Raw genomic sequence first — 54244 nt, forward strand, 5'->3', positions numbered from 1 at the left:
TGAGAGATTCCTCGAAGGATCACACGGTGACCGCTCTGTCGTCGATGCGTCGAGCTCGATCACCGTGCGCTACACCACTATGCGGGACTCAACTCACGCCCGAGCTGGGTCAACGTCCCTATGGATGCCGATCCCGGCTGGTGACCAACGGTTGAACCCCGCCTCGGATTCGATTCCGGGGCGGGGTTTTTGCTGTCACAGGTCGGGAACCCGGGTGACGTCCGCGCCCGCGGCCGCCGCGAGATGGGCGAAGGTGACCGCATCGCGGACCGCCGCACCGCCGTGGTCATTGTTGAAATAGACGTAGCTGTCGTCATCGGGCGACCAGGTGTCCAGCAGTCGGCGCACCCAGCTGTTCAGTGCGTGGTTGCCATAGGACCCAGGGGAGTGGCACGGCCCGCGTGCAGGCGCAGATACGCCCAGTCGGTGGTCCGCCACAGCGGAGTGACCGGCCGAGAATCGCGATCTACCCAGGTCAGGGCGGCGTTGCGGGCGGTCAGGACGGCGCGGATCTCATCGGTCCACCACGAATCGTGGCGCGGTTCCACTGTCACCCGCACCTTTGCGGGGAAACAGCGCAGACAGTTGTCGAGGAGGTCGGCGTCCGCGCGCAGGGTCGGCGGCAGTTGGAGCAGGATCGGGCCGAGCCGATCACCAAGTCCCGCAGCGTGATCGAGTAATCGTTGCACCGGTTCTTCGGGTTCGCGCAATCGCTTGATGTGGGTGAGATAGCGGCTCGCCTTCACCGCCATGACGAAGCCGGCGGGCGTGCGTTCGCGCCACGCGGCGAAATTCTCCCGGCTCGGCAGTCGATAGAACGCATTGTTCGATTCGACCGTCGCGAATGCCTGCGCGTAATGCTCGAGCCACAGCCGCGTCGGCACGCCAGGCGGGTACAGCACACCGCGCCAATCGCGGTACTGCCAGCCGGACGTGCCGACGTGCATGGTCATTTCGGCGCTACTGGCGCACGGGTCAGATTTCCGAGTGCAGCAATGGTGCGAGTTCGCTGCTGTAGAAATCGAAGAATGCGTCCATATCCGGGCCCGCGTTCATCAACACCACGTGATCGAAACCCGCGTCGACGGCCTTGCGCACTGCTTCGACGTACCGTTTCGGATCATTGCCGCAGATGAAGGATTCGAGCATGTCGTCGGTTCGCACCGTGGTCGTCGCGGCAGCGAAATTCGCCGGATTGGGTAGTTCGCTCATCACCTTCCAGCCGCCGGTCGACCAGCGATTGGTCGACAGCGCGGCTTCGGCGCCTTCGCGATCGTTGTCGGCGAAGGCGACTCCCACTTCGACATAACGCGGACCTGAGCCGCCTTCTCGCTGAAATGTCTGCACGAGTTCAGGATCCGGCTCGGTGGCGAACAGTCCGTCGCCGAGTTCTGCCGCGATCTTCGCCGCGCTGGGGCCGCCCGCCGCCACCGCGATCACCGGCAGTGTCTCCGGCAGGTCGAATACCCGCGCGTCCGATAGTTCCAGGAACTCGCCGTAGTAGCTGCGATAGCCGCCGCGCCACAGCAACCGGATGATCTCCAGCGCCTCGCGCAACATCCGCTGCCGGATCAGCACCGGCGGGAATTCGTGCCCGACGATGTGCTCGTTGAGCCGCTCGCCCGAACCGATACCCAGGGTGAATCGCCCGTCCGAAACCAGGGCGGTGGTGGCGGCGGCCTGGGCGATGATCGCGGGGTGGTAGCGGATGATCGGGCAGGTCACGCCGGTGGCGAGGCCGATTCCCTCGGTTTCGGCCGCGATCGTGCCGAGGACCGTCCAGGCGAAGGGGGAGTGGCCCTGGTTGTCGAGCCACGGGTGGAAGTGATCGCTCATCTCGACGAAATCGAAGCCGACCTCCTCGGCGCGAACCGCCTGTCGAACAAGTTCCTTCGGGCCGAATGCCTCGGCCGCCAGTTTGAATCCGAGCTGCATGGCGAACCTTTCGCAGTGGGGTCAGCTGCGGCCGAGAGCGTTGGCCAGTTCCTGCTTGTTCATCTTGGAGCGGCCGTCGATATTGCGGCGACGGGCTTCGTCATAGAGCTCATCGCGGGTCTTGCCGCTGCCCTGGGCGCGCTGACCGCCGCGCTTGGATCCGGAACCGGAGGATGTGCTCGACTTGGTTTCGCCGTGCTCGGCGTTGGTTTCGCCGTGCTCGGCGCGGGTCTTGTTGACGGTCGCGGCGGCGATTTCCTCGGCGCGCTTCTCGCTGCGGCCGCGGTCGAGTTCGGATTTCTTGATGTCTTTGTACTGGCGTTCGCGCTTGGCGCTCCACGCTTGCTGAGGCATGGGACTACTCCTTATCTCTCGGGATTACGGCCGCAATTGCCGCCTACCCCAAGATTGGCAAGGAAAACGAACTTCGCCTGACATAGCGGTTGGTGACGTCCCAGGAGGGCGCCACCAACCATGGGCGTAGAACCATTACGGGCCGACGAAAAGGTCCGTGAAGAAGTCCCAGACTAGGTTCAGGAAATCGACAAACATGGCTCACACCTCCTTCCCTCGTATGCCAGCTAGTTACTGGTCCGCGCCGACTGATCAAGCGGCGGGGTTCCAGCTTCTTTGCTGGTGGTGGGGTAGATACCCGGCATATCGTGAGTACCCGATTCGTTGTTAGCAATAACCTGGCAATCCAATTCCTGGCACACTTGTTCGGGTGGCCTCACCCGGCAGAATGGCGAGCAGCGTCTGGCGATGGATTCGCAGCGCCCCCGGCACTTATCTATGGCTGACAGCCCTAGCTGTCACTACAGCAATCATCGACCAACTCCCACCCGACGAAGCTCAACAATGGCTTGACCACCGCTCCACCAACCTGCACCACCTAGGCAACGACCCCGTCCGCGTCCTCATCAGCAGCGCCTTCTGGACCGACGGCAGCGCCTGGCCCGCCTACGCGGTCCTCTTCACCCTCTTCCACGCCAACGCCGAACGCTGGCTCGGCACCCTCCGCTGGCTGGTGGTCGTCGTCCTCGCCCACGTCGGCGCCACCTACCTCAGCCAGGGCGTGCTGCTGTGGGCCATCCACACCGACGACGCCCCCGAACGCGCGATCTTCACCCTCGATGTGGGCGTCAGTTACGGCCTGGCGGGTGTCGCCGCGGTGCTCGCCTACCACCTGGTGACGCCGTGGCGGTGGTGGTACATCCTCGGCGTGCTCGCCGTGGTCATCCCGCCGATCTTCCTGAATCGCACCTTCACCGACATCGGCCACGCGAGCGCCGCCGCGATCGGTTTCGCCTGCTACCCGCTGACCCGCGGTCGCGGGCAGCCGTGGAATCCCCGCGTACTGCTGCCTCGCAGGTCACCTGCCCGGCGCTGATTGCCGGTAGATAGCCGGTGTGGTGCACTTCGCACCCGCATCAGCCCACTACAGGCCTGCCCGACGCTCGGCGCTGACTAGGCTGAGCACGTGATCTTGCTGGCTATAGGTGTGGTTCTGCTCGGTGTGTTCGCGCTGTGCTTCCGTCAGGAGCGGCGCCGATTCAGCAACGGCGTGCTGTTGCTGCTCGGGATCCTGTTCGTCGGTTCCGGGCTGATCGGCACGGGCGCCGAAGGGGAGGGCGCCGAACTGTTGTTCTTCTTCGCGCTCGCGCTGTCGCCGCTGCTGGTGTTGGTGCTGGCCGGGCTGCTGATGGTCAACGGCGTGGTGATGCTGCGCCGCGAGGGTTTGCGGGTGGCGAACCTGCTTTCGCTCGGGCTCGGCGTCGCACTGCTGATTCCGTATGCGCTGCTGGTCTGGGCGGTGGTCTCGGAGTGGTTCGTGCTCGGGGCGTTGCTGCTGGCAGTGGTGCTGGTTGCTGCGTACCTCGGCTTCGTGCTGGTCGCGTTCCTGCTCTATTCGGTGGTCTACGGCTGGGTGACGCGCACCGACAACGCCCTCGCGATCGTGGTGCACGGCTCCGGCCTGCTCGGTGACCGGGTGCCGCCGCTGCTGGCGAGCAGGCTGGATCGCGCGATGGGCATCTGGCGCGTCGACCGCGCCCACGGCCCGTCGCCGCTGCTGGTCACCAGCGGTGGCAAGGGTTCGGACGAGAAGGTCGCCGAGAGTGTGGCCATGGCCGCCTACCTGGTCGAACACGGCGTGCCCGCTGACGAGATCCTGCAGGAGGACCGCTCGACGACCACCCGCGAGAACCTCATGTTCAGCAGGCAGTTGCTCGCCAGGCAGGGCATCGACAGTCGCATCCTGCTGGTCACCAGCAATTTCCACGTGCTGCGCACCGCCCTGCTCGCCCGCTCGGCCGGCATCGACGCCCAGGCGGTCGGCGCACGCACCGCGCGCTATTACCTGCCCAGCGCCCTGCTGCGCGAGTACGTCGGAATCCTGGCCGAACACAAGGTGCTCAATGCCGTGATGTGCGGGCTGTTGGCGGCGGGCCCGGTCGCGCTGGCGATCTACGGTGCGGCGCACTGACGCGGTCGCGATTAGCTGTTACTGCACGTACTGGTTAGTTGTATCCTCGGAACCACCGGGCAGGATGCAACGTCGCTCCGCAGGTGCCCTGCTGGGGCTGCCACGTCGCCGCAGAGATACCTGTGGTGTCCCGGCTGGACAAGGAGCCCGACAGATCATGACGAACGACAGCCCGCAGCCCGCCAACCAGCGCACCGTCCGCAGCGGTGATTTCGACATCGCCGTGTTCGAATACGGCGACCCGACGGCCGACACCATCGTGCTCGTGCACGGCTGGCCCGACACCCACCACCTGTGGGATCGGGTGATTCCGCTGCTCACCGACCGCTTCCACGTGGTCGCCTACGACACCCGCGGGCACGGTGAATCCACCCGCACCCAGCGCACCGACGACTTCCGCCTCGACGAACTCGCGCGCGATTTCTACGCCGTGATCGACGTGGTGAGCCCAGAGCGCCCGGTCCACGTGCTCGCCCACGACTGGGGTTCGATTCAACTGTGGGAAGCGGTATGTGAGCCGCAGGCCGCGCAGCGCGTCGCCTCGTTCACCTCGGTGTCGGGACCCAACCTCGATCATGTGGGCAAATGGGTGCGCGCGCGGCTTTCGCGGCCCACCCTGCGCAATGTGTGGCAGCCGATCACCCAGCTCATGTCCTCGGCCTACACCGGCTTCTTCATGCTCCCCGGCCTGCCACGTGCCACCTTCAACGCCATCGGCACCGAAAAGGTCTGGCAGCGTGCGGTGTCGGTCATGAACGACACCTCCGCCGCCAACGTGAAACTGGGGCCGACGTTCCGCCGTGACATGGTCGACGGGCTGCTCATCTACCGCGCGAACATTGTGCAGCGCATGCTGTCTCCGCGCGAACGGCACACCGAGGTCCCCGTGCAGTTGATCGTGGCCGGGCGCGATGTCGCCATCCGGCCCGCCGGCTATGACGACTACGCCCAACGGACCGATCGGCTGTGGCGACGCGACGTGCCCGCCGGACACTGGATGCCGTTCTCACATCCCGAACTTCTCGCCACCGCCACCACGGAGCTGATCGACGCGCTCGACGGAGCCGGCGTCGCGCGCGGCCTGTCCAGGGCCGAAGTGGGCACTGCGCGTAGGGAATTCGAACACAAACTGGTGGTTGTCACCGGTGCGGGTAGTGGTATCGGCCGCGAGACCGCGCTGGCCTTCGCGCGACTCGGTGCCGAAGTGGTGGTCTCCGATGTCAACGAGCTCGCAGCCAAGGCCACTGCGGAGCTCATCGTCGCTGAAGGCGCTGTGGCGCACGCCTATTCGCTCGATGTGTCGGACGAGAACGCGGTGCGCGAGCATGCCGACGAGGTGATCGCCGCGCATGGGGTGCCCGATGTGCTGATCAACAACGCCGGTGTCGGCCAAGCCGGCGGTTTCCTCGACACGCCGTCCGAGGAGTTCGACCGCGTGCTGCGGATCAACCTCGGCGGAGTCGTCAACGGCTGCAGGGCATTCGGCGCGGCGATGGCCGATCGCGGGCTCGGCGGGCACATCGTGAACCTGTCCAGCATGGCCGCCTACAGCCCGCAGCGCGACATGGCCGCCTATGCCACCAGCAAGTCGGCGGTGTTCATGTTCTCCGACTGCCTGCGTGCCGAACTGGCCGATCGCGGCATCTCGGTCTCGACCGTGTGTCCGGGCATCGTGCACACCAATATCGTTGCCACCACCCGCTTCTCGGGTATTTCGGCCGAGGAAGAGGCCCGCACGCAACAGCGGTTCGACAAGCTGTACGAGCGCCGCGGCTACACCCCCGACCGGGTGGCCGCGCAGATCGTGAAGGCCGTGCGGACCGGGCGCGACATCGTGCCGGTGACGCCCGAATCATGGGTCCAGTACCGCCTGAACCGCATCGCCCCCGGTGCGGTGCGCTTCGCCGCACGGCGGATGAAGCTGGTCTGAGCCGGTTACGCCCGGCGCAGTTGCTCCTGCACGGCGGCAACGTGCCGGGCGTCCACACCCCACGGGTTCTCGACGCCGACCTTCCGGTCCAGATCCCACAGCACGCACTCTTCGTCCGGTCGCGCCACCAGCGACCAGGCCACCACGGTGCGGCCCAATTGCTCGACCATCGTGCCGTGATTTTGGGTGCTGTCCCCGACGCCCTCGGGGAAATGGTGCAGGAAACGTCCGTAAGCCTGCTCGCAGAAGTTCGCGTAGAGCTGGGTGCAGAGGATGAAACCGTGCCAGGCCTCGTCGACCGCGTGCGAGGGCATCCCGATCACCTGATCGTCACGCATGGCGGCGCCGCAGCACCGCAACCATTGGCGCAGACCGGTTTCCACGAGATCGCGCGGTTGCCACGGTGAGGTCTTGAAGATCGCCTCGGGGAAGCGCAGGGCAGCGACGGCGCGGTCGACGGTGGGGAGGTCGACTTGCCGTCTGCCGGTTCGCGGGAAAGAGAACGCCACAATTCACTGTAAGGCCATCGGCGGTGGGGGTGCTGCGAACGGGTTCGGGGGTTAGCCTGCGGACATGGTGATGACGCTGGTGATCGTGCTCGGGTTCATGGTGGTGGGGATCGGTGTGGCGGTGACGGCCGTCGTGCTGCTGATTCGTCACGCGAGTCAGCAGCAGCAGCGGCGGCCGCTGGATCGTCGGTGGGTGGCAGGGTCGGCGGGGATGACCGGGTATGTCGACGGGACCTCGGGTCAGCCGTGGGATCCGGGTAGTCCTTCCGGTGGTTGTGGTGGGGGCAATGGCTGTGGTGGCGGGAGCAGTAGTAGCTGTAGCGGTGGAAGTAGTAGCTGTAGCGGCGGCAGCAGCAGTAGTTGTGGTGGCGGGAGCAGTAGCAGTTGTGGTGGTGGCTCGTGACTGCGTAGGTGTAACGGGCCTGTGCGGACAGGCCTCCTGTGATCCAGGCCTCAGCGTCCTTGACCTGAACTCCACTTCAGGTTCCATGCTTGACTCGTTCGGTCACCACCACGAAGGAGTCGCAATGCGTGCAGTGCAGGTCAAGGAATTCGGCGGGCCCGAAGTCCTGGAGGTGGTGGAACTGTCCGCACCACAACCGGATTCGGCCGAAGTGGTCGTCGACGTCGAAGTCGCCGACGTGATGTTCCTCGACACCCGGCTGCGCAGCGGATGGGGTCAGGACTTCTTCCCGCTGAGCCCGCCCTACATCCCCGGCGGTGCGATCGGTGGTGTGGTCAGCGCGATCGGCGCCGAGGTCGACCCCGCCTGGCTCGGTAAGCGCGTTGTCACCCAGACGGCCGCCAGCGGCATCGGTGGCGGCCTCCCCATCGGCGGCTACGCCGAGAAATCCCTCGCCAAGGCCGCCACGCTCACCGCGATCCCCAGCGGGCTGACCACGCAGCAAGCCGTGGGGCTCGCCCACGACGGCCGCACCGCCCTTGCTGTCTTCGACAGGGCTGCGGTGCAACCGGGTTCGTGGGTGCTGATCACCGCTGCCGCAGGTGGACTCGGCACGCTGCTCACCCAGCTGTCGGTCGCAGCAGGCGCGCACGTTGTCGCGGCAGCGCGTGGTCTGGAAAAGCTCGCGCTCGCAACACGATTGGGCGCTGATGAGGTTGTCGACTACTCGGATGGCGGGTGGGAAGTGCGAGTCAGCGGGATCACCGGCGGGGGAGCGGCGGTTGCCTTCGACGGTGCAGGCGGCGAGATCGGTGGAGCGGCATTGACTGCTGCCGCCGACAAGGGCCTATTTCTCGGATATGGCTCTGCCGCAGGTGATTTCGCTCACGGCGACACCAATGCCGCGGTGGCGCGCGGCGTCACGGTACTCGGCCTGTTCGATATCGTCGGCAAGGATGTCGACTGGGTCGGCATCACCGCCCGCGCCCAATCGGCGGTAGCGGAGGGCGCGCTGGAAGTGGTTATCGGGCAAACCTTCCCGATCGACCAGGTGCGGCAGGCGCACGCCGCCATCGAGAACCGCACCGCCCTCGGCCGTACCTTATTGACGGTCGGCGCGTCATTGTAAAGTATCAAGCGCCGCAACGGAATACACGTTAAGTTATGTTCCGTGCAGGGAATCATAATCATCGCGGTAATCGTCGCGGTTTTGTTGTTGGTAGCCGTAGTGATCAAGTTGGCCAGCAACCCAGGGGGCAACATCGAACGTCAGGAGCGTGACGTACGAGTACGGGATGGCCAGCGAGCTTCACGCTCGTAAACCCATACCCCGGGTGCAACACACAACGGCGATCGGTCGCCGCGCTTTCCCCTCGAAGCCGCGACCCCGATCGCCGTTCCTGTACCCCGACACGACCACCGCGCCAAGTGGTCAACCCCGCACTCCGCCGGGTACCATGCGACTCGCCCGCGGAGACCCCCGCGGCGAGGGGCGGTAGCTCAGTCGGTTAGAGCCGCGGACTCATAATCCGCTGGTCGTGGGTTCGAGCCCCACCCGCCCCACCCCGCTTCGCCGGACTGCGGATCATCGGGTTGGATTACACCGTGAACCAGCCGCTGTCCCGCCTGCCCGACATCGCGACCCTCCGTCAGCGCTGTCAGGCGATGGCGATGCTCGATGCCGTTCTGAGTCCTGAGTGGGAAGATCGCTACTACTCCTTCAATGCGGCCTGGGGTGACGCCGAGGAGCTCGCGTCGATGCGAAATGGTTCCGGCGACAACTGGTTCATCGTCTTCTCGGCCGCCGGTGTCTACGGCCAGTGTTTCGACCACGAAGCCCCCAATGCCCCAGAGGTTCTCGATGCAGTGCCCGCTGTCTTCGGGCCCTACGTCACCGAACCTGCCTTCGCCGACCACACTGGCTCCCAGGCCGTCACCGCCTGCTTTTGGCGGGAAAACGACGCCGCCTGGGGCGCCGCAGCCGCCGACCGCGGTGGCGACGACCTGCTCGAGCTATTGCTCGATGGCACTCCTGAGGCGTACAAGATCTGGGCAGAGGACTACTACGAGGTCGACGTGAATCTCGCTGCTGCCCAGCATGTTTACGCGATGCAGCCGCTCACGACCGAAATCGTCGCGGACCTGAACCCGGACGTGGAAATCTCCGACCTCGAGGACGACATCGCCGAAATCAACTACCCGCGTTGACAGTTGATCGCAGAGCAACGGGGGTCTGTGCGGAGACTGAAGTGCCCTATTCGGCACTGCGGCTGGTGAAGTCGAAGGAGCCGCCGTCGATGCCCCAGGAGATGATGCGGTCGGGGTGGATTCGGATGATCGCGGGTTCCTGGTGGGGGAACGGTGGTTGCTCGTCAAGGAGGGCCTCGGCGGTGCCGCGGATCTCGATGCCGCGAATTTCGTAGGGCTCCACGGAAACCTGTTGGTCGATGACGAATGACACCCTGCTGCCCGCTTCGACGTTGCGGTATTTGCGGGTGGTGAGCATTCGCATGCCGCCGATGTCGATCGTGCCGTCGGCGTTGACTCGGTAGCTGGTCGGGTTGTTCTGGATGACGCCGTCGGGCGAGACGGTGGCGAGTCGGCCGATTCCGGCCTCGGCGAGGAACTGCTGTTCGTTGGTCGTGAAGGTCATGTCAGGTACTCCTTGGGTGCTGAAGATCAGAACAGGATCAGGGTGGTGCACAGGCCGGCGATGGCGATGAACTGCAGGGTGATGCGGTACTTCAGGATGCTGTCCCACTTGTCCTGCAGCGCACGGGCATTGGGTGGAATGATGCCGGTCCGGGCGGCGGCGGTCTGCTGGGTGTTGATCGGCTTGGCGATGCGGACGTAGACGGCGAGCCAGGTGAACAGGGCTGCCACCGCGATCCCGGCGGCGATGGCGGCGCCGGTCTGGCCGGCCACCAGCGCGAGCGCCAGCGTGAGGACCGCGGTCACCACCCCGCCCGCCCCGAAAATCGGCATCCGCTTGTCGCCGTAGTAGTGACCCCATCCCGCACTCACGGTCACGGTCGCGTCATCGAGTTTGCGGTACACGGACCGCATGATCGCGGCCGCGCAGATATCGGTGCCGTAGATGACGGCATTGGCGAGAACGGCGACGACGGCGACGAGCTGACCGGTGAGAATGAGCATTGTATTTCGGCTCCCCTTCATCAATCTAGCACTGCTAGAACTGGGAGCAACGGTAACAGCTGCTAGCTAGACTGTCTAGCGTTGCTAGATTTCAGTGGCGGAGCACCTCTCGCGGAATCCGTCTGCCTCACACCGTCCGGCGTGCCCCCGAGGTGAGCAGTTCGCTCCATCGGTTCATCAGTAGTTCGGTGTACTGGTCCGCGGCGATGTCGTAGGCGCCGAGGGCGTAGCCGTCGTTGGCCTCGACGAGTGCTGTTTCGCCGTTGGTCAAGACACCGAAATCGATGCCGTAGGCGTTGGGTGCGGTGTCGCAACGGCCGTAGGCGGTGATCGCGGATTCGACTGTTTCCATGTTCAGTGGCACGGAGTTGTCACCGTCGTAGGGGTCGACGGCGACGATCCGCTGGTCGATGACGTAGACGCGGTACTCGGAAATCCACGCGACGACCTCCGAGCACCAGACGCGCTGGCGTCGGCTGGCATGGCCCCATGCGGCGAAATCGCGCTCCGAGTAGCAAACGGTTCCGGTGAAGCTCTTTCGCCGCTCTGCGGGCTTGACGAAAACTGGTGTGGCACGGGCACTGTCCATCGCCCGCTCGATCTCGCCCAGGGTCGATGCCCAAACCTTCCGTCGCAGGAAGCCGCGAAGCGCCTCGGGATAGTCGTCGGGTTGCGGTATCGGAATATGTAGCTGGCGCATCGCGCCGTGCATCGCATCCATGTCCCCGGCGATGAAAACGTCTGGCCCCAAAGGCAACTGCCTGCGCTGGATACGTTTCAGGCTGTAGTGGCGGATCGGAATGTCGAGTCTTGCGAGGCCCTCGGTGAGCAGTTGCTCTTCGTGCCGCATCGGGCCTGATCCGGCGTACTGCAAGTAGGCCACGGTGAAACTCATGCTTCGATCATGCACGCAGTGGAATCACCTGCGCGGCATGAGGATCACGATCGGGATCGTGCGGCTTCCTGCATTGTGTTGGAAGAAGTCGTAGCTCGGGAAAGCCTCGACGAAGTTCGGCCACAGGCGGTTTCGTTCGGCTTCGGTCGCAACCCGAGCTCGAACTGGGTGGACGTCCGCGCCGATCCGGATTGTGGTGTCCGGGTTGGCTTTCAGGTTGTGGAACCAGGCGGGGTGGGTAGGTTGGCCGGCCTTGGATCCGGCAATCGCGAAGCTGTCGCCGTCGGTGTGGTACATGACGGGTGAGGTTCGGTGGATCCCGGTCCTGGCGCCGACATGGTCGACAAGCAGGATCCGGGCATCAGGGAAGGCGGGGAAGTGGCCGCCGATTCGGCCGTTGGTCCGGCGGTAGAGGGCCACGTGGAGTTTCGTCGATCGGTGGCCAAGGTAGATCCCGCGTCGGCTCGTGAATCGCGACCCCGATTCCATCATTCGAGCCATCAATGACCGTTTGGTTCGTGTGGGATCGGCTTCGTTCGAATTGCTCATCGCCCCTCCTGAGTTTGACCTACTACGTTCGATAGTAGACCTGTTGCTGCTGACGGACAGGCGAATCGTCAGGCGAGGAGTTCGCGGGCAAGGGTTGTGGTCCACCAGGATTCGACTCGGTCGGGGGACCAGCCTCGTTCGGTGGTCAGGGTGGTGTAGACGTCGATGGTGCAGAGGGCCGCGTAGATGTCGACCGAGGTGGCGAGGTCTTCGCGGAGAGTGGCGGCCGGCCAGGAGGTGAAGACCTCGATGCGGGTCCGGTCGGCTCGTAGGCGGGCGTCGGCGTAGGTGGTGGCGAGGTCGGGCTCGGTGCGGCCTGCTTCGCGGATCAGCGCGATGACGTCGGCGGCGCGTTCGTAGAGGCGGCGGTCGTAGGCGGCCATGGCGGCCAGTTGGGCGCGTGGGTCGCCCGCGGCGGCCTCTAGGGCGTCGAGCATTCGGGGGGCGTCGGCGGAGAGGTCGGCGGCGTCGACTATCGCCTGGATGAGGCCGGTTTTGTTGCCGTAGGCGGAGTAGACGGTGGGGACGGAGACGCCCGCTTCGCGGGCCACGTCACGGACCGTGGTGGCGGCCCAGCCTTGTGCCACGAACAGGCGGCGGGCGGCCTGGGCGACCTCGGCGCTGGTCGCTTGGGCTTGGAGGCTGCGGCGCAGCGAGTCGTAGCGGCGGCGGGGCGGATCGGTGGCCAAGGGTTCCTCTTTCGGTTTACGGTACCTATATTAAAAACATGAGTGATAAATCTAATATGCCGAGCGGTGCGGCGTTTCGGCGGGTCGCGGGGATCGCGGGCGTCGGGTTCGCGCTGGTCATCCTGGGGGCCAACCTGATCTTGGCACCCGCCGGACTGCCGAAGCCGGGTACTGACCCACATACCGCCGTCACGTTCTTTGTCGACCACCGTGACCTCGTGGCACTGGCGACGGCACCCGTGCCGCTGGGATGGTTCTGTGCGGTGCTGTTCGGCGCCGGTGTGCTGGCGGCATTGCGACCGATCGAGCGGACGTCGGGCACGGGGTGGTCGCTGGTCGGCTTCGCCGGATTGCTGTTGCAGAACGCGACTTTCGCCGTGATCATCGGAATCCGTTATGCCCTGAGTACTTCGAACGGTGAAGGTGCGGCACTGTGGGCAATGCAAGACGCACTGCTCGCGCTGAACGGCACATTCCTCGCGACGGCGCTGGTGGGTCTGACCATTGCGGGCCGACTCGGGGGATTGGTGCGGCCTTGGCATGCGGCCATCGGATTCCTCGCTGCCGCACTGCAATTCACCGCTGCGACTATTACGCCGATGATCATCGACCATGACGGACCACTCGGTCTGATCGGTTTGTCCGGCTGGCTGCTGTGGGCGGTCTGGTTCGTCGCCTACGGCGTCGCGCTCTTCCGCACCAGCGAAGACCGATGACTTATGTCATGGGTGACCCATGCGCATCCCATCGAGGATCGGTGACTGCGCTTACTACTGGTGGCGCGCCGTTGAGAGCACCGTGGAGAGCATGAGAAATGCAGACGTCATCACCGCTCGGGGGCTCCGGCGGACATATGGGCGCGGCGACGGCGCCTTCGAAGCTGTCAAGGGAGTGGATTTCGCGGTTCTCGAGGGCGAGGTTTTCGCGCTGCTCGGGACCAATGGTGCGGGTAAGACATCGACGCTCGACATGCTCGAGGGACTCGTCGCGCCGACTGCGGGGCAGGTGGAGGTGTTCGGGCTGGATCCGCGCAAGCATCGGGATCAGGTTCGGGCGCGGGTGGGGATCATGTTGCAGTCCGGTGGGTTGCCTGCCGAATTGACCGTTGCCGAGACGCTGGAAATGTGGCGTGGGACCTGTACGAATCCGACCACCGCCGAGGCGGTTCTCGAGCAGGTCGGGCTGACCGATCGCGCCGGTGTGCGGGTCGGTGCGCTGTCGGGTGGCGAGCAGCGTCGGGTCGATATGGCGTGTGCGCTGCTCGGGCAGCCGCGGTTGTTGTTCCTCGATGAGCCGACGACCGGGCTTGATCCGGAAAGTCGGCGTGGGACATGGCAATTGCTCGCCGATCTCAAGGCGTCGGGGGTGACGATGGTGCTCACCACGCACTACCTCGACGAGGCGGAGGCGCTCGCCGATCGGATCGCGATCATGAACAAGGGCGTGATCGCGCGCAGCGGCACCCTGCGCGACCTCGTCGACGACCATCCGGCGCGCATCGCGTTCGATCATCCTGGCCTGCCCGTGCCGCAGTTTCGGGACGCCCGCGTCGATGCGAAGGCGCGAGTCACCGTCAGCACCAACGACTTACAGGGACATCTGTTCGAGCTGCTCGGCTGGGCACGCGATGCCGGAGTGCAGTTGACCGGGCTCGAGGCGCGCGCCGCGTCCTTGGAGTCGGTGTTCCTCGATATCGCGGGCCACCCGGCAACCACACCCGAACTGATCGGAGCGACACGATGACCATCACCATGCCCGCCAACGGATTTCGCCGCCGACCGGTCACCGCGCTGGCCAAGGCGGAGTGGCTGCAGTTCCGGCGCAACAAGACCCTCGTCTACATGGCGACGGTGTTCCCGATCGGAATCCCGTTGGCCACCTTCCTGATTGCCCGCAAGGACACCGAACCGACGACGGCGATGGCCGCGGTGGCGCTCGAGATGCTGGCGCTGATGGCACTGCTGTTCGTGCAGTACTACTCGGTGCTGTCGATGGTGACAACGCGCCGCAGCGAGGGCGTGCTGAAACGGTTGCGCACGGGGGAGGCGGCCGACTGGCAGATCCAGCTCGCGCCCGCCATCCCTGGGGCCGTCATGACTGCCGCGACCGCTGTGGGCGTCGCCGCAGTGGTGTACGGCACGGGCACGCCGATGCCGGTCAACCCCCTCGCCATCCTCGTCGCGCTGGTCGGTGGGACCGTCCTGTTCACCCTGCTCGCCCTGGCGACCAGCGCGTACACCAAGAACGCCGAGGCCGCGCAGATCACCTCGCTGCCGGTGATGATGATCGCGATGCTCGGCCTGGCGTCGATCCGCTCGGTGCTGCCCGACCGGCTGGCCCAGATCGCCGACTGGACACCGTTCGCCGCCGTCTCCGACCTGATCTCGCTCGGCGCGGCGGGCAGGCTATCGACGGATTCCGACGCCGCGCTCAGCTTTGCCGACACCGTCACCGCATCCGGTCGACCGTTTGCGACACTGGCGCTATGGACAGTCCTGGCGCTCGTGCTGACCCGCAAGAGCTTCCGCTGGGACGATCGCGGGTGAAGCGCGCGACCGCCTGGTGGCACGAGCTGCCGGGGTCGGCCAAGTACCGGCTCTACTCACGGCTCACGTTCCAGGCGGCCATCGCCGGTTTGGTCGTCGCGTTGGCGCTCGCGGCGGAGTCGGTACCCGCGGTGCTCGTGATCGTCGTCGGCGGGATCGCGGCGATGGTCGCGGTGGAGGCCCAACCCGATTTCGCGACCGTCCCCGGTGTGGTGGCGCGGCCGCGGATGCTGCCGGTGGCTGTTGCGATCCTGGCCGCGATATGGGTGGTCAGCGGTGCTGTTGCGCATCTCGCCGACAGCGAATCGACTGTCAACGGCGCGGGCGTTGCCGGCATGTCCGCGGCCTTGCTGACGATCTTCTCCGTCATCCCGTTCGTCCGGCACAAGTGGTGGGTTCTGATCGCCCTCAGCATCGCGACCCCGCTGGTGCTCGGCGCACCGCTGCGGGCGAGCCCGAGGGGGATCGTGTCGTTGCTACTCGCGGGGGTTTTCGCGATCGTGCTGACGCTGCTCACCGTGTGGGCGCTCGGCATCATCGACGAATTGGAACGGACCAAAGGAGTCGAAGCGCAGCTACAGGTCGCCGAGGAGCGATTGCGCTTCTCGCGCGACCTGCACGACGTCGTCGGGCGAGGCTTCAGCGCGATCGCCGTGAAAAGCGAACTGGCGATGGCATTGTCGCGCGCGGGCGATACCGATCGCGCGATGTCGGAGATGGAAGAGGTCCGAACGCTGGCGGTCGAATCGATGGGGCAGATGCGCACCCTGGTGCGTGGTTACCGCAATATCGACCTGCGCGGCGAGGTCGCCGGGGCGCGGTCGCTGCTGTCGGCGGCGGGATGCGAACTCGTCGTCGAAGGCGATGCGGCCAAGGTGCCCACCGCCTTTCACGACGTCGCGGCCTGGGTGGTGCGGGAAGGCACGACCAATATCGTCGAACACTCGGCAGCGACGACCGCCACGCTCACGCTCGGCGGGTCGGGCATGTCGCTGCGCAACGATCGACCTCACGGCGCGATCGGTGAACGATCCGGGCTGCGCGGTCTCGGCGAACGACTCGCCGCCGTCGGCGCGACCCTCGACGTCACCATCTCCAGCGACGAGTTCGCCCTCGAAATCCACTGGGAGAAACAGTGATTCCCGTATTCCTCGCCGACGACGAAACGCTGATCCGCGCCGCGATGGCGACGATGCTCGGCCTGGAACCCGACCTCGAGGTCGTCGCCCATGTCGGCTCCGGTGCCGAACTCGTGGCCGCGTGGCGTCGCAGGGCAGAAGAAGGCGAGCCCGTCGCGGTCGCCGTCATCGACCTGCAGATGCCGGGTATCGACGGCATCGATACCGCGATCGAGCTACTCCGAATCACCCCTGGCGCAGGCACTTTGATCGTCACCAGTCACGGCAGGCCCGGCTATCTCAAGCGTGCGCTGGCCGCGGGTGTGCGCGGGTTTCTGCCCAAGACGACCTCGGCGGCGACGCTGGCCGAGGTGATCCGGTCGGTGCACAACGGCGGTCGCTACGTCGACCCCGAACTCGCGGCCGAGGCGATCAGCGCTGGCGATACCGTGCTCACCGCCCGTGAGGCCGACGTGCTCGAATTCGCCGCCGACGGTGCGTCCGTGGAGGACATCGCCAAACGCGCACACCTCTCGCCGGGCACCACGCGCAACTACCTGTCCTCGGCCATGACCAAGCTCGGGGTGTCCAATCGCTACGAAGCCGCCCTCAAAGCTCGCGAGAAGGGTTGGATCTAGCCCGTTTCGCCTAGGGTGTGGGGCATTACGGTGCGAGATGAGGAGTAGCGATGGCTGCGGCGCTGGTCAAAGGGCAGAACGCGGGCTTGGTTGTGGGGGAGGTGGTGCTGTCCGTGCGGGGTGGGGTCGCGGCCGATCTCTCGGCGCTGTTGGTGACCGATGCGGGCAAGGTGCGCTCGGATGCCGACTTCGTCTTCTTCAATCAGCCGCAGGCGCCGGGTGTTCGGCTCGACGGCACCGGACTCGAGGTGTCACTCTCGGACGTTCCTGGCGAGATCGCGCAGATTCGCGCGGTGATCACTGTTGCGGCGCAAGGGGATACGTTCGGAAAGGCCGCTGCGCCGGTGGCGTCGGTCGCCGATCGTGCGGGGAATGTGTTGCACGAGTATGTGATCGACGGGCTCGCTGACGAGTCGGTGGTGATCGCGCTCGAGCTGTACCGGCGGGGCCAGGAGTGGAAGGTTCGTGCGGTCGGGCAGGGGTATGCGGGCGGGTTCGCCGATCTCGTCACCGATCACGGGGTGAGCGTCGACGACGAGCCGGAAGTCATCGCGGTGCCCGAGATCCGAACCGTTCCCGGCGAAGCGGCGCTGTCCTTCGAGAAGCGACAGAAACTCGACATGCGCAAGCGCGAGGTCGCGAAGGTGCTCATCGACAAGAGCGCGTTCGGAGCCAGGGCGCGGGTGGTGCTGGTGATCGACAAGACCGGCAGCATGCAGAAGATGTACAGCGCGGGCACCGTGCATCGGGTCGTCGAGCGGATGATCCCGGTCGCCACCCAACTCGACGACGACGGCACCCTCGAGGCCTACCTCTACGCACTCACCTACGCGAAGCTGCCCGATATCACCGTCGCGGGCGGTGAGCAATGGGCGCAGACCTTCCTGCACCTCAAGGGCACCCACCAGGGCATCGACTACGACGCCATCGGCGGCCGCAACGACGAACTACCCATCATGCGCGCGGTCATCGACACCCTCACCGCCGAACCGACCCTGGTGCTGTTCTTCACCGACGGCGGCTTCGCGAAGAAGCGCGAGATCGCCGCCCTGATGCGGGAGGCCGCCCACCTGCCCGCCTTCTGGCAGTTCATCGGCCTCGGCAAGGCCAACTTCGGCGTCCTGCGCACCCTCGACGAACTCGACGGCCGCATCGTCGACAACGCGGGCTTCTTCGCCCTCGACGACATCGACAAGGTCGACGACGCCGAGCTTTACCGGCTGCTGCTCAGCGAATTCCCGGACTGGCTGCGCGCCGCCCGCACCGCGGGGATCGTCAACTCGTAAGTTGGCGACCGGTGAAAACAGGTTGTCACTGATCAGAGGGATCGTTAGCGTGTCTACCGTTTGCTGTTCGGCAAACTGAAAGGACGAGCTCATGGAACCTATCACCGAACGCGACATCAGGTCGTCGTTCGTCAACTGTTCGAAAGGTGACGCGAAGCGGCTGAACGTGCCGCGTGACCTGGAGCAACGGCCCTGGGAGGATCTCGACTTCCTCGGCTGGACCGACCCGTCGTTCGCGGGGCGCTGCTATATCTCGGTGCCTCGGCCGGACGGGTTGGTCAGCGTCGCGTTGCGGCACGAGACCGGTGGATCCGGCAAGACACAGATGTGCACGATCTGCCTCACCACCCATTCCGGTGGCGGTGTTTCGCTGATGACCGCGAGCAAGACCGGTGAGTCGGGACGCAAAGGGAACACGGTCGGCAGCTACATGTGCACCGATCTGGCCTGCTCGCTGTACGCGCGCAACAAGAAGAAGCCCTCGATGGGCAGCCGCTATCGCGAGGATCTGACGCCGGAGGAGAAGGCGCAGCGGGTGGTGGAGAACCTGAACGCTTTTGTGGACCGGCTCTACACGTAGCTGAACCGACGCGCTGACACGACAGGAGGTAGATGCTGTGCGCCGACACTCGAGAACACAGGGCCCGAGTTCTGTTGAACACCAACAGAACTCGGGTGTTCCTTGCCGGTCGAGTGGGCCCGGACCATTCCGGGCCCGCCCGAGCGGAGTAGGAACTAGAGCATCGCGTTCATGATGGTGCCCGCGCTGGTGGCGACCACGCCGCCGATCATCGCGCCAGCGACCATCTTCGGTGATTGCATCGCACCGCCGGTCCATTTCTCCCAGGCGAATTTTCCGCCCGCGACAGTGATGGCGACGATGCCGGACAACAGGATGAACCAGGTCAGATAGCTGACCATCTGCATGATCTTGTTCGCCAGTGGGGGAGCTTCGGGGGTCGGATTGCCGATCTGCGCCAAGGTATCGGTGACGGCGGCCAGAAACATGGGGTCTCACTCGGTAGCTCGGAGGAACGGAACGACGATCAACTCTGCACTGATGGTATCCGGTCAGGTGCGGTGATGTCGGTGCCCAGTCCGACCGTACCGATCGGTTTTGTTGGTGTGCAGGGGGTTCGCGCCCGTATCCTGGACCACGATCGAATACGACAGGGCTGGAACGCAGTTCGCGGCACGCGATAGGGGAGCAGGCTATGAGCATCATTCTGACGTCGATGGCCGACACCATCACCACGTATGCGCAGATCGGCAATCCGTCGCCGGAAGCGCCTCCGCTGTCGGACAAGATCATGAAAATGGTTCAGTACTTGACCTGGTTCATGATCCTGTCGGGTGTGCTCGCCATCACCGTCGCCGGCGGAAAGTTCGCCTGGGAGAAGTGGAACGGCAGCGCGATGGAGTCGCCGAAGATGATCGCGGGCGCCATGATCGGCGGTGTGGTCGCCACCAGCGGCGGCACCATCATGAACGCGATCCTCGGCTAGATCCGGGCGCCTTTGGCGCGATTGCAGGCCCGGCACAGGATCTGCAGGTTCGTCGCGCTCGTCGCACCACCGCGACTGAGCGGGATGATGTGATCGAACTCCAGGTAGTGGCCGTCGCCGCATTCGACGCACGCGCCGCCGTCGCGCTGCCACACCTGGGCTTTCACATCCTGCGAGATGCTGCGGCTGTCACGCTGTCCCGGCGTGAGGACCAGGCGCTTCGACACGCGCAGCGCGCCTTCCAGTGCCGCCGCCACATAGTCGGGATCGGCGACGCCGAAGGTCGCGCCGCCGCGCGCCGAGGTCGCGGCGAGTACGACGGTGCCGTGCTCGGGATGCACCGACACCACCCGGTTCCAGGGGAGTTCGATGCCGGTGCCGTCGCCGACGAAGCGGAGCTTCTTCGAGCTGCCGATCAGGCGGCCCTCGGTGTTGCGCGGGCCGCGCGCGAGCATGCGGACGTGGACGGCGGGCAGATCGAGGTGGACGCGTTCGTCGGGGTCGAGATGCAGGCCAGGGGTGTTGATGGTGGGGAGTTCGCCGGCGCGCAGGCGGGACAGGGTGCGGCCGCGGTGCATTCGGCGGCGCAGGTCCTCGACGATGGGGCCCGACAGTGCCAGCTCGCTGACGACGTGTTCGAAGGCCTCCAGCTCCTCGGCGAAGACCTCACCGTCGGCGAAGGCGAAGGCGACCATCCGTTCGACCTGGGTCAGGCCCGCCTCGCGCAGTAGTGTTCGGCCGCGCTGCTCATCGATGCGCTGGAATCTCAGGGCCGCCCATACGTCGATCCATTCCTGCGACATCGTGCCGGGGCCGGCGAGTGCGCGCCGGGCTCGGTTGCGCCAGTGGGTGAGGAATTCCTCGATCTCCTCGGCGCAGTTCTTGCATTGGCCATGGCCGCCGAACAGTTTGCGCCGCAAGGGATTTCCGCAACGGGGGCAGCGGGCTCGGTGGTCGTGGATGTGCGGGTGGACGCTGGCGGTCCACTCGTCGCCGTCCCACCAGCGGAGCTGATCGGGGGTTTCCGGGTCTGGGTGCCAGTCGGCGAGGTCCGGGTCCTGCGGTGGTGGGGGTGGGACGTCGATGACGCGGCGAGACAAGGCCGGTGGGCGGGTCGACGGTGGTCCGGCGTGTGGTCGGGCCGCGGGATCCGGAGACCCGGGGACTGCGGTCCGGCTGTGTCGGTCCCGGTGCGCATCGGCCGGATCGATCGTCGAGGGCTCGGTAGTCGTCGTCGGGTCGGGTCGGGACGGCGCGCTCGCGCCTCGACCGTTGGGATGCGAGGCGTCGGCGGAGCTGGTCTGGAACGATCGCGCGGGCACTCTCGTCCGGTCAGCGGTCCCGGCGCCGGGTTGCCCGGCGGGTTCGTCCACAGTGACGCCGAATTCACTGGCCAACCCGGCCAACCCACCGGACCAGCCCTGTCCGATCGCGCGGAATCGCCACTGGCCGTCGCGGCGGTAGAACTCGCCGAACATCATCGCCTGGACGTCTTCGATGGTGTCGATGGTGAACTGGGCGATCGGGCCGTCTGCTGCGTGGACGGTGAGGGTGAGATCGGGGAGTTGGTCGAAGGTGGCGTCGTCGAGGGACGCGCTGACGACGATGCGAGCCACGTCGGGTTCGGTGCGGGGTAGGGAAATGCTCAGCCGCGCGGTGCCGGGGGCGGGCTCCTGGTCGAGGGTCACGGCCTGGGAGGCGTGGCGGGGCGCGTTGAAGAAGACGAAATCGCGGTCGCCGCGGACGAGGCCCGACTCGGTGACCAGCAGGGCATGCGCGTCTACCGTGTGCGCCGACCGCCATGAAACGACCACGGCGAGAAGCGATGTCGGGACCGGCGCGTGCGCACCCTTGCGTAGTTCCATGGTGTTCGCATGATGTCATGTCGGTCTGACAGAGTTTTTGGAGCGTTTGGGTTCGGGGGGTGTGTGGGTGTGTGGCTGGGATTCGGGGTTTGAGTGGTCCCAGGACGTTTGACGCTGTGTTTATTGGAGCGCTGGCGCGCTCGAGTCGCGGCCCCAAGGGGCCGCCGGTTAGCCGCCGTTGCTTGCTCCTTCGTCGCGTCGCAACGGCGGCTAACCGGCGACCCGGCCGCGACCGGCCACTTCGTGGCCGCTGCTCCCTATGGGTCGCAGGTGCGTGGCTGGGAGTGCGGTCATGGCGGAAACGGGGTGGGTGGTGTTGTTGGGAGTGCGGTGGGGCTGCGGATTTCGGGGGTGACACGGGGTGGTGGGGGTGCGGTTCCCTGCGTTGGGGGCGTGGTTGCGGCACAGTGGTGTTATGACGAACCCGAGGAAGCGGGGGCGCGCGGAGGAACCTGCTCCGGCGGCGCAGGGGCGGAAGGTGCCGGGGGCTGATTTGTTGTCGGCGGCTCAGGCGGCGGTGGGAGCGGCGCAGGCGGCGGCGGGGCAGGCTATTGATGCTGCTCAGCAGACTGCGGGGTATGCCTTCGATACGGCGGTGCGGTTGCCGCCTGCTTCGGCGCAGTTGGCGGCGCAGTTGCCGGATCTGGTGGAGAACTTGTCGATTGCGGTCGAGCGGCTCAACAGCACTATCGATCGGCTGGATCGGACGTTGGCATTGGCTGATCCGGTGTTCGCCACTTATGACCGGTTGTTGCCGCGGCTCGAGGCGATGATTTCGCTGGGTGAGGATGTGTTCGGTGCGGTGGCGAGGCTGCCGGGGGTCGGGTTGTTGGGGCGGATCACCGGGCGTGGCGGCGAGGAACCCGCGCCGGAACCGGAGCCGGAGAAGCGCGGTCGCCGTCGGCGCTGATTTCGCGAAGGTCGCACCGACCCGGCAGCAATGCGCACCGCCCGGCAGCGATGAGTCCCTACCCGGGTTGTGATGCGGGTGCGCCTCGACTCACGTCCGGGGTGCCAAGGCTCGGAACGTGGCGGCAGCTTTGAGCACCATCTCCGCGTACTCGTCCTCGGGATCGGAATCGAGCACGATCGCGCCGCCCGCGCCGATCCGCCACTCGTCGTCGTAGCGGACGGCCGTGCGGATGACGATATTCAGGTCGGCCGTGCCGCTGAGCCCCAGAAAGCCGATGGTGCCCGAATAGATCCCGCGCGCTTCGGTTTCCAGCTCATCGAGGATTTCCATGGTGCGCAGCTTCGGTGCCCCGGTCATCGAACCGCCGGGGAAGCAGGCACGCAGGCAGTCGATCACACCGGCATCGCGCAGCAGCGTCCCGCGCACCGTGGACACCAATTGGTGCAGGGTCGAATAGGTTTCGGTGTCCATCAGCTTCGGCACGTGCACCGAACCGACCTCGCAGACGCGGCCGAGATCGTTGCGCAGCAGATCGACGATCATCAAGTTCTCGGCGCGGGTCTTCGGATCGTCGGCCAGCGCACGACGCAGGCGCTCGTCCTCGTCGGCGGTGCGTCCGCGCGGGGCGGTGCCTTTGATCGGCTTGCTCTCGACCACCCGATCCCGGTCGACCTTGAGAAACCGTTCCGGCGAAGAACAAGCCACATCCAGACCGTCGAAGCGCAGGTAGGCGGCATAGGGCGCCGGATTGCAGCGGCGCAATCGACGGTAGAAGGCGAGCCCGTCGTCGGGTGCGGCGGCGACGGCGACCGCGTCGGTCAGGCAGATCTCGTAGGACTCGCCCGCGTGCAACCGGTCCTGACACACCGCGATGTCGGCCAGATAGCGGTCGCGGCCACGCACCAGATGCGCCTGCACCGCATCGGGATCGGCGGGCACGCGCAGGTCGGGGGGATTGACCCAGGTCGGCAGGTCAGCGAGCGCGTCAGCGGTCTCACGCACCCACTGCGCGCCGGCCCGCTCGCTCCCGGGTTCGGTCAGCGCGAGCAGATAGGTGCGCCCGGCTTCGTGATCGACGACGATCAGACGGTCGGCGAAAATCCACTCGGCATCGGGGGTGGGGGAGCGGTGCGCAGCGCTCGCGCCACAGTCGGCTTTCACCTCGTACCCGAGATAGCCGACATAACCTCCCGCGAAATCGAAAGGTAGCGGCGGGGTTTCGCAGTGCCTGGCGCGGAGTTCACGGTCGAGGTAGTCCAGGATGGTGCCCGCTATGGTTCGGGTGCCCTCGACGTCCGTCACGGTGACGGCACCGTCGCCCACCCGGTAGCCGACGATTTCGGCATGCGGCCCGCTCGCATCGCCGAGGAACGAGAACCGGTCGAGGCCGGGTTCGACGTGTTCACTGTCGAGCCAGAACGCGGTCGAAGCCGACGCGTACAGGCGAAGGAAGATCGCTTCCGTATCGATCGCTCGTTCGATTACCTTGTCCTGCAAGCGAAACGATCGTTCGGGTGAAACCGGCGCAACGGCGGCTGGTCCGCGTACGACCACCGGCGCGGAAATCTGGACCCGCGCCTTGGTGAGATCGGCGAAGTTTCGCAGCAACGCGGCACCGAACTCACTCGACACGGACTCGGGATGGAATTGCACACCCCACTGCGGCCGCTCGCGATGCCGCACCCCCATGATCACCCCGTCGCTCGTCGACGCGGTCACTTCCAGCGTCGCGGGTAGCGGCTCCTGCGCGGCAAGGGAGTGATATCGCACGACGGTGAAGTCCTGCGGGAGACCGGCGAACAGGTCGCGATCGTCATGGGTCACCTGATCGAGAAAGCCGTGCCTGGCCCGCGGCGCCCGCTCCACCGACCCGCCCGCGCCGAGCACGATCCCCTGATGGCCGAGGCACACACCGAGCAATGGCAGGTCGGTCTGTGCGATGAGTTCCGTCGAGATGCCCATGTCGCGGGCGCGGTCGGGACGGCCAGGTCCGGGCGAGATCACCACATTGTCGAAGTGCTGTAGCTCCACCGGGCCCTCGTCGTTGCGCACGACAATCGGCTCGCTCCCGTTGACCTCGCTGATCAGCTGATAGAGGTTGTAGGTGAACGAGTCGTAGTTGTCGATCAAGAGCGTGCGCATCGTGGCAGAAACATTACGCCGAGCGCTCACCGGCGGGCACAATGTGCGCCATGGCTGTTTCTCAACCTGTCGATGTTGACCCGGCGATCGCCGATTTCGCGGCAATCGGGCGGTGGATGGACGAACAGGGGTTACCCGGGGCGGAATTCGAGGCGGTCACCGCTATCGGTGGCGGCACCCAGAACGTGATGCTGCGCTTCATCCGGGGCGGACGCGAGTATGTGCTGCGGCGCGGCCCCAAGCACCTGCGCGCCAAGAGCAACGAGGTGATCGGCCGGGAATCGCGGTTGCTCGGCGCCATCGCCGACACCGAGGTGCGCTCGCCACGGGTGATCGCAGCCTGCGACGACGAGTCGGTGATCGGCGCGGTCTTCTACCTGATGGAGCCCATCCGCGGCTTCAACCCGCAGACCGAACTGCCGGAGCTGCACGCAGGCGATCCCGAGATCCGCCGCCAGATGGGCCTGTCCGCGGTCGAGGCCATCGCCAGGCTCGGCTCCCTCGACTACCGCGCGCTCGGCCTCGACGACTACGGCCGTCCGGCGGGTTTCCTGGAACGTCAGGTCCCACGCTGGCTGCGCGAGCTCGACTCCTACAACACCAACGAGGGCTACCCCGGCCCGCAGATCCCCGGTGTCGAGCACATCGGTGACTGGCTCGAACGGCACCGGCCGACCGACTGGATGCCGGGCATCATGCACGGCGACTGTCACCTGGCGAACATGATGTTCGACTACGACGGTCCCGAGGTGGCGGCGATGGTCGACTGGGAGATGTCGACCATCGGCGACCCGCTGCTCGACCTCGGGTGGCAGCTGGCGACCCGGCCCGAACCCGGCACCGTCGGCGCGGGCCTGATGGGCACGCTCGGCACCGTCGGCGGCCTGCCGAGCGCGGCCGAGATGATCGAGCACTACGGCAAGTTCTCCGACCGCGACCTCAGTGCCGTCCCCTGGTACACCGTGCTCGCCTGCTTCAAGCTGGGCATCGTCCTGGAAGGCACCTACGCGCGGGCGTTCGCGGGCAAGGCGCCCAAACCGGTCGGCGACTTCCTGCACGCGGTGACGCTGGAACTTTTCGAGCAGGCGAACAAGCTCGCCGAATGATGCCCGGATCTCGCCGGTAGTTGGCGGAAAATTGATGGAGCGCAAGTTGCGGACAACCTAAGCTCACTTCCATGATCGCCCCCGACACCAAGAACTGGACCTGGGTCCTCGAACGTCCCTGCGCCGAATGTGGATTCGACGCCGAGGCCATCGCGTTCGCTGCCGTGCCCGAGATCGTCCGCGACAGCGCGACCCGGATCGGCTCGGCGCTCGAACGCGACGATGCTCGGGTGCGGCCGGACGAGGCGACCTGGTCCGTTCTCGAGTACGGCGCGCACGTGCGCGATGTGTGCCGGATCTTCGACACCAGGCTCGCGCTGATGCTGGCGGGCGACGGTGTCACGGCACCGGCGTTCGAGAACTGGGATCAGGACGCGACCGCGCTCGCCGATCGCTACGACCTGCAGGACCCCGCTGTCGTCGCCGAGGAGCTGGCTGTCGCCGCCGATCACGTAGCCGCCGCCTTCGGCTCGGTGCCCGCGGATCGGCTCGACCTGCGGGGCGCGCGCAGCGACGGTTCGTTGTTCACCGTCACCTCGCTGGGCCGGTACTTCCTGCACGACCTCGTGCACCACGTCCACGACGTGCGCGGATAGAAATTTCTCGATGAATTTCTAGAACGTGTTTCAGAAACCGGCAATTTGTCGTTAGGGTGAGTGCAGTCACAACGAGGCACGAGCTTGGCGAGAGGTCTACCGGCATGAAGACGAAGGGCGCGATCCTGTGGGGCACCGATCAGCAATGGTCGGTGGAGGAGATCGAGGTCGGCGACCCCGTCGCCGGTGAAGTGCAGATCCGGATGGAAACGGCGGGCATGTGCCACTCCGACCATCACATCGTCACCGGGGCGACGCCGATGCCGGCGTTCCCGGTGATGGGCGGACACGAGGGTGCGGGTGTGATCACCAAGCTCGGCCCCAACTGTCCGGCCGATCTGGCGGTGGGCGATCACGTCATCCTGTCGTTCATCCCGGCCTGCGGGCGGTGCCCCTCGTGTGTTTCCGGGAACATGGCGCTGTGCGACCTCGGCGCGGGACTGCTGATGGGACAGGCGATTTCGGACGGGACCTACCGCATCCAGGCGCACGGCGAGAACGTCATCCCGATGTGTCTGCTCGGCACCTTCGCCCCGTACATGACGGTGCACCACACGTCCGTGGTCAAGATCGACCCCACCATTCCGTTCGAGGTGGCCTGCCTGGTGGGTTGCGGTGTGCCGACCGGGTTCGGTTCCTCGACCCATGTGGCGCAGGTGCAGCCGGGGGAGACCGTGGTGATCGCGGGCATCGGTGGTGTCGGTATGAGCGCGCTGCAGGGCGCGGTGCTCGCCGGTGCGTCGAAAGTCATTGCCATCGACCCGAATCCGTGGAAGCGCGAGCAGGCGCAGAAGTTCGGCGCCACCCACACCTACGAGAGCATGGCTGCCGCGATCATGCCGATGATCGACGCCACCGAGGGGCGGATGGCCGAGAAGGTCATCCTCACGATGGGGGAGATGCACGGCGACTACGTCGAAGAGGGCCTGATCCTCACCGGCAAGGCGGGCACCCTCGTTGTCACGTCGATGGGCCGCATGGACGCGGGCGACGTGAAGATGAACAGCTTCCTGCTGTCCATGCTGCAGAAAACGGTGAAGGGCACCATCTTCGGCGGCGGCAACGCCCGCCAGGACGCGCCGCGACTGCTGGCGCTCTACAAGTCGGGCCAGCTCAATCTCGACGACATGGTCACCCGCAGTTACTCACTCGAAGAGATCAACCAGGGCTACCAGGACATGTTGGACGGCAAGAATATTCGCGGCATCATCCGATACACCGAAGCCGACTGGTAGCTCAGCTCTTTCGGGTCCGCTCGGCGAGACGAACCGCGACCTGCGCGATCAGGTCGAACGGAATCGGTTCGCCGAGTGGGAATTTCAAGGTGCCGCGGCCCGTGTTGTAGGGCTCGATGGCCTTGTCGAACGCCTCGTCGCCTTCGGGAACGGGGTACACGCTCACGTGGGCCTTCCAGCCCGCGAAGTAGATGAACACCCGGCCGTCGATGGTGGCGGCCGGGATGGCGTAGCTGATCTTCTCGCCCGTGTCGGGGACCGCGCGGTGGATCGTGTCGCGGATCTGCTGCAGGACGGCGCGTTCGGCCGCCGGTTGGGCGCCCAGATAGGCGTCCACGGAGGTGGGTTTGTCGGCCATGGTTCCTCCTACTGGGTAGGCGGCAATTCTAGGCCCTGACCAGCACTTCCTTCGGATGACCCGCGGCTTCGAGGCGGCCGTCGCGGAGTAGCAGGCAGTAGTCGGCCTGCTCCGCCTCGGCCATGTCGTGGGTGGCCTGCACCACGGTGACCCCGGTTGCGCTGATCTCGGTCAGTGCGCGGGAGATCTCGGCGCGCGAGGCTGCGTCCAAGCCTGTTGACGGCTCGTCGAGCAGCACCAGGTCCGACTGCTGGGCCAGCGCTTGGGCGAGCAGAGTGCGTTGCCGCTGACCGCCCGAGAGGGTGTCGAGTCGCCGTGACGCCAGGTCGGCGAGGTCCATTCGCTCCAGACAGGCGCGCGCGATCTCGCGATCTTCCTTGGTGAGCCGGCGCCACGGACCACGATGTGCCCAGCGGCCCATCGCCACGGCCTCGCGCACCGTCATCGGCAGAGCTGCCGGAATTGCGCTGTGCTGCACCACGAATGCCGGTTTTCGCGCGGTGGATCGGTGTACGGTGCCCGACTGCGCCGTCACGGTGCCCGCGAGGATGCCGAGCAGGGTCGACTTCCCTGACCCGTTGGGACCGACGATCGCGGTGATCCGGCCGCGCGGGATGGTCGCCGAAATCTCCGACAGCACGGGTTGCCCGGTGTAACCCGCCCTCAGGCGCTCGATACGGAACGCTGCGTCATCTGTGTGTGTCATCTCACCTCATTTGAAACGATAATCATTTTCAGTATATCGTTCCGCGCTATGGATTGGCTGATCGCACCGTTCGAGGTGGCATTCGTGCAACGAGCGATGTGGGGTGGGCTGCTTGTTTCCTGCGTGTGCGCCCTCGCCGGGACCTGGGTGGTGGTGCGCGGCATGGCATTTCTCGGTGACGCGATGGCGCACGGGATGCTGCCCGGGGTGGCGGTGGCGGCGCTGCTCGGCGGGAATCTGATCGTCGGCGCGGCGATCAGCTGCACCGCGATGGCGTTCGGGGTGTCGGCGCTCTCGCGCAGTAAACGGTTCGCGGCCGATACCGCGATCGGGTTGCTGTTCGTGGGGATGCTCGCGGCCGGTGTGATCATCGTGTCGCGGTCGCAGTCCTTCGCGGTCGATCTGACCGGGTTCCTGTTCGGTGACGTCCTAGCTGTGCGCACCGTCGACCTGTGGTATCTCGTTGTGGCGCTGGCGATTGCGCTGGTGATCGCGGCGCTCGGGCATCGGGCGTTCGTGGCGCTGACCTTCGATCCGCGCAAGGCGCACACGCTCGGATTGCATCCGAAGGCGGCGCAGGTGGCGTTGATCGGGTTGCTGACGTTGGCGATCGTGGCCTCGTTCCATGTTGTCGGGACGCTGTTGGTGTTCGGGTTGCTGATCGCCCCGCCCGCGGCGGCGGTGTACTGGTCGGATCGGATTCCGGTGGTGATGGTGATCGCCGCGCTGGTCGGCGGGTTCTCCACCGTTGCGGGACTTGTCATTTCATGGCATGCGGGGACTGCGGCCGGGGCGACCATCGCTGCGGTGGCGGTGGGGTCGTTCTTCGTGTCCGCGATCTGCTCGGCGGTGCGTGAGCGGTTCGGGAAGGTCGGGGCGGCGTCGGTGGCCGCGTTGGCCGCGTTGCCGTTGGTGGGGTGTGCGTCGGCGGAAGAGCCCGCGGTGGTCGAGGAGACTCCGCACGGGTATGTGGCCGGGGCGGAGGAGATGAGCGAGGCTCAGACGCGGTTGGTTGTCGCGGATGCGGGCGGGGCTGTGCGCGTGATCGATCTGTTGACCGAGAAGGTCACGTCGATCGACACCGGGGCGCCGGAAAGTGTTCCAGTACAACCCCGGCCGGGTGGGGCAGGGAGCGCCGATCAGTCGCCGACCGGTGGCGACCGGCGGGTGCCGACCGTGGCAGCGGCTGGTGACGGACGGTTCGCGTATCTGAGTTCGGGTGCGTCGGTTCGGGTCGTGGACAGCGGCGGGTGGACGGTCGATCACGACGACCATCGGCACTATTACCAGGCGCCGGTCCGCGACATCGGGGTGGTAGGCGTCGGGAGTACCTCTCCCGGAACGGATTCGGGGTACGCGGGCGGCGCGAGCGGTTCCGGTGATTCGGGTATCGGATCCGGCGTTGCCGGTGCGTACAGTGACCCTGCTGTCGCGTCGGTCGTGCTCGAATCCGGTGCGACGATCTTGTTCGACCGTCCGACGCTGGACGGCGGTGCCGCCAAGGAACAGCGCCGCGTCGAGGGCATCGCGCTGCCGTATGCCGAGCGGATCGTGGTCGCCGACGGCTCGGGCCGCGTCGAGGTGCTTGGGCGCGACGGTGCGGCGGGACAGGTCCAGAACGCCACGTGTCCGCAGCCGAAGGGGCAGGCGGTGACCCGGCGCGGAGTTGTGTTCGGTTGCGCCGACGGTGCGCTCGTGGTGGCAGAGCGCGAAGGCGAATTCGTCGCCGAGAAGATTCCCTATCCGGCCCCGACCTCGGACCGGGCGAGCGCGTTCACCCACCGCCCAGGCAGCACCACGCTGACCGCACTCGCTGGTCGCGACGGCGTGTGGACGCTCGATATCCGGAAGAAGACCTGGACGCGGACCGCGATCGTCGATCCGGTCGCGGTGAACACCGCCGGTGAAGGATCGTCGCTGCTGGTACTCACCCGCGACGGCATCCTGCACGCGATCGACCCCGTATCCGGTGCGGAGACAGCGCAACTCGCGGTGTCGAGCGGGCCTGTGGAAGGCCAGCCGGTGATCCGTGTCGATCCGGATCGCGCCTACGTCAACGACATTCGCGGACGCAAGGTCCACGAGATCGCCTACAACGACAACCTTCGGGTCGCGCGCACGTTCGAGTTGGACATCGCGCCGTCGCTGATGGTGGAGACAGGCCTGTGATGCGCATTTCGCTCGACGTCCGGCCGTCGACCACAGTCGATGCAATCGACCCGTTCCGGGCCGAACCAGTTTCCTCGATGCCTGCGAATCCGGTCTCAGCATCCCACCGGTTCGGCCGAATCCGGCTGGCGGTCCGCGCTTTCCGCGTCCGCGGCACGCCGGGAGCAGGCACGTCGCGAGCCGGCGCGGCGATGCGCCGGACGGCCCGGCTGTTCGTCGCGGCCGCGCTGCTCATCCCGTTGCTCGCCGCGTGCACCAGCGGGTCCGAGCGGTCCGGGATCGTGGTGACCACGAACATTCTCGGCGACCTGACCAAGGCGGTCGTGGGCGACGCCGTGCCGGTGACAGTATTGATGCAGGCAGGCACCGACCCGCATTCGTTCGCGATCTCCGCACGTCAGGCGGCCGATATCGAGCGGGCCGCGCTGGTCGTACACAACGGCCTCGGGCTCGAGGAAGGCGTGGCCCGGCACGTGCTGGCGGCGGTGGAGGCGGGCGTGCCTGCCATTGCCGTCGCCGAGAAGGCGGACCCGATCCGCTATGCCTCCGACGAGTCCGTAGGACAGCCTGATCCGCACTTCTGGACCGATCCGGCGCGGGTGCGCATGGCCGTCGAGGCGATCAGCGCGGAAGTGTTAGCGAAGGTCGACGGCATCGATACCGGTGCGGTGCAAGCGAATACGCAGCGCTACCTCGGCGAAATCGACCAGCTGGATCGATGGATGACCGACCGGTTCGCCGCCATCCCGGCCGAGCGCAGACAGCTCGTCACCGACCATCACGTCTTCGGTTATCTCGCACAGCGATTCGGATTCCGGGTGATCGGCGCGGTGATCCCCAGCGGCACCACCCTGGCCTCGCCCAGTGCATCAGATCTGGACGGACTCGCCACCGCGATCAGGACCGCGGGCGTGAACGCGATCTTCGCCGATTCCTCGGCACCCGACCGGCTTTCGCGCGTCCTCGCCGAACACACCGGGCTGCAGGTGCAGGTGATCGCCCTGCACACCGAATCACTGACCTCGCCCGGTGAGGGCGCGGCCACCTATCTGGAGATGGCACGAGCCAACACCGACGCCATCGCCCGTGGTTTATCCGGGCCCACAACGTAATTCACGCACGAAGAGATGGAGCAACACATGAACAGGTCACGGACCACCACGCTGGTGGCCATGTCCGGGGCACTCGCCTCGGTGCTGGCGCTGAGCGCTTGCGGCACAGAGGATTCCGACCACGGTCACGAGCACACCCCGGGTGCGGAACCGATCGCGCTCACCTACGACGGCGGCATCTACGTCCTCGACGGCGCCACGCTCGCCCAGGAAGGTGACGTCGAGCTGGAAGGGTACAACCGCCTCAACCCGGCCGGCGACGACGACCACCTGATGGTGACGACCAAGGACGGCTTCCGGGTCTTCGACGCCTACGCCGCGAAGTTCACCGGAACCGAGTACCCCGCCGCCAAGCCCGGCCACGTGGTGCCGCACGCGGGCAAGACGGTGCTCTTCGCCGATGCCACCGGTGAGGTCACGATCGTCGACACCGACAAGATCGACAGCGGCAAGCCGGCCGGGACCTACAAGACCGCCACCGCGCACCACGGCGTCGCCGTCGAGCTGAGCAATGGGAACCTGCTGGTCACCCTCGGCACCTCGGACGCACGGGTCGGCTTCATGGCCCTCGACTCCGATCGCAAGGAGATCGCCCGCAACGAGGACTGCCCCGGCGTGCACGGCGAGGCCACCGCGCAGGGTGAAACGGTGGTGGTCGGCTGCCAGACCGGCGCCCTCGTCTACCGCGACGGCAAGTTCACCAAGGTGACCAGCCCGACCCCTTACGGCCGGATCGGCAACATGTCCGGCAGCGCTGTCTCGCCGATCGTGCTCGGCGACTACAAGCAGGACAAGGACGCCGAACTCGAACGCCCGCAGCAGATCTCGCTGGTGAACACCGCCGACGGCACCCTGCGCCTGGTCGACATCGGCACCAGCTACACCTTCCGTTCGCTGGGTCGCGGCCCGCAGGGTGAGGCGCTGGTGCTCGGCACCGACGGCAAGATCCACGTGATCGACCCCGTCGCGGGCAAGGAAGTTCGCACCATTCCGGTGCTCGGCACCTGGTCCGAGCCCCTCGACTGGCAGCAAGCCCGGCCGGCGCTGTTCGTCCGCGACGGGATCGCCTACGTGACCGACCCGGGTTCCAAGCAGGTCCACCGCGTCGACCTGGCCGACGGAAAAGTCACGGCCACGGCCACCCTAGCCACCGCGCCGAACGAGATCACCGGCGTCACCGCGCACTGACACCAGTGCGCGGGGTGAGTCGGACGCGATCGCGGAGCCGACTCCTGGGACCGGCATTTTCACGCAATCGGGCTCGTTTCAGTCAGTATTCTGACTAGAACGAGCCCGACTGCGTGATTTGGCCGGATCAGCACCTCGGCGTCCCGATCGGCCCGCACGGTGTTGGCTACCGGTCGGCGCACCGTACGACGACCTCGCGCAGGTTGCGACTGCGGACGTCGTCGAGGATCGCCATGCCTAGGCGGTTCATGGTGTAGCCGAAGCCCAATCCTGTTGTGGGGTCGGCAAATCCGAACGATCCACCCAGGCCGGTGGTGCCGTAGGCGCGTTTGTCCGAGCCGAAACGGAAAGTGCCGCGCGACTTGCGGAAACCGAGGTGGTAGCGGCTCTTGGTGTGCAGGACGAGGTCGTCGGCGGGCACATCGTCGGCGGTGTCGGCGGCCGCGAGCAAGTCGAGAACCTCGTCGCTGATCGGCAGAACACCGGTTCGGCCGGCGGCGGCGCCGTAGACCTGCGCGAGCGCTCGGGCGTTGCCGACACCGTTCATGCCGGGCCATTCGACCTCGAGGAACTCCCGGCGTGCGGCGCGCGCGGGCGCACCCGGACGCGGATTGGTCAGCGCCGCATAGGAATGCCCACGCTTGGCGTAGACCTCACCGCCGATGCGCAGCGGCACATCACGGCGCTCGTAGCGCCAGATGTCCCAGCCCTTGGTCGCGGACAGTTGGGCGACCCGTTCCATCGGCTCGGTCTCGGGCAGTCCGATGAACAGATCCGCGCCGACCGGGCCCGCGATCTCCTCGGCGAAGAACCGCCCGAGGCTACGGCCCGCCGGATCCACTCGCCGGAGCAGTTCGCTCTGATACAACCCCAACGTCAGCGCGTGATAACCGTGCCGGGTGCCCGGTTTCCACGCCGGTTTCTGCGCGGCGAGTACCTCGCCGAGGGCGTCGCGGTCGATCAGCTCACGCAGTTTCACGATCCGGTCGAGTCCGGACAGACCCGCCTGATGGTCGATCAGCTGACGCACGGTGATCGCCTCTTTGCCGTGCGCGGCGAACTCCGGCCAGTACTTCGCCACCGGAGCCTCGTAGTCGAGGAGCCCGCGCGAGACCGCCGTCGCGATCGTGAACGCCGACATGCCCTTCGATGAGGAGAACACCGGCACGATCGTGTCGCGCTCCCATGCCACCTCGCGCTTGCGGTCACGATGGCCTGCCCACAGGTCGACCAGTGGCTGGTCACCGGCGTAGACGGCGACGGCAGCGCCGATCTCGCCGTGGTGGGTGAAGTTGCGGCGGAAAGCGTCGGCGACGGGGCCGAAACCGGCCGCCACGTCGCCGTGGATCGATGGTGCGGGACTCATGGTGTCCTCGATCGTAGCGGCGTCTCGTACGCTGCGGATATGCGATCGTTGCAGCAGGTTCAGGACTGGCCCGTCAAAAATGCCGCCGCCGCCGTGGTCACCGCCGACGGTGTGTCGAGCATCGGCGATACCGAGCGGGTGTTCCGGCTCGCCTCGGTCACCAAACCGCTCGTCGCCTACGCCACGCTCGTGGCGCTCGAGGAAGGCGCGGTCGAACTCGACCAACCCGCTGGTCCGCCCGGATCGACCGTGCGTCACCTGCTCGCCCACACCTCTGGCGTCGCGTTCGCCACCCCCGAGGTGATCGCCGAACCCGGCGCGCGCCGGATCTACTCGAGCGCGGGCTTCGAACTGCTCGCCGATTTCCTCACCGCGCAGACCGGGATCGAATTTCCGCAGTATCTGCGCGAGGCCGTTTTCGAACCGCTCGGCATGACCACAGCGGTCCTCGACGGTTCCGCGGGCCACGCGGGCAGTGCCTCCCTCGCCGACCTCACACTATTCGCCGGAGAGTTGCTGATACCCCAATTGATATCTCGGCAAACATTCGACGAAGCGACCTCGGTGCAATTCCCCGACCGCAACGGAGTCCTGCCCGGATACGGCTCCCAGCGCCCCAACGACTGGGGATTGGGATTCGAAATCCGCGACGGGAAAACCCCGCACTGGACGGGATCGGGCAATTCCGCCCGCACCTACGGGCACTTCGGGCAGTCCGGCACGTTCCTCTGGGTCGACCCGGAAATAGGGGTGGCGACAATCGCGTTGAGCGACGAGAATTTCGGTGACTGGGCTAGAACGGCGTGGCCGAAATTCAGCGATTCCGTTATCGCAGAGACACATAACACGCAGTAAAGTAACACGCGCAACACCGCACACTTCAGTACACTCGTGCCACGCCAGACCACGACGGGCCGTTGGGGAAGACGTTCCTTGTCGAGGCTGGAGGTGTTGTTAGTGCGCGCATCGAGTCAGTTCGCTGACGCGACGGCGGGTGTGGTTTACATCCACTCATCGCCCGCCGCGTTGTGCCCGCACGTGGAATGGGCGCTGTCCACCGCGCTCTCCGCACCGGCGAAATTGCGCTGGAACACCCAACCAGCCGACGGACAACTGCGCGCCAGCAGCGATTGGATCGGCCCCGTCGGCACCGCGGCCCGGATAGCCCAATCATTGCGCACCTGGCCGGTTCTGCGCTTCGAAGTCACCGAGGACCCCAGCGAAGGCGTCGACGGCGAACGCTACAGCTTCGTCCCCACCCTCGGCCTCTGGCACGGATCCACCGGCGCCAACGGCGACGTGATGCTCGGCGAAATGCGATTACGCGCCTTACTCCAAGCCGCCACCGAACTCGACTCCCACGGCACCTTCGACCTCTCCACCGAACTCGACCGCGCACTCGGCTCGCCCTGGGATGAGGACCTCGAGGCGTTCCGGCAGGGGACCGACAGTGTCGGGGCGGAAGTTACGTGGTTGCGGCGGGACGTGGGTTAACGGCTCTCGGCCGCACTCTGCGCTGATCCGGGCGCAGCGGTCGTCATGGTGACCGGCCGATTGAGGTAGAGCGCGTGGGCTGCGCACAAGATTGCGCAGAGCGTGAGCACCGACGCGGCCGCGAGTAGTGCGCGTCGGAGTCGGTGTCGGTCGCCGTACCCGACCGAGTTCTGAAAGAGAACCGGCGTGACAGCGCCTGCCACCGCTGTTAGGAGCGTGTGCGCGTAGGACCACTGGCCGGCCCATGTCTGCAGCAGCACCCAGGCGAAATGCGACACCCGTTCTGTGGCGGCGCCGTTCAGCCAGTGCACGGCCCATGTTGTCGAGACAACTCCACCGAGCGCGGCGAACGGCCACAGCACAACGGTTCCGACAACACCGAGCACGCCGCATCGGACGAGGAAACCGGCCCGCTCGCGGGCGCCGACGCGAACAAAAGCCGTTGCCGGAAGCCCGACCCCGACCGCAACGCCCGCCCCGATCGCCAACGGGAGGACGATCAGCCACAGGTAGCTCGCCGCCGTGGCCGATGACGACAGCACGTCGGACCCGAACTCGCGCACCGCCAGCAAGGAGCCCACCATCCCGCCGATCACCGAAATCAGCAATGTGGCCACAATCGCCGATGCCACGGTGGTCGCTATCGCCCGCCTCATGGCTCGCCTGCTGGTCGATAGTGCTGAATCGGTCACGCCGCCCACTGTATTCAGCGTCCAGCTGATTTGTCGCCGGGCGTGGCCCTGTGCGATGCCGGCTGCTAGCGTCGTCGATATGAACTGTGGGGGCGGGAAATTCGTGTGGTCTGTGGTGTTGGTCGGTGCGATGGCGCTGACCGGATGCTCCTCTGACGGCGCGGAGGCGGGCCCGACATCGCAATCCGCGCGCCCGCCCGCTGCTCCGACCGCGACCTCGACATCGCCGACGGCCCCTGCGCCAGCAGGCGATCTGACCGGGATGACCTGCACCGAATTCCTCGCACTCGACGATGCCACCCAGAAGTCCACGGTGCCTGCCCTTGCCGACCAACTCGGTTACAAGACGAAGGTGCACCCCGGCAACTACAAGATCGTGCAGTCGTTGTGCAAGACGGACGAGTCCAAGCTCGTGAAGGAGTGGCTCGGCCGGGCATGATGCGGCGGTGGTTTCAGGCCGGGCGTCGTGGGGGAAGTGTGATGCGGTCGAGATCGAAAGCTAGGACGGCTCCGGGGAAGTTCGCCTGTTCGGTGAACAGATGGTCCTCGCTGGCGGTGTACCGCTCGGAAAAATGTGTCAGGACAAGGGTGTTCACGCCGCAAGTGCGGGCTACCTCGCCTGCCTGGCGTGCGGTGAGATGGCCGCGTTCGTGCGCCTGACCCGTTTCGGTGTCGAGGAAGGTGGATTCGATGATCAGCATGTCGACGCCGTCGGCGAGTTCGAAGACGTTGTCGCACAGGCGAGTATCCATGATGAAGGCGACCTTCTGGCCGGGTCTCGGTGCCGAGCACTCCTCCAGTAGCGGTCCGGAAAGGTCGCGGATGGCGGCGCCGGAAATTCCGTGCTCGCGTAGCTTTTCGGGCAGGAACGTGCGGCTGTCGGGTTCGGCGAGGCGGTAGCCGTAGGTGGGGATGCTGTGGTCGAGGGGGAGGGCGGTGAGGGTGAAACCGTTGCCCTGCAGGGTCTCTCTGGTGCCGCTCACCGCGTGCTCGATGATCGTGGGCGAGCCGTAGTAGCTGGTCGCGTACCGCAGTCGGTCCCAATATTCGGCGCCCTCGGCGGGGTAGACCGCGTGCACGTCGTGGGGCACCCCGTCGCGACCGAGCCGCTGAACGATGCCGGGAACGCCCAGTGAGTGATCGCCGTGAAAGTGGGTGATGCACAACCAGTTCAGCTCGGTCGCGGAAGCGCCCGCATGGGCCATCTGACGCTGCGTTCCCTCGCCGGGATCGAACAGCACGCCTTGCCCGTCCCAGCGCAGGAGATAACCGTTGTGATTGCGGCGACGGGTGGGCACAGCGCCTGCTGTGCCGAGGACGACGAGTTCTCGTGTCGACATCGGCTCATCCTCGCGGGTCGTGACGGCGGTGTCACGTCGATTGACCGTGAGCGGGGCATCGGGCATGTTCGTAGTCGCCCTGACCGATGACGCGACCGTGCCGGAGGATGCTGATGGACATGTTCGACTACGACACGGAACTGCGTCTGCACAACGCGCACCTCCTCGCCGCCGCGCAGGTCGGAGCCCGCGATCGGGTGCTCGACATCGGTTGCGGCACAGGCCAGACGACGCGGGCCGCCGCCCGCGCCGCCGGCGACGGCAGCGCCTTCGGCATCGACATCACCGAACCGATGGTCGAACGAGCCCGCGAACTCAGTGCCGACGACGGTCTGTCCAACATCAGCTTCGAGCTCGCCGACGCGCAGGTATACCCGTTCCCGTCAACGTATTTCGATCTCTGCATCAGCAGGTACGGCGTGATGTTCTTCGCCGACCCGGTCGCCGCCTTCACCAATATCGCGCGCGCACTACGCCCTGGAGCTCGACTAGCGTGGCTGGTCTGGCAGAACCATGACCGCAATGAATGGGCAGGCTCGGTGTTCGGTGAAGTCCTCGCCCGCGTAATCGCCACTCCGGCTCCCGGTCCGTTCTCCCTAGCCGACCCGGCCGTCTCCGAAAGTGCGCTGACCGCAGCCGGTTTCACCGACATCGACTTCACCGAGGTATCCGAACCCGTCGACTACGGCCCGAACAGCGCGGCCGCCTACGACAACCTGCTCCGCCTGTCCGGCTTCAGGTCCTTCTTCGCCAACCTCGACCCGATCGCCGCCGACGAAGCCCGCGCCCGACTACGCGCCACCCTCCTGGGCCACCAAACTGACAGCGGCGTGCACTTCGACTCACGCTCCTGGCTCATCACCGCCCGCCGTTCTCGAGCGGGCGCTGAGACAGGCGGCACGCCCGTTCGGTAGTCGGCGACGCGCTCGACGTCGGTCAGCGGCACCCGCTTCACAGGTGGCGGGTGTCGTCGAGGTGGACTACCTGACGATTGTGGAAGAAGTCGTCTTCTCTGAGTTCGGTGATACCGCCGGGGGTGGCGCGGAAAGCCGCGTATCCCGCTGACTCGATCGGCATTCCGATCCATGCCGCGATCACAAAGGTGAGGCTACCGCCGTGCGTTACGACAACCTGGTGTCGGCAGGTGCTCGCCACGATCGAGTCCATGGCGGCGTAGATACGTTGCGCGAAGACAGCTTTCGTCTCGGCTCCCGGAATACCCTCGTCGTGCCTCATCCGGTCGCCGACGAGAGGTGGCGGGACGAATCTCGCATCGAGCCACTGTTGAGGCCTGCCGCCTGCCTCGCCGTACGACTTCTCGCGCAGTCGCGCATCGAGGATCGGCTCGACGCCCAGTGCCGCACCGACTGCTTCGGCCGTCTGCGCTGTGCGTCGCAGATCCGACGAATACAGCTCGATTCCAGCATCTTCGGGGATCCGCGCGCGCAACTCCGCCGCAGCCGCCGTGGCGACGACTGTTCCGGCCGGAGTGAGCTCGGAGTCGAACCACCCGCCGACGAGTCGACCGAGGTGATGCGTCGCCTCGGGATGGGTGACCACATAGATATTGCGCATCTCTGGTCCTTCCTCGCCACTCGCACCCGACGCACGTCGCCGTGAGGTCGACCGAGTCACACGGTTCGGTCCGGTCACTACATTGTGCTGCGGAGTATCCGTCGAGACCGATAGCTCTTGCCGAAGTCCGTTCGGGTGTCCCGATCGGGCGCGACATCGCGCGGACGATGGTGAATCCTTCGGTGGTGGTCGTGCCTCTTATGTATGTCGCGACGGACGTCGGGACGGGACATGGAGGTTTGTTGTGGTTGTCGGAATCGGTGTTGTGGTCGGTCTGATGTTGCTGTGCACGTGCATGTATGTGGTGAAGCGCAAGCGGGCTGGGCGTGGGTGAGTCTCGGTGGCCCGGTGAGCAATTGATCGTGGCTGCGCAGGGTGGGGATGTGGATTCGATCGCGGCGTTGGTGTCGGGGGCGCATCCGCATATTCAGCGGTTCGCCCATTCACTGTGTGCCACAACGGAAGATGCTGAGGATGCGGCGCAGGAGGCGTTGATCGTTCTGTATCGCAAGATCGGGATGTTGCGGGCCTCTGGTGCCTTGGCGTCGTGGATGTTTCGGATCGTTCGCAACGAGTGCCTGCGACGGGCGCGGCTGTCGGGACGAATCCCGGTGCAGCACGACGTTGCTGCTGCTTCGGCTGAGGACGAGGTGTTGCGACGACTGGAGGCGGGGAGGGTGGCGTCCGCGGTCGCCGCTTTGCCCGCGGATCAGCGGAGCGTGTTGATCATGCGCGATATTCAGGGCTATAGCGGGCGGATGGTCGCCGATGCGCTCGGGCTCAGCACGGCGGCGATGAAATCGCGGCTGCACCGGGCTCGGGCCGCGGTTCAAGAAGCGCTTCTGGGTGCTGGAGGAAAAGATGAGTGACGAGTTCGCGAGTAAGTCCATGGTCGAGCACCTGGTGCGTGGCGGCTTGGGATTCGGTGCGCTGGTCGGATCCATTGCGTTGATTCCGGTCGTCGGGGTGGTGAGCCTGGTGTTGCTGCCCCTCGGGTTGGTCGCGCTGCGTGGGTGTCCGATGTGCTGGGCGATCGGGCTGATGCAGACCTTGTCGCGAGGCAAGCTGCAGCGTTCGTGTGAGGACGGTCAGTGCAAGCTGACCGTCAGCGGGCACGACGCGCATCAGGGCGCTTCCTGAGAAGCTGACGTCTTCGAGCGGCCGGTGATCGGGCCGCTCGAAGACGGATCAGTTGGCGTGGGCGGTGCGGACTCGGACAGCGAACGCGATCTGCCACAGGCCGATGAAAAGCGTCGGGAGACGCTCGTAGAGACCGGCCAGCGAATCCGCACCCTCGGCGGTCCCTTCGACCGCGGCGAAGAACGCGCCGACTGCCACCAGCGACAACACCCCGGTCGCCACCGAGAAGGCAGACCAGCCGGGGGCTCGACGGCTGACGGCGGCGAACGCGGCCACCGGGAACGCCACGAACACCACCAGGGCGCCCAGGCTGTGCACCGTGCCGATCGTGGTGACGGTGGTCGGTGCGCCGGCGGGGAAGCCGAGAACCGGGTCGGTCGGGAAGAAGCCGATGAGAATCAGGCCCGCCCCGGCGACGAGTAGCGAGACGTAGCCCGTGGTGCGGAGGGCGGCGCGGCGTCGTAGCGCTTCGGCGAAACAGAGGGGCAGTGTGACTCTTCTGTGGGAACGGATGGCTCAGACCGCATCGGGTAAAGCATTGTCCGCCAAGTTGATTGCCGACGCCGCGGTGAAAGTCGCCGATGTCGAGGGGCTCGATGCCATCACCATGCGTCGCCTTGCCACCGAACTGGGCGTCACCCCGATGGCCGCCTACCGGCACGTGTCGAACAAGGACGAGGTCCTCGAGCTGATGGTCGACTTGGTTTACGGCGAGATCGATCCGCCCGCCGGCACTGATTGGCGCGCGACCCTGTGGGCGATCGCCCAGGCGGTTCGCACGCTGATCCTGCGCCACCCCTGGCTCACCCGCCTGTCGGCGCCGCAGATGCTCTACGAGCTGACCCCGCATCGGTTGGCCCTCACCGAGCAGGCACTGACCGCACTCCACGACGACGGTGGCCTGGACCTCGACGCCGCGATGGCCGCCTGCCGCACCCTCTCGACCTACGTCCAGGGTGCGACGAGCTCCGAAATCGGCCTTCGCGATCTCATGGACGACCACGGCTGTCCACCGGCGCGGATACCCGCGAAGGACTTTCGCCGCAGATGCGCTGGCTACTCGCCACGCGCCGCTACCCGACCTTCGAGCGCTACATTCTCGAAGCCGCCCGCAAGGATGATCTGCAATGGCAATTCGACACCGGCCTGGATCAGGTTATGGACGGAATCGCGCGGACTGTGTCGTGACGTGACGGCGAACCTGACACCGCTAGCCCCCGAACAGTAGAGACAACCCGGTGAAGGTGAAGCCGACCATGACCAGCATCAACGCCAGCTGGCCGGTCAGCCGGTGATGGGACGGGAGCAGGTGCAGGCAGCGGTCGTGGGCGGCGGCTACGCCGAGGATGTGGCCGATCAGGACGGCGAGCACTGTGCAGGTGGCGAGTGCGCTCGGGTGATTCGACAGCACATAGTCGACGTCTCGGTCGGCCAGGCCCGCGATGTTCCAGCCGCGGTCGAGGGGGTCGGCGAACAGCAGGACTGTCGCCTGTCCCTTCTCGACGAGGAACGTGAGGTAGTGGGCGACCAGGTAGCCCGCGATGATCGGGGTGAGGCTGAGCGTGAGTCGGCGGGGTAATAGCGCTCGGTCGGTGCGGGAGACGCCGCCGGTGGCACGTGCGGCGATGGAGAACAGGCCCCCGACCACGCCGATGAAGACCAGCAGGCCGACCGTGCGCACCAGGGTCGGGTCGAGCGGAGCCAGGTTGTCGATCAGTTCGCGCCACTGCGGGAAAGTCGAGAAGCTGTCGAAGGCGGTGGATCCGAGCAGTGTTGCCGCGACCGCGACAGAGCCCGCGAGGCCGGGAGTTCCCGCGAGATTGTTCAGCGGCATTCGCAGCACCGGCCGGCCCGCACTGTCACGGCTGAACGGGCTCAGGCGCGCCAGCAGCGTGCTGTAGACCTCGAGCGGATCTGCCCGCTCTGCCCAGGTGGTGCCGAACAGAACAAGGCCGACCGAGGTGACGACGAGATAGCCGAGCAACCAGGTCAGCACCGAACTCACCGAACCTGGTGTGTGCCAAGCCAATTCCATCCAGACGAACGAGAACAGGCCGATGGCCGCGGGGTAGTAGCCCCAATTCTTGTGGTAGCGGAGGAGCCCGTGCTCCGGCGGGCGGTGCAGCAGCAGGCAGCCCAATCGATGGATCGCGCGGACGGGGGACAGGACCTTCCAGATCGGTCCGATCAGCAGCGAACCCAGCATCACCCCGACCCAGACGCCGACGTACAGCACTCCCGGCACGGGATTCAGGGCCGGATCCGAGGAACCGAATACCGCGATTACCAGCACGCCGACGGTGACCGTCACGCTGGCCGCGCCGATGGCTGACCGCGTCGCGCCGGCGTCGATCATCCGGCGTATCGGCGCGGGCAGTGCGAATCCCGGGGAGTCGGGGTTCAGGCGAGGCCGACGCCAGGCGAACAACAGCACCGCGAACGAGAAGGTCAGCGCCCATGCCGCACCGATCAACGCGTAGGTGAGCGGAATCGGTAGGTCCGCGGCGCCGCCGAGGCCGTGGGCGAGGGGGCTCACCGGCGGACCAGCAGGGTTGTCACCGTCCGTCCGAGGTGGTGCAGTTCGATCTCCACCTGGCCCGGCACTGTCACCGTGAAACCGAACTCCTGGCCTGCCGTCGCGGCGACGGGGAAGGTGTGCGCGGGGGCGGAGTGGACGTGGAGTTCGTCGGTGGTATCGCTGTCGACCCACAACACGATGGGCTGCCCGACCTGGGCTTCGGTCCGCGTATTGGTCGGGGACACTGCACCTTTCGCGATGCGGATGTCGATGGTGCGGGCTTCGTCGGCGTCGGTCGGCTCGGGCTCCGTGCCCGATGAGCAGCCTGTCAGCAGTGCGACCGCGACGAGGCCGTACCGGAGTCGGCGAGGTGTCACGGATTCTCCTCGGTGCGGGCGGGTCGGGCTTCGTCGTTCTCACGCTTCTCCGCGCGCCGGTCGCGCATCGCGATGAACAGCACGAGCCCGACCAGCGCGACCGCGGGCAGAAACGCCGGAATCGCCAGCAGGAGCGAATGATCGGCGAGCAGATCGACGTTCTCCTCGCGAATCACGGTGCGACCGTGGACTTCTGGTCCGGCGTGCTGCCCGCCGCCAGATAACGATCGTTGACGCGGGCCGCACCCCATGCCATGGCCGCGATCAAGGCCAGACTGCACGCCAACACCACCAGGCCTGCGACGGCCATCAACCAGGACGGATGGTCGAAGGACCGCTCGCGCTGCAGTACCGAGACCTCCTCGACGAACGGCCGCGTGAAGCTCGCGGGCGCCGACACCTCCGCGGCGCCGATGCCCTCATCGAGCGGCATGAAGATCGGGAGCGCGGACTGCATGCGTCCGTCCTGCAAGCGCAGCACCGTCTTCCAGGTGCCGTGCACGGGCACGGGACGGGTGGAAACGAAGTGGTCGTCGGCGACGCGACGCAACTTGTCCACGACGAGGCCGTGGCCGGGACTGCCGTCGCCGGTGCCGCCCTGCCAGGCGAGGATCTCCACCCATTCGGGATCGGCACCGATCAGATCCGCGGGGGAGAGGTGGACATCGGCGGTGACCATCCGGCCGCCCTGCTCGGGCTCGGCGTCGGTGAGTGCGACTGTCGCCGAGGCGTTTTCCGGTACGCGGATGATCACCCCGTTGGTGGTCGCCGCGGCCGCGACCACCACAGCGGCGACCACGAGACCACGCCGCACCGCGGGCTTGGGCAATGCCTCCCCGCGCAGGACGGTGCCGAGCATCGCGCCGATCACACCACCCGCCACACCGACCGGCACCGCCATCGCGAGCAGTTCCGGCCACATCCCGCCGACCCACGGATTGACGAACATCCGCTCTACCCACAGGGATTCGAGCCAGATACCCACCGTCGCCACCCCGAACCCCGTGAGCGCACCCCACCAGAGCGGTCGCCTGATCAGCGGCAGGAGGGCGAGCAGTTCCACCACGATCGCGGCACCGAGGTAGAGCGGAAAGACGTTGCGCGGCGCCTCGAATCCGGTGCCGACGAGGACCGCGACGATGTAGCGCACGCAGAAGGCGAAGGCAACGAGCAGCAAGGTGCTGAAGGGGCCGAGCGTCAAGCGAGCCGAGATCAGGGCGATCGTGGCGGCGAAGACGATCAACATCGGTTGTAATACCAACCGAAACTGCTCTACGCCGAAGTCGAACTCGACCTGGAACACCGACAGTCCGATCACCAGGCCGCCGAATGCGAAACCCTGGATCGCCCACAGGAACCGGCCGTCGCTTCGTTCGGGGTCGGGGCGGTTGTAGCGGCCTTCGAGTTCGAGCAGCAGCACGCCGATCAGTGACAGACCCGCGCCACCGATGAGCATCAGGTGGGTGGGTCCCCAGAGGGTGACGTCCTGGCCGAACAGCCGATGCCAGATGTCGTCGAGCGGGAAACCGATCAGCGCGTACAAACCGGCGCCCGCGATCAAGATGCCGCCGACGGGTGCGTACCAGTCGCGGGTGATCTTCACCGCGGCCCGACCCGGTTTCTCATCCAGCGGCAGGATCACGGCCAGCATGCCCGCCATGAAAAGGAAGAACAGGCCGACCAAGATGAAGTAGTGCGCCGGGTTGGCCAGCGGTCCGGCATCGCGGCCCTTGCCCACATGCAGGCTCACATCCCAGATGAACCCGAGAAACGCGGTCAGGATCGTGGCGAGGAACATCGCGATCGGCAGCGCCACCCAGCCGGGACGGTTCATGAGGCGGCCGCTGAAGTCGGCCAGCCGCTGCAGCCAGGTGATGCGCCGCGTCCGATGCAGGTAGGCCACCCACAACAGCACCGCGGCGACCACCACCGCCGCACCGGTCATCAGCGCGACCTGGTCCAGCGCAGCGCCACCGCCTTCGGTGCCCTGCGCGACCAGAATCATCGACGGATCGGTCATCGCTGTGGCCACGGCAGTCCTCCGATGTGTCGAAGCGCCCGGTCTGCGGGGTAAAGAACAGTATCCCGGATCTCGCGCGCCGCCGATAGCCCATGCGCATAACGTGCCGCAAGTTGAAACGCCAGCGAACGGGTGGATTGCTGGGAACTCCGAACGCACGGCCCGAACTCGTTCTACGTCGGGTGTCGGCGTCCGCCCTGACGTGGCCGGGCCCGCCTTGCTGCCGGAGCAAAGGTATCGGATCTAGTAGAACCGTGGGCGCAGAGGGGATCGAACCGTTGTCTCATCGGACAGCCGTCGCATTGCTGCGCGGCGTTGACCTCGAGGGCCTTCCCGTGGCAGTACCCATTGCCGACATATCGCCGGGCTTACGCAGGTTTCCATCAGGCTTGTTTAACGTCCCGGCGCAACTCGCCGCGGACGGTGTGGCTTGCTGGTGAACCAATGCGGCCAGGTTTCTGGCCGCATTGGTGTCGCGGTCCAGTTCGGCATGGCAGATCTCGCATTGAAAGACGCGATCGGACAACCGCAGTTTGATTTTCACTGCGCCGCATTCGCTGCACGTCTTCGAACTGGGGTAGAACCGATCTGCGATGATCAGCGAGGTCCCTCGCCAGGTCGCTTTATACGTGAGTTGACGGCGCAGCTCTCCCCACGACGCCAGCTGAATCTTGCGGCTCAGCTTTCGGTTTCGGATCAGTCCTGCGACGTGCAGGTCCTCGATGACGATGGATTCGCAGGAAGCGGTGAGTCGGGAAGTCAGCTGGTGAAGGTTGTTCGTGCGCGCGTTGGTCAACTGTTTGTGCACACGTGCCACCTCGGCTCTGGTTCTGAGCCAGCGTCGCGACGGCGTGCGGTTGGTCCGCCTGTCGGGACCACACCGACGGGCGGCGCGACGTTGCAGACGCCGAAGCTTTTTCGTGGCGCGCTCGGCATCCGGTGGGGCCGCGACGAATCCGTTCTCGTCGGTGACTCCGGGAATCGGTACCGACAGGATCGCCAGGTGCTTGATTCCGAGGTCGACTCCGACAACTGGAATCCGTCTGCCGCCGGATGTAGAAGGCTGGGCGGACAGCTCGACCGAGAACGAAACCTGCCAACGTCCGTTCCGGAAGCTGATGGTCGCGGAACGGATCCGCGCCACCCCTGCTCGGATGCGGCGTTCGAGCGTCCGGGTCGACTCCAACGTTCGAACAGCGCCGATCCTGGGGAGCTTTACGTGTCGTCGGTCGGTGGCCACCAGCCCGAATGCCCCGGTCGAGAATCGGCAGGATTGTCGACTTCGCTTGGACTTGAATTTGGGGAACCGATTGACCCGGTTCGTACCGGTGCCTCGTCCTCGAGCCCATCGGCTCAGTGCAGTGGACAGGTTTGCCAGCCCACTCGCGTAAGCCTCCTTCGAGTTCTCCGGCCACCACGGAGCCGCTGCAGACTTGGCTTCGTTCCATCGCTTGCGGAGCTCGTACGCCGACCAGCCCACATGCGGGGTCAGATCCTCTGTCGGGACACCATACGAGCGCTCGGCCTCACGTTGCGCGAGGATCGCCCGCACCATCGCCAGACCCCAGTTGTAGGCGAACCGCTGTGCACCGCAATGTGACTGGAGCATGTCCTGCTGGGTGGGCGTGGGATCCAACGCGAAAACATACGCGCGCACCACAGAGTCGGTCGACGCCGAATGACTCGGAGTCTCAGGAGTTGCATCGAGCGAGAGCATGATCCCCCGTCCTGCACCTGCGGTGGTCACACCCGAGAGACTCGATGGTGGACCTGTTCAAATCTGTGGGCGCAGTAGGGATCGAACCTACGACCGCTGGTGTGTAAAACCAGTGCTCTACCGCTGAGCTATACGCCCTGGCACCGCCGGGGAGAACCGGCGGTGTCGGGTTATGAATCTAGCGCGGCCAACGCTTTCTCCCAAGCCGCCTGGTCACGGGCCTGTCCAGGCTCGTTCATCTCGGCGAAAGTGATGTAGCCGGACTTGTCGACGACGAAGGTTCCGCGGTTGGGGTAGCCGGATTTCTCGTTGAAGACGTCGTAGGACTGGGTGACGGCGCCGTGCGGCCAGAAGTCCGACAGCAGGGGGAACAGGTAGCCCTGTTCGGCGGCCCAGATCTTGTGGGTGGGTGGGGGGCCGACGGAGATCGCGATGATCTCGGCGTCGTCGTTCTGGAACTTGGGCAGTTCGTCACGGACCTTGCACAGCTCGCCCTGGCAGATGCCGGTGAAGGCGAGAGGATAGAACACCAGCAGCACGTTCTTCTTGCCGCGATAATCCGACAGGGTGACGGGCTGGTTGTTCTGGTCCTTGAGCGTGAAATCCGGCGCGAGAGTGCCAACCTCTAGCGGCATAGGTACGAATCCTCCGTCGTGTCGGGTCTCAGCCGGGCTGCTCGCCCAACTGAGACCCTAGCGAACGGCTGATTCAGCGCTGTTTGGACGGTGCCTTCGGCTGAACCAGCCGCGAGGCCGTCCAACCGCCGAGGCTGATGGTGGATGTCTGAGTCAGGCCGGCCGTGGGTGCGGCTTCGGCGATCTCGCTCGGATCGACATGGCCTGGTTGCCCGGTTTTGGGGGTGAGGACCCAGATGAAGCCTTCGTCTGCCAGCGGGCTGATGGCATCCATCAACTCGTCGGCCAGATCGCCGTCTCCTTCTCGCCACCAGAACAGGACTGCGTCAACGACCTCGTCGGAGTCGTCATCGACCATCTCCGCGCCGGTGACCTCCTCGATCTCGGCGCGCAATGCGTCGTCGGTGTCCTCGTCCCAGCCCAATTCCTGAACAACCAAGCCGTGAGAAATGCCAAGCTTCTGAGCGTAGTTCTGCGCGTCCGCCGCGGCGACCACGGTGGTGTCCTCCCTAAACTTCCGACAGTAAGATAGGTGCAAGCGAACATGGTTATCCGCCGCAGCGCAAGCTGATCGAATGAATCGGTACCGTATGCCGCGTGTCGGGAAGGCGAAATCGGCCCGCTCAACAGGCGTCGTGGACTGCAGTCCGTGCCTGGTTGATGGCCCGACTGGCCTCGTTGAGCTTGGCGACCGGTGAGTTGTAGGTCATCTTTCGGGTCTGCGCGGACAGCTCGCGCGCAGCGACGACATAAGCGGTGAACTTGTCGGCCAGTTCGGTCGGCAGCGCGCCTGCCGCGGCGATGACACCCGACTCGACCTTGGCGGCCGCGTTGTCCAGGGTGGTGGCAGCGGACTCGCGCTTGGTCGCGTAATCGGGGGCGTTGGTGTCGTGGGCGGAGACGAAGTCGTTGTAGGCGGTGACGCCGGCGCCGGTGGTGGTGGGGAACTGGCCGCAGTTGTCGGTGATCGCGCGCTGCTGCGCCGCCGCGGCGCGCGAGGACGCGGCTGCCGAGGACGAGGCGGCGGCCGAAGTCTTGTAGGCGGCCACTTCGGCGGCGTCGGTGGTCGGTGTGCCGGGAATCTGCTCGGCGCAACCGGCCACCACCGAACCCGCGGTCACGGCGGCAACGGCACAGATCAGCCCCAGCCGGCGCGCGTGCAGCACCCTCATCGTTCGGCGTTCCCTCTCACTCACGTGCGCGACTCGTCGTTCCCCGCAGAACCTACCTAATGGTATTCCCGCTGGGGTGATGACCTGGGCAGCTGTTTCGGTAAGGATGGAGGGTGCACCCGAACCTTTCGTAACGGGTGGTCCGCACACCAAGCGGGCAGGCCCGGGGACAGCGACGCCGACCAAGCAGTTCAGCCCCCATCACGAGGAGCAGATTTGACCGACCTGATCCACTCTGCAGCTTCCAACGATCCAGTGCCGACGCCCACCGCGGGCGGTGAGGCCGGCACCAAACCCACCGGTGAACGGGTACGGGTCATCCGTGAAGGAGTGGCGTCGTACCTGCCCGATATCGACCCGGAGGAGACCAGCGAATGGCTGGAATCCTTCGACCACATGCTCGACCGCGAAGGGCCGGGCCGTGCCAGGTACCTGATGTTGCGACTGCTCGAGCGCGCGGGCGAACGCCGGGTGTCGATTCCGGCGCTCACCTCCACCGACTACGTCAACACGATTCCCACCGAGAACGAACCGTGGTTTCCCGGTGACGAGGAAGTCGAGCGCCGCTTCCGCGCCTGGATCCGGTGGAACGCCGCGATCATGGTGCACCGCGCGCAGCGCCCCGGTATCGGTGTCGGCGGCCATATCTCGACCTACGCGTCCTCGGCGGCGCTCTACGAGGTGGGTTTCAACCACTTCTTCCGCGGCAAGGACCATCCCGGCGGCGGCGACCAGATCTACATCCAGGGCCATGCCTCGCCCGGCATCTACGCGCGCGGTTTCCTCGAGGGCCGCCTGAGCGCGGACCGGCTCGACGGGTTCCGTCAGGAATACAGCCATGGCGGCCTCGGCAAGGGTCTGCCGTCGTACCCGCACCCGCGGTTGATGCCGGACTTCTGGGAATTTCCGACGGTGTCGATGGGCCTGGGCCCGATGAACGCGATCTACCAGGCCAGGTTCAACCACTACCTCACCGATCGCGGCATCAAAGACGCCTCCGACCAGCATGTCTGGGCGTTTCTCGGCGACGGCGAGATGGACGAACCCGAGTCGCGCGGCCTGATCCAGGTGGCCGCCAACGAGGCGCTCGACAACCTGACCTTCGTGATCAACTGCAACCTGCAGCGCCTCGACGGCCCGGTGCGCGGCAACGGCAAGATCATCCAGGAGCTGGAGTCGTTCTTCCGCGGCGCGGGCTGGAACGTGATCAAGGTGGTCTGGGGCCGTGAGTGGGACGCGCTGCTGGGCGCCGATCGCGACGGCGCGCTGGTGAACCTGATGAACTCCACCCCCGACGGCGATTACCAGACCTACAAGGCCAACGACGGCGCGTACGTGCGCGACCACTTCTTCGGGCGCGACCCGCGCACCAAAGCGTTGGTGCAGAACATGTCCGACGGCGACATCTGGAATCTCAAGCGCGGCGGCCACGACTACCGCAAGGTCTACGCGGCGTATTCGGCGGCGATGGCGCACAAGGGTCAGCCGACGGTGATCCTGGCCAAGACGATCAAGGGCTACACCCTCGGCAAGCACTTCGAGGGCCGCAACGCCACCCACCAGATGAAGAAGCTGGCGCTGCAGGACCTCAAGGACTTCCGCGATCTGCAGCGCATTCCGGTCAGCGACGCCGAGCTGGAGAAGGACCCGTACCTGCCGCCGTACTACCACCCCGGCATGAACGATCCGGCGATCGAGTACATGCTGGCCCGGCGCAAGTCGCTCGGCGGTTTCGTGCCCGAAAGGCGTTCGCCCGCAAAGCCGTTGACGCTGCCGGGTGACGAGGCCTACCGCTCGGTGCGCAAGGGTTCGGGCAAGCAGAAGGTCGCCACGACGATGGCGCTGGTTCGCCTGGTCAAGGAACTGTTGCGCGACAAGGAGATCGGCAAGCGGATCGTGCCGATCATCCCCGACGAGGCCCGCACCTTCGGCATGGACTCGTGGTTCCCGACGCTGAAGATCTACAACCGCAACGGCCAGCTCTACACCTCGGTCGACGCCGAACTCATGCTCGCCTACAAGGAGAGCACCGTCGGCCAGATCATGCACGAGGGCATCAACGAGGCCGGTTCCACCGCGTGCTTCACCGCCGCGGGCACCGCCTACTCCACCCACGGCGAGCCGATGATCCCGCTCTACATCTTCTATTCGATGTTCGGGTTCCAGCGCACGGGCGACAGCTTCTGGGCCGCGGCCGATCAGCTGGCGCGCGGGTTCGTGCTCGGCGCCACCGCGGGCCGCACCACGCTCACCGGTGAAGGTCTGCAGCACAACGACGGCCAGTCGCTGCTGCTTGCCTCGACCAATCCCGCTGTGGTGACCTACGATCCGGCGTTCTCGTTCGAGATCGCGCACATCATGCGCGACGGTCTTCGCCGGATGTACGGCGGCGGCGAGGCACCGGCGAGTCCGCTGCCCGGTACCGAGGTGGCCCCGGTCGGCACGTTCGGCGGGGAGAACATCTTCTACTACATCACCCTGTACAACGAGCCCTACCAGCAGCCTGCCGAGCCCGACGATCTCGATGTGGCGGGTCTGCTCAAGGGGCTGTACCTGTACCAGCGCGGCGGTGAGGGCGAGGTTCGCGCCCAGATCCTCGTGTCCGGCGTGACCGTGCCCGACGGGTTGCGCGCGCAGGAGATGCTGGCCGAGGAATGGGGTGTGGCTGCGGATGTGTGGTCGGTGACCTCGTTCGGCGAGCTCCGCCGGGAGGCGCTCGACAAGGAGATCGCGGCGCTCAAGCACCCCGATACCGATCCGGGTTCGCCCTATGTCACCCAGGCGCTCTCGGCCGCGCGGGGGCCGGTGGTCGCCGCGACGGACTGGATGCGCGCGGTCTCGGATCAGATCCGGCAGTGGGTGCCCGGCGACTACATCACCCTCGGCACCGACGGGTTCGGTTTCTCCGACACCCGCACGGCCGCACGCCGGGTGTTCAACGTCGACGCGCAGTCGATCGTGGTCGCGGTGCTCGAGGGCCTCGTTCGCGACGGCACGTTCGACAAGGCGAAGGCGGTGGAAGCGGCCGCGAAATACGGCATCGACAGCGTCGCCGCCGCGCCGAAGCCGAGTGCGGACGCGGCAGAGGAACTGGCGTAGCGGACTATTGGACTGTGGAGCGCAAACCGCCGCGGCCCCGTCGGATCACCGAGGGCACCAGCGAGCACGAGGTCTATCTGCCGACGGGGGCACTGTCCCCGAACCGGCAGACCCGTGATCCGCTGCCCGACACGCTGCTCAAGCGGGTCAAGCAGTTCTCGGGCCGGCTCTCGACCGAGGCGGTGGGGTCGATGCAGGATCGGCTGCCGTTCTTCGCCGATCTGGACGCCGCGCAGCGCGCGGGCGTGCAGATGCTGGTGCAGACGGCGGTCGTGAACTTCCTGGAGTGGTTGCAGGATCCGGACTCCGATATCCGCTTCAGCCTGGACGCGTTCCAGGTGATTCCACAGGATCTGGCGCGGCGGCTCACGCTGCGCCAGACCGTGGACATGGTGCGGGTGGCCATGGACTTCTTCGAACAGTGGCTGCCCGCGCTGGCCCGCAACGATCGTCAGCTGGTGGCGCTCACCGAGGCGGTGCTGCGATATGGGCGTGAGCTCGGCTTCGCGGCCGCCTCGGTGTACGCCAGTGCCGCCGAGTCGCGTGGTGCCTGGGATACCCGCCTGGAGGCCCTGGTGGTCGACGCGGTGGTCCGGGGCGACACGGGGCCGGACATGCTGTCGCGGGCCGCCACGTTGAACTGGGACGCCACCGCGCCCGCCACCGTGCTGGTCGGTACACCGCCGTTGGACCAGAGCGTGTCCACGGTCGGTGCGGTGCACACCATCGCGACCAAACACGGCAGGGCCGCGCTCGCGGTGGTGCAGGGTGCGCGGCTGGTGATGGTGGTCAGTGGGAACCTGGGGGAGTCCGGCATGGGTTCGCCGTTCCTCACCGATCTGCTGGCCGAGGTGTTCTCCGACGGGCCGGTGGTGATCGGCCCGACGATGCGCACCCTCGGCGCCGCGCACGCGTCGGCGATCGAGGCATTGGCCGGTATGGAGGCCGTGGTCGGCTGGCGCGGGGCGCCAAGACCCGTTCACGCCACGGAGTTGTTACCGGAACGCGCGTTGCTGGGCGATAGAGCTGCGATAGAGGCGTTGAACGAGTATCTTGTGGTGCCGTTGGCCGCTGCCGGATCTTCGTTATCCGACACACTCGACGCGTACCTGGATTGTGGTGGAGCAGTAGAAACTTGCGCTCGGCAGCTGTACGTCCATCCAAATACCGTTCGGTACCGACTCAAACGAATCGGCGAAGTGACCGGTCGCGATCCGATGAATCCGCGCGACGCGTATGTGCTCCGGATTGCGGCAACAGTGGGTCGTTTGACACGAACGCATAACGAATCGTCACCTCCCGTCACAGAAACCCCGCCCACCTCACTGACTCCGGACCCCCTGTAACGGGATCGGCGAATCGGTCGATCCCGACACCCCACCTCGGATTTTGTGGGACCCCTACAAAAGCGATCCAAAAGCTTCATTCGCGCCGACATCTCATGCGGCGGGGGTCACAGTGTTGTCTTAGGGGGTGATCGCGTTGCTCACCCCTGGACAGGGGTCCCAGACACCCGGCATGCTCACGCCGTGGCTCGCACTTCCCGGTGCGACTGATCGCCTCGAGCTCTGGTCGAAGGCCGCAGGCCTGGACCTGGTCCGTCTCGGTACCACCGCGACGGCCGAGGAGATCGTCGACACCGCGGTGACGCAGCCGCTCGTGGTCGCCGCCGCCCTGCTCGCGTTCGCCGAAATCGCCCCCGGGTCGATTCCGGCGGATACAGTCGTCGCCGGACACTCGGTCGGCGAATTCGCCGCAGCCGCTGTCGCCGGTGTCATCACCGCCGACGAGGCCGTCGCTCTCGCCGCTATCCGCGGCCGGGAGATGGCCAAGGCCTGCGCTCTGGAGCCGACCGGCATGTCCGCGGTGCTCGGTGGCGACGAAGCCACCGTGCTCGCACGGCTCGCCGAACTCGATCTCGTCCCGGCCAACCGCAACGCGGTAGGCCAGATCGTCGCAGCGGGCCGCCTGGAAGCTCTGGCGGAGCTCGCCGCGAACCCGCCGGAGAAGGCACGGGTCCGCGCGTTGCCCGTCGCCGGTGCGTTCCACACCGTCTTCATGGCCC

Annotated in this window: 59 protein-coding genes and 2 tRNA genes (1 of these 61 cut by a window edge); 32 read left to right on the forward strand and 29 right to left on the reverse strand. The window is 66.2% G+C overall.

Annotation, left to right across the window (positions count from 1 at the left end; all coding sequences use genetic code 11):
- Positions 1 to 195 precede the first annotated feature (195 nt).
- Genes ACFWUP_RS28110 through ACFWUP_RS28125 form a run of 4 tightly spaced genes read right to left on the reverse strand, consistent with a single transcriptional unit; the run spans position 196 to position 2289 of the window.
- Positions 196 to 348 carry a hypothetical protein gene (locus ACFWUP_RS28110; RefSeq protein WP_379238988.1) on the reverse strand — a complete coding sequence of 51 codons (153 nt, stop codon included), beginning with the start codon at positions 346 to 348 and terminating at the stop codon, positions 196 to 198.
- 8 nt (positions 349 to 356) lie between these two features.
- On the reverse strand, positions 357 to 953 hold the full coding sequence (locus ACFWUP_RS28115; RefSeq protein ID WP_379238989.1) for a DUF72 domain-containing protein: 597 nt from the start codon (positions 951 to 953) through the stop codon (positions 357 to 359).
- A 22-nt stretch (positions 954 to 975) separates the two neighbouring features.
- Positions 976 to 1935 carry a TIGR03557 family F420-dependent LLM class oxidoreductase gene (locus tag ACFWUP_RS28120; RefSeq protein WP_379238990.1) on the reverse strand — a complete coding sequence of 320 codons (960 nt, stop codon included), beginning with the start codon at positions 1933 to 1935 and terminating at the stop codon, positions 976 to 978.
- A gap of 21 nt (positions 1936 to 1956) precedes the next feature.
- A complete protein-coding gene (locus ACFWUP_RS28125) occupies positions 1957 to 2289 on the reverse strand; it encodes a plasmid stabilization protein (protein ID WP_379238991.1) in 333 nt (110 codons plus the stop codon).
- 388 nt (positions 2290 to 2677) lie between these two features.
- Here ACFWUP_RS28125 and ACFWUP_RS28130 point away from each other — a divergent pair, with 388 nt between their 5' ends.
- The 3 genes from ACFWUP_RS28130 (at position 2678) to ACFWUP_RS28140 (ending at position 6350) form a co-directional block, all read left to right on the forward strand.
- Entirely contained in the window at positions 2678 to 3325 is a 648-nt protein-coding gene (locus ACFWUP_RS28130) for a rhomboid-like protein (protein ID WP_379239060.1), read from the forward strand.
- Between the two features lie 90 nt (positions 3326 to 3415).
- The gene (locus tag ACFWUP_RS28135; RefSeq protein WP_379238992.1) at positions 3416 to 4420 is read left to right on the forward strand and encodes a YdcF family protein; all 1005 of its coding nucleotides are present in this window, start codon (positions 3416 to 3418) and stop codon (positions 4418 to 4420) included.
- 157 nt (positions 4421 to 4577) lie between these two features.
- Entirely contained in the window at positions 4578 to 6350 is a 1773-nt protein-coding gene (locus ACFWUP_RS28140) for an SDR family oxidoreductase (RefSeq protein WP_379238993.1), read from the forward strand.
- 5 nt (positions 6351 to 6355) lie between these two features.
- Here ACFWUP_RS28140 and ACFWUP_RS28145 read toward each other — a convergent pair whose 3' ends face one another.
- On the reverse strand, positions 6356 to 6859 hold the full coding sequence (locus tag ACFWUP_RS28145; protein WP_379238994.1) for a hypothetical protein: 504 nt from the start codon (positions 6857 to 6859) through the stop codon (positions 6356 to 6358).
- Positions 6860 to 6923: 64 nt separating this feature from the next.
- On the opposite strand from ACFWUP_RS28145, the gene ACFWUP_RS28150 reads away from it, so the two are divergent.
- The 4 genes from ACFWUP_RS28150 to ACFWUP_RS28165 all read left to right on the forward strand — a co-directional run bounded on the left by ACFWUP_RS28150 (position 6924) and on the right by ACFWUP_RS28165 (position 9470).
- Complete coding sequence (locus ACFWUP_RS28150; RefSeq protein WP_379238995.1) at positions 6924 to 7262, forward strand: hypothetical protein; 339 nt, start codon at positions 6924 to 6926, stop codon at positions 7260 to 7262.
- A 124-nt stretch (positions 7263 to 7386) separates the two neighbouring features.
- A complete protein-coding gene (locus tag ACFWUP_RS28155; RefSeq protein ID WP_379238996.1) occupies positions 7387 to 8391 on the forward strand; it encodes a zinc-binding dehydrogenase in 1005 nt (334 codons plus the stop codon).
- Positions 8392 to 8751: 360 nt separating this feature from the next.
- Positions 8752 to 8825: transfer RNA gene (locus ACFWUP_RS28160), tRNA-Ile, on the forward strand.
- A gap of 42 nt (positions 8826 to 8867) precedes the next feature.
- Positions 8868 to 9470 carry a hypothetical protein gene (locus ACFWUP_RS28165; protein ID WP_379238997.1) on the forward strand — a complete coding sequence of 201 codons (603 nt, stop codon included), beginning with the start codon at positions 8868 to 8870 and terminating at the stop codon, positions 9468 to 9470.
- Between the two features lie 46 nt (positions 9471 to 9516).
- On the opposite strand, the gene ACFWUP_RS28170 is transcribed toward ACFWUP_RS28165, so the two are convergent.
- From ACFWUP_RS28170 to ACFWUP_RS28190, 5 genes are all read right to left on the reverse strand, one after another.
- Positions 9517 to 9915 (reverse strand): PPOX class F420-dependent oxidoreductase, encoded by a 399-nt coding sequence (locus ACFWUP_RS28170; RefSeq protein WP_379238998.1) that lies wholly within the window; start codon positions 9913 to 9915, stop codon positions 9517 to 9519.
- A gap of 26 nt (positions 9916 to 9941) precedes the next feature.
- Positions 9942 to 10418 (reverse strand): DUF1772 domain-containing protein, encoded by a 477-nt coding sequence (locus ACFWUP_RS28175; protein WP_379238999.1) that lies wholly within the window; start codon positions 10416 to 10418, stop codon positions 9942 to 9944.
- Positions 10419 to 10545: 127 nt separating this feature from the next.
- Positions 10546 to 11313, reverse strand: coding sequence for an ATP-grasp domain-containing protein (locus tag ACFWUP_RS28180; RefSeq protein ID WP_379239000.1), 768 nt, complete (start codon positions 11311 to 11313; stop codon positions 10546 to 10548).
- Between the two features lie 24 nt (positions 11314 to 11337).
- The gene (locus ACFWUP_RS28185) at positions 11338 to 11862 is read right to left on the reverse strand and encodes a nitroreductase family deazaflavin-dependent oxidoreductase (protein ID WP_379239001.1); all 525 of its coding nucleotides are present in this window, start codon (positions 11860 to 11862) and stop codon (positions 11338 to 11340) included.
- Between the two features lie 68 nt (positions 11863 to 11930).
- Positions 11931 to 12551, reverse strand: coding sequence for a TetR/AcrR family transcriptional regulator (locus ACFWUP_RS28190; protein WP_379239002.1), 621 nt, complete (start codon positions 12549 to 12551; stop codon positions 11931 to 11933).
- Between the two features lie 38 nt (positions 12552 to 12589).
- Between ACFWUP_RS28190 and ACFWUP_RS28195 the strand changes: the two genes are divergently transcribed.
- The 7 genes from ACFWUP_RS28195 (at position 12590) to ACFWUP_RS28225 (ending at position 18719) form a co-directional block, all read left to right on the forward strand.
- A complete protein-coding gene (locus ACFWUP_RS28195; RefSeq protein WP_379239003.1) occupies positions 12590 to 13267 on the forward strand; it encodes a hypothetical protein in 678 nt (225 codons plus the stop codon).
- Positions 13268 to 13358: 91 nt separating this feature from the next.
- Entirely contained in the window at positions 13359 to 14294 is a 936-nt protein-coding gene (locus ACFWUP_RS28200; RefSeq protein WP_379239004.1) for an ABC transporter ATP-binding protein, read from the forward strand.
- Positions 14291 to 15097: an ABC transporter permease gene (locus ACFWUP_RS28205; protein WP_379239005.1), complete on the forward strand. Its 807-nt coding sequence runs from the start codon at positions 14291 to 14293 to the stop codon at positions 15095 to 15097. Before ACFWUP_RS28200 ends, ACFWUP_RS28205 begins: the two co-directional genes overlap by 4 nt.
- Positions 15094 to 16236, forward strand: a complete 1143-nt coding sequence (locus ACFWUP_RS28210; RefSeq protein WP_379239006.1) for a sensor histidine kinase — start codon at positions 15094 to 15096, stop codon at positions 16234 to 16236. Before ACFWUP_RS28205 ends, ACFWUP_RS28210 begins: the two co-directional genes overlap by 4 nt.
- Positions 16233 to 16853: a response regulator gene (locus ACFWUP_RS28215; RefSeq protein ID WP_379239007.1), complete on the forward strand. Its 621-nt coding sequence runs from the start codon at positions 16233 to 16235 to the stop codon at positions 16851 to 16853. The genes ACFWUP_RS28210 and ACFWUP_RS28215 overlap by 4 nt, the downstream gene beginning before the upstream one ends.
- A 50-nt stretch (positions 16854 to 16903) precedes the next feature.
- Positions 16904 to 18139, forward strand: a complete 1236-nt coding sequence (locus ACFWUP_RS28220) for a VWA domain-containing protein (RefSeq protein ID WP_379239008.1) — start codon at positions 16904 to 16906, stop codon at positions 18137 to 18139.
- 91 nt (positions 18140 to 18230) lie between these two features.
- Positions 18231 to 18719 (forward strand): FBP domain-containing protein, encoded by a 489-nt coding sequence (locus tag ACFWUP_RS28225; RefSeq protein WP_379239009.1) that lies wholly within the window; start codon positions 18231 to 18233, stop codon positions 18717 to 18719.
- Positions 18720 to 18874: 155 nt separating this feature from the next.
- Here the strand turns inward: ACFWUP_RS28225 and ACFWUP_RS28230 are convergent, their stop codons facing one another.
- A complete protein-coding gene (locus tag ACFWUP_RS28230; RefSeq protein WP_194828569.1) occupies positions 18875 to 19147 on the reverse strand; it encodes a hypothetical protein in 273 nt (90 codons plus the stop codon).
- A gap of 206 nt (positions 19148 to 19353) precedes the next feature.
- Between ACFWUP_RS28230 and ACFWUP_RS28235 the strand changes: the two genes are divergently transcribed.
- Positions 19354 to 19644 (forward strand): hypothetical protein, encoded by a 291-nt coding sequence (locus tag ACFWUP_RS28235; RefSeq protein WP_378637732.1) that lies wholly within the window; start codon positions 19354 to 19356, stop codon positions 19642 to 19644.
- On the opposite strand, the gene ACFWUP_RS28240 is transcribed toward ACFWUP_RS28235, so the two are convergent.
- Positions 19641 to 21509: a TerD family protein gene (locus ACFWUP_RS28240; RefSeq protein WP_379239010.1), complete on the reverse strand. Its 1869-nt coding sequence runs from the start codon at positions 21507 to 21509 to the stop codon at positions 19641 to 19643. The genes ACFWUP_RS28235 and ACFWUP_RS28240 overlap by 4 nt on opposite strands.
- Before the next feature lie 415 nt (positions 21510 to 21924).
- Between ACFWUP_RS28240 and ACFWUP_RS28245 the strand changes: the two genes are divergently transcribed.
- Positions 21925 to 22419 (forward strand): hypothetical protein, encoded by a 495-nt coding sequence (locus ACFWUP_RS28245; protein WP_379239011.1) that lies wholly within the window; start codon positions 21925 to 21927, stop codon positions 22417 to 22419.
- 90 nt (positions 22420 to 22509) lie between these two features.
- Here ACFWUP_RS28245 and pabB read toward each other — a convergent pair whose 3' ends face one another.
- Positions 22510 to 24564: an aminodeoxychorismate synthase component I gene (pabB, locus tag ACFWUP_RS28250; protein WP_379239012.1), complete on the reverse strand. Its 2055-nt coding sequence runs from the start codon at positions 24562 to 24564 to the stop codon at positions 22510 to 22512.
- Between the two features lie 41 nt (positions 24565 to 24605).
- Between pabB and ACFWUP_RS28255 the strand changes: the two genes are divergently transcribed.
- The 3 genes from ACFWUP_RS28255 (at position 24606) to ACFWUP_RS28265 (ending at position 27501) form a co-directional block, all read left to right on the forward strand.
- Positions 24606 to 25670 (forward strand): phosphotransferase family protein, encoded by a 1065-nt coding sequence (locus tag ACFWUP_RS28255; RefSeq protein WP_379239013.1) that lies wholly within the window; start codon positions 24606 to 24608, stop codon positions 25668 to 25670.
- Between the two features lie 71 nt (positions 25671 to 25741).
- Positions 25742 to 26266 carry a DinB family protein gene (locus ACFWUP_RS28260; RefSeq protein WP_379239014.1) on the forward strand — a complete coding sequence of 175 codons (525 nt, stop codon included), beginning with the start codon at positions 25742 to 25744 and terminating at the stop codon, positions 26264 to 26266.
- A gap of 104 nt (positions 26267 to 26370) precedes the next feature.
- Entirely contained in the window at positions 26371 to 27501 is a 1131-nt protein-coding gene (locus tag ACFWUP_RS28265) for an NDMA-dependent alcohol dehydrogenase (protein WP_379239015.1), read from the forward strand.
- A gap of 1 nt (position 27502) precedes the next feature.
- On the opposite strand, the gene ACFWUP_RS28270 is transcribed toward ACFWUP_RS28265, so the two are convergent.
- On the reverse strand, positions 27503 to 27859 hold the full coding sequence (locus ACFWUP_RS28270; protein WP_379239016.1) for an iron chaperone: 357 nt from the start codon (positions 27857 to 27859) through the stop codon (positions 27503 to 27505).
- A gap of 28 nt (positions 27860 to 27887) precedes the next feature.
- Complete coding sequence (aztA, locus tag ACFWUP_RS28275; protein ID WP_379239017.1) at positions 27888 to 28565, reverse strand: zinc ABC transporter ATP-binding protein AztA; 678 nt, start codon at positions 28563 to 28565, stop codon at positions 27888 to 27890.
- A gap of 48 nt (positions 28566 to 28613) precedes the next feature.
- Between aztA and aztB the strand changes: the two genes are divergently transcribed.
- The 3 genes from aztB (at position 28614) to aztD (ending at position 33034) form a co-directional block, all read left to right on the forward strand.
- Entirely contained in the window at positions 28614 to 30734 is a 2121-nt protein-coding gene (aztB, locus tag ACFWUP_RS28280; protein WP_379239018.1) for a zinc ABC transporter permease AztB, read from the forward strand.
- Between the two features lie 191 nt (positions 30735 to 30925).
- Positions 30926 to 31846, forward strand: a complete 921-nt coding sequence (aztC, locus tag ACFWUP_RS28285; protein WP_379239061.1) for a zinc ABC transporter substrate-binding protein AztC — start codon at positions 30926 to 30928, stop codon at positions 31844 to 31846.
- A gap of 27 nt (positions 31847 to 31873) precedes the next feature.
- Positions 31874 to 33034 (forward strand): zinc metallochaperone AztD, encoded by a 1161-nt coding sequence (aztD, locus tag ACFWUP_RS28290; RefSeq protein ID WP_379239019.1) that lies wholly within the window; start codon positions 31874 to 31876, stop codon positions 33032 to 33034.
- A 166-nt stretch (positions 33035 to 33200) separates the two neighbouring features.
- Here aztD and ACFWUP_RS28295 read toward each other — a convergent pair whose 3' ends face one another.
- On the reverse strand, positions 33201 to 34400 hold the full coding sequence (locus ACFWUP_RS28295; RefSeq protein WP_379239020.1) for a serine hydrolase domain-containing protein: 1200 nt from the start codon (positions 34398 to 34400) through the stop codon (positions 33201 to 33203).
- Between the two features lie 39 nt (positions 34401 to 34439).
- Between ACFWUP_RS28295 and ACFWUP_RS28300 the strand changes: the two genes are divergently transcribed.
- Both ACFWUP_RS28300 and ACFWUP_RS28305 read left to right on the forward strand, forming a co-directional pair.
- Positions 34440 to 35255, forward strand: a complete 816-nt coding sequence (locus ACFWUP_RS28300) for a serine hydrolase domain-containing protein (RefSeq protein WP_379239021.1) — start codon at positions 34440 to 34442, stop codon at positions 35253 to 35255.
- 102 nt (positions 35256 to 35357) lie between these two features.
- Positions 35358 to 35894, forward strand: coding sequence for a DUF3145 domain-containing protein (locus ACFWUP_RS28305; protein WP_379239022.1), 537 nt, complete (start codon positions 35358 to 35360; stop codon positions 35892 to 35894).
- Here the strand turns inward: ACFWUP_RS28305 and ACFWUP_RS28310 are convergent.
- Complete coding sequence (locus ACFWUP_RS28310; protein WP_379239023.1) at positions 35891 to 36586, reverse strand: hypothetical protein; 696 nt, start codon at positions 36584 to 36586, stop codon at positions 35891 to 35893. The genes ACFWUP_RS28305 and ACFWUP_RS28310 overlap by 4 nt on opposite strands.
- A gap of 262 nt (positions 36587 to 36848) precedes the next feature.
- Between ACFWUP_RS28310 and ACFWUP_RS28315 the strand changes: the two genes are divergently transcribed.
- On the forward strand, positions 36849 to 37025 hold the full coding sequence (locus ACFWUP_RS28315; RefSeq protein WP_379239024.1) for a hypothetical protein: 177 nt from the start codon (positions 36849 to 36851) through the stop codon (positions 37023 to 37025).
- A gap of 13 nt (positions 37026 to 37038) precedes the next feature.
- Here the strand turns inward: ACFWUP_RS28315 and ACFWUP_RS28320 are convergent, their stop codons facing one another.
- Positions 37039 to 37926 carry a ribonuclease Z gene (locus tag ACFWUP_RS28320; RefSeq protein WP_379239025.1) on the reverse strand — a complete coding sequence of 296 codons (888 nt, stop codon included), beginning with the start codon at positions 37924 to 37926 and terminating at the stop codon, positions 37039 to 37041.
- 113 nt (positions 37927 to 38039) lie between these two features.
- Here ACFWUP_RS28320 and ACFWUP_RS28325 point away from each other — a divergent pair, with 113 nt between their 5' ends.
- A complete protein-coding gene (locus ACFWUP_RS28325) occupies positions 38040 to 38840 on the forward strand; it encodes a class I SAM-dependent methyltransferase (RefSeq protein ID WP_379239026.1) in 801 nt (266 codons plus the stop codon).
- A 37-nt stretch (positions 38841 to 38877) separates the two neighbouring features.
- Here the strand turns inward: ACFWUP_RS28325 and ACFWUP_RS28330 are convergent, their stop codons facing one another.
- On the reverse strand, positions 38878 to 39501 hold the full coding sequence (locus ACFWUP_RS28330; RefSeq protein ID WP_379239027.1) for a histidine phosphatase family protein: 624 nt from the start codon (positions 39499 to 39501) through the stop codon (positions 38878 to 38880).
- 383 nt (positions 39502 to 39884) lie between these two features.
- On the opposite strand from ACFWUP_RS28330, the gene ACFWUP_RS28335 reads away from it, so the two are divergent.
- The gene (locus ACFWUP_RS28335; protein ID WP_379239028.1) at positions 39885 to 40370 is read left to right on the forward strand and encodes an RNA polymerase sigma factor; all 486 of its coding nucleotides are present in this window, start codon (positions 39885 to 39887) and stop codon (positions 40368 to 40370) included.
- Positions 40363 to 40641: a hypothetical protein gene (locus ACFWUP_RS28340; protein WP_379239029.1), complete on the forward strand. Its 279-nt coding sequence runs from the start codon at positions 40363 to 40365 to the stop codon at positions 40639 to 40641. Before ACFWUP_RS28335 ends, ACFWUP_RS28340 begins: the two co-directional genes overlap by 8 nt.
- A gap of 48 nt (positions 40642 to 40689) precedes the next feature.
- Here the strand turns inward: ACFWUP_RS28340 and ACFWUP_RS28345 are convergent, their stop codons facing one another.
- Entirely contained in the window at positions 40690 to 41154 is a 465-nt protein-coding gene (locus ACFWUP_RS28345; protein ID WP_379239062.1) for a DUF998 domain-containing protein, read from the reverse strand.
- Here ACFWUP_RS28345 and ACFWUP_RS28350 point away from each other — a divergent pair.
- Positions 41153 to 41869 (forward strand): TetR/AcrR family transcriptional regulator, encoded by a 717-nt coding sequence (locus ACFWUP_RS28350; RefSeq protein WP_379239030.1) that lies wholly within the window; start codon positions 41153 to 41155, stop codon positions 41867 to 41869. The two genes, ACFWUP_RS28345 and ACFWUP_RS28350, sit on opposite strands and share 2 nt — an antisense overlap.
- On the opposite strand, the gene ACFWUP_RS28355 is transcribed toward ACFWUP_RS28350, so the two are convergent.
- From ACFWUP_RS28355 to ACFWUP_RS28395, 9 genes are all read right to left on the reverse strand, one after another.
- On the reverse strand, positions 41852 to 43177 hold the full coding sequence (locus ACFWUP_RS28355; protein ID WP_379239031.1) for a hypothetical protein: 1326 nt from the start codon (positions 43175 to 43177) through the stop codon (positions 41852 to 41854). The two genes, ACFWUP_RS28350 and ACFWUP_RS28355, sit on opposite strands and share 18 nt — an antisense overlap.
- On the reverse strand, positions 43174 to 43536 hold the full coding sequence (locus ACFWUP_RS28360) for a hypothetical protein (protein ID WP_379239032.1): 363 nt from the start codon (positions 43534 to 43536) through the stop codon (positions 43174 to 43176). The genes ACFWUP_RS28355 and ACFWUP_RS28360 overlap by 4 nt, the downstream gene beginning before the upstream one ends.
- Positions 43533 to 43712: a hypothetical protein gene (locus ACFWUP_RS28365; protein WP_379239067.1), complete on the reverse strand. Its 180-nt coding sequence runs from the start codon at positions 43710 to 43712 to the stop codon at positions 43533 to 43535. The genes ACFWUP_RS28360 and ACFWUP_RS28365 overlap by 4 nt, the downstream gene beginning before the upstream one ends.
- On the reverse strand, positions 43709 to 45556 hold the full coding sequence (locus ACFWUP_RS28370) for a hypothetical protein (protein ID WP_379239063.1): 1848 nt from the start codon (positions 45554 to 45556) through the stop codon (positions 43709 to 43711). Before ACFWUP_RS28370 ends, ACFWUP_RS28365 begins: the two co-directional genes overlap by 4 nt.
- Positions 45557 to 45839: 283 nt before the next feature.
- Positions 45840 to 47303: an IS607 family element RNA-guided endonuclease TnpB gene (gene tnpB / locus ACFWUP_RS28375; protein WP_379239033.1), complete on the reverse strand. Its 1464-nt coding sequence runs from the start codon at positions 47301 to 47303 to the stop codon at positions 45840 to 45842.
- A 36-nt stretch (positions 47304 to 47339) separates the two neighbouring features.
- Positions 47340 to 47411 (reverse strand) — tRNA-Val (locus ACFWUP_RS28380).
- A 32-nt stretch (positions 47412 to 47443) separates the two neighbouring features.
- A complete protein-coding gene (locus tag ACFWUP_RS28385; RefSeq protein WP_266299002.1) occupies positions 47444 to 47908 on the reverse strand; it encodes a peroxiredoxin in 465 nt (154 codons plus the stop codon).
- 73 nt (positions 47909 to 47981) lie between these two features.
- A complete protein-coding gene (locus ACFWUP_RS28390) occupies positions 47982 to 48404 on the reverse strand; it encodes a DUF3052 domain-containing protein (RefSeq protein WP_379239034.1) in 423 nt (140 codons plus the stop codon).
- Positions 48405 to 48531: 127 nt separating this feature from the next.
- Positions 48532 to 49080 carry a hypothetical protein gene (locus tag ACFWUP_RS28395; RefSeq protein ID WP_379239035.1) on the reverse strand — a complete coding sequence of 183 codons (549 nt, stop codon included), beginning with the start codon at positions 49078 to 49080 and terminating at the stop codon, positions 48532 to 48534.
- 216 nt (positions 49081 to 49296) lie between these two features.
- Between ACFWUP_RS28395 and aceE the strand changes: the two genes are divergently transcribed.
- From aceE to ACFWUP_RS28410, 3 genes are all read left to right on the forward strand, one after another.
- Positions 49297 to 52179, forward strand: coding sequence for a pyruvate dehydrogenase (acetyl-transferring), homodimeric type (gene aceE, locus ACFWUP_RS28400; RefSeq protein ID WP_379239036.1), 2883 nt, complete (start codon positions 49297 to 49299; stop codon positions 52177 to 52179).
- A 44-nt stretch (positions 52180 to 52223) separates the two neighbouring features.
- Positions 52224 to 53525, forward strand: coding sequence for a PucR family transcriptional regulator (locus ACFWUP_RS28405; protein WP_379239064.1), 1302 nt, complete (start codon positions 52224 to 52226; stop codon positions 53523 to 53525).
- 127 nt (positions 53526 to 53652) lie between these two features.
- A protein-coding gene (locus tag ACFWUP_RS28410; RefSeq protein WP_379239037.1) for an ACP S-malonyltransferase crosses the window boundary here: on the forward strand, positions 53653 to 54244 show its 5' portion. 323 nt of this gene lie beyond the right edge of the window; the window shows 592 of its 915 coding nt (coding positions 1-592); the start codon lies at positions 53653 to 53655; its stop codon lies off the right edge, out of view.

This window comes from Nocardia sp. NPDC058658 (assembly GCF_042716665.1).
Classification (GTDB): Bacteria; Actinomycetota; Actinomycetes; order Mycobacteriales; family Mycobacteriaceae; genus Nocardia.

What these genes read in the sequence shown, in the direction of transcription:
- ACFWUP_RS28340 (WP_379239029.1), top strand. Translation starts at nt 40,363, where the DNA reads ATGAGTGACGAGTTCGCGAGTAAGTCCATGGTCGAGCACCTGGTGCGT.
- ACFWUP_RS28230 (WP_194828569.1), bottom strand. Translation starts at nt 19,147, where the DNA reads ATGTTTCTGGCCGCCGTCACCGATACCTTGGCGCAGATCGGCAATCCG.
- ACFWUP_RS28130 (WP_379239060.1), top strand. Translation starts at nt 2,678, where the DNA reads ATGGCGAGCAGCGTCTGGCGATGGATTCGCAGCGCCCCCGGCACTTAT.
- ACFWUP_RS28195 (WP_379239003.1), top strand. Translation starts at nt 12,590, where the DNA reads ATGAGTGATAAATCTAATATGCCGAGCGGTGCGGCGTTTCGGCGGGTC.
- aztD (WP_379239019.1), top strand. Translation starts at nt 31,874, where the DNA reads ATGAACAGGTCACGGACCACCACGCTGGTGGCCATGTCCGGGGCACTC.
- ACFWUP_RS28120 (WP_379238990.1), bottom strand. Translation starts at nt 1,935, where the DNA reads ATGCAGCTCGGATTCAAACTGGCGGCCGAGGCATTCGGCCCGAAGGAA.
- ACFWUP_RS28320 (WP_379239025.1), bottom strand. Translation starts at nt 37,926, where the DNA reads ATGTCGACACGAGAACTCGTCGTCCTCGGCACAGCAGGCGCTGTGCCC.
- ACFWUP_RS28150 (WP_379238995.1), top strand. Translation starts at nt 6,924, where the DNA reads ATGGTGATGACGCTGGTGATCGTGCTCGGGTTCATGGTGGTGGGGATC.
- ACFWUP_RS28350 (WP_379239030.1), top strand. Translation starts at nt 41,153, where the DNA reads ATGGCTCAGACCGCATCGGGTAAAGCATTGTCCGCCAAGTTGATTGCC.
- ACFWUP_RS28385 (WP_266299002.1), bottom strand. Translation starts at nt 47,908, where the DNA reads ATGCCGCTAGAGGTTGGCACTCTCGCGCCGGATTTCACGCTCAAGGAC.
- ACFWUP_RS28315 (WP_379239024.1), top strand. Translation starts at nt 36,849, where the DNA reads ATGACCTGCACCGAATTCCTCGCACTCGACGATGCCACCCAGAAGTCC.
- ACFWUP_RS28240 (WP_379239010.1), bottom strand. Translation starts at nt 21,509, where the DNA reads ATGGAACTACGCAAGGGTGCGCACGCGCCGGTCCCGACATCGCTTCTC.
- ACFWUP_RS28205 (WP_379239005.1), top strand. Translation starts at nt 14,291, where the DNA reads ATGACCATCACCATGCCCGCCAACGGATTTCGCCGCCGACCGGTCACC.
- ACFWUP_RS28200 (WP_379239004.1), top strand. Translation starts at nt 13,359, where the DNA reads ATGAGAAATGCAGACGTCATCACCGCTCGGGGGCTCCGGCGGACATAT.
- aztB (WP_379239018.1), top strand. Translation starts at nt 28,614, where the DNA reads ATGGATTGGCTGATCGCACCGTTCGAGGTGGCATTCGTGCAACGAGCG.
- ACFWUP_RS28395 (WP_379239035.1), bottom strand. Translation starts at nt 49,080, where the DNA reads ATGAGGGTGCTGCACGCGCGCCGGCTGGGGCTGATCTGTGCCGTTGCC.
- ACFWUP_RS28140 (WP_379238993.1), top strand. Translation starts at nt 4,578, where the DNA reads ATGACGAACGACAGCCCGCAGCCCGCCAACCAGCGCACCGTCCGCAGC.
- ACFWUP_RS28300 (WP_379239021.1), top strand. Translation starts at nt 34,440, where the DNA reads ATGCGATCGTTGCAGCAGGTTCAGGACTGGCCCGTCAAAAATGCCGCC.
- ACFWUP_RS28260 (WP_379239014.1), top strand. Translation starts at nt 25,742, where the DNA reads ATGATCGCCCCCGACACCAAGAACTGGACCTGGGTCCTCGAACGTCCC.
- ACFWUP_RS28170 (WP_379238998.1), bottom strand. Translation starts at nt 9,915, where the DNA reads ATGACCTTCACGACCAACGAACAGCAGTTCCTCGCCGAGGCCGGAATC.
- ACFWUP_RS28245 (WP_379239011.1), top strand. Translation starts at nt 21,925, where the DNA reads ATGACGAACCCGAGGAAGCGGGGGCGCGCGGAGGAACCTGCTCCGGCG.
- ACFWUP_RS28270 (WP_379239016.1), bottom strand. Translation starts at nt 27,859, where the DNA reads ATGGCCGACAAACCCACCTCCGTGGACGCCTATCTGGGCGCCCAACCG.
- ACFWUP_RS28325 (WP_379239026.1), top strand. Translation starts at nt 38,040, where the DNA reads ATGGACATGTTCGACTACGACACGGAACTGCGTCTGCACAACGCGCAC.
- aztA (WP_379239017.1), bottom strand. Translation starts at nt 28,565, where the DNA reads ATGACACACACAGATGACGCAGCGTTCCGTATCGAGCGCCTGAGGGCG.
- ACFWUP_RS28265 (WP_379239015.1), top strand. Translation starts at nt 26,371, where the DNA reads ATGAAGACGAAGGGCGCGATCCTGTGGGGCACCGATCAGCAATGGTCG.
- ACFWUP_RS28125 (WP_379238991.1), bottom strand. Translation starts at nt 2,289, where the DNA reads ATGCCTCAGCAAGCGTGGAGCGCCAAGCGCGAACGCCAGTACAAAGAC.
- ACFWUP_RS28295 (WP_379239020.1), bottom strand. Translation starts at nt 34,400, where the DNA reads ATGAGTCCCGCACCATCGATCCACGGCGACGTGGCGGCCGGTTTCGGC.
- ACFWUP_RS28255 (WP_379239013.1), top strand. Translation starts at nt 24,606, where the DNA reads ATGTGCGCCATGGCTGTTTCTCAACCTGTCGATGTTGACCCGGCGATC.
- ACFWUP_RS28155 (WP_379238996.1), top strand. Translation starts at nt 7,387, where the DNA reads ATGCGTGCAGTGCAGGTCAAGGAATTCGGCGGGCCCGAAGTCCTGGAG.
- ACFWUP_RS28225 (WP_379239009.1), top strand. Translation starts at nt 18,231, where the DNA reads ATGGAACCTATCACCGAACGCGACATCAGGTCGTCGTTCGTCAACTGT.
- pabB (WP_379239012.1), bottom strand. Translation starts at nt 24,564, where the DNA reads ATGCGCACGCTCTTGATCGACAACTACGACTCGTTCACCTACAACCTC.
- ACFWUP_RS28235 (WP_378637732.1), top strand. Translation starts at nt 19,354, where the DNA reads ATGAGCATCATTCTGACGTCGATGGCCGACACCATCACCACGTATGCG.
- ACFWUP_RS28175 (WP_379238999.1), bottom strand. Translation starts at nt 10,418, where the DNA reads ATGCTCATTCTCACCGGTCAGCTCGTCGCCGTCGTCGCCGTTCTCGCC.
- ACFWUP_RS28180 (WP_379239000.1), bottom strand. Translation starts at nt 11,313, where the DNA reads ATGAGTTTCACCGTGGCCTACTTGCAGTACGCCGGATCAGGCCCGATG.
- ACFWUP_RS28330 (WP_379239027.1), bottom strand. Translation starts at nt 39,501, where the DNA reads ATGCGCAATATCTATGTGGTCACCCATCCCGAGGCGACGCATCACCTC.
- ACFWUP_RS28370 (WP_379239063.1), bottom strand. Translation starts at nt 45,556, where the DNA reads ATGACCGATCCGTCGATGATTCTGGTCGCGCAGGGCACCGAAGGCGGT.
- aztC (WP_379239061.1), top strand. Translation starts at nt 30,926, where the DNA reads ATGCGCCGGACGGCCCGGCTGTTCGTCGCGGCCGCGCTGCTCATCCCG.
- ACFWUP_RS28185 (WP_379239001.1), bottom strand. Translation starts at nt 11,862, where the DNA reads ATGAGCAATTCGAACGAAGCCGATCCCACACGAACCAAACGGTCATTG.
- ACFWUP_RS28115 (WP_379238989.1), bottom strand. Translation starts at nt 953, where the DNA reads ATGACCATGCACGTCGGCACGTCCGGCTGGCAGTACCGCGATTGGCGC.
- ACFWUP_RS28220 (WP_379239008.1), top strand. Translation starts at nt 16,904, where the DNA reads ATGGCTGCGGCGCTGGTCAAAGGGCAGAACGCGGGCTTGGTTGTGGGG.